This window comes from Citrobacter amalonaticus (assembly GCF_037053465.1).
GTDB classification, from domain to species: domain Bacteria; phylum Pseudomonadota; class Gammaproteobacteria; order Enterobacterales; family Enterobacteriaceae; genus Citrobacter_A; species Citrobacter_A amalonaticus_H.
Map to the genome: position 1 here is coordinate 1 of NZ_JBALIF010000016.1, position 57671 is coordinate 57671.

General features: G+C 53.5%; 50 protein-coding genes and 4 tRNA genes (1 of these 54 running past the window's edge). 41 read left to right on the forward strand and 13 right to left on the reverse strand.

All coding sequences use genetic code 11. The annotated features are described in order from the left end of the window. Positions 1–123: 123 nt before the first annotated feature. Entirely contained in the window at positions 124–1644 is a 1521-nt protein-coding gene (locus tag WB371_RS19875) for a YifB family Mg chelatase-like AAA ATPase (protein WP_336221772.1), read from the reverse strand. 351 nt (positions 1645–1995) lie between these two features. On the opposite strand from WB371_RS19875, the gene ilvL reads away from it, so the two are divergent. The 6 genes from ilvL (at position 1996) to ilvA (ending at position 8547) form a co-directional block, all read left to right on the forward strand. Then, entirely contained in the window at positions 1996–2094 is a 99-nt protein-coding gene (ilvL, locus tag WB371_RS19880) for an ilv operon leader peptide (RefSeq protein WP_001311244.1), read from the forward strand. A gap of 140 nt (positions 2095–2234) precedes the next feature. After that, the gene (ilvG, locus tag WB371_RS19885) at positions 2235–3881 is read left to right on the forward strand and encodes an acetolactate synthase 2 catalytic subunit (protein WP_336221774.1); all 1647 of its coding nucleotides are present in this window, start codon (positions 2235–2237) and stop codon (positions 3879–3881) included. Beyond that, complete coding sequence (ilvM, locus tag WB371_RS19890; protein WP_181509874.1) at positions 3878–4141, forward strand: acetolactate synthase 2 small subunit; 264 nt, start codon at positions 3878–3880, stop codon at positions 4139–4141. The genes ilvG and ilvM overlap by 4 nt, the downstream gene beginning before the upstream one ends. Positions 4142–4159: 18 nt before the next feature. Further along, a complete protein-coding gene (gene ilvE / locus WB371_RS19895) occupies positions 4160–5089 on the forward strand; it encodes a branched-chain-amino-acid transaminase (RefSeq protein WP_336221775.1) in 930 nt (309 codons plus the stop codon). A 60-nt stretch (positions 5090–5149) separates the two neighbouring features. Then, a complete protein-coding gene (gene ilvD / locus WB371_RS19900) occupies positions 5150–7000 on the forward strand; it encodes a dihydroxy-acid dehydratase (RefSeq protein ID WP_336221776.1) in 1851 nt (616 codons plus the stop codon). 2 nt (positions 7001–7002) lie between these two features. Beyond that, the gene (gene ilvA, locus WB371_RS19905) at positions 7003–8547 is read left to right on the forward strand and encodes a threonine ammonia-lyase, biosynthetic (protein ID WP_336221777.1); all 1545 of its coding nucleotides are present in this window, start codon (positions 7003–7005) and stop codon (positions 8545–8547) included. Positions 8548–8692: 145 nt separating this feature from the next. Here ilvA and ilvY read toward each other — a convergent pair whose 3' ends face one another. Beyond that, positions 8693–9583, reverse strand: a complete 891-nt coding sequence (ilvY, locus tag WB371_RS19910) for an HTH-type transcriptional activator IlvY (protein ID WP_336221779.1) — start codon at positions 9581–9583, stop codon at positions 8693–8695. Positions 9584–9738: 155 nt separating this feature from the next. Between ilvY and ilvC the strand changes: the two genes are divergently transcribed. Further along, positions 9739–11214 (forward strand): ketol-acid reductoisomerase, encoded by a 1476-nt coding sequence (gene ilvC / locus WB371_RS19915; RefSeq protein ID WP_336221780.1) that lies wholly within the window; start codon positions 9739–9741, stop codon positions 11212–11214. 304 nt (positions 11215–11518) lie between these two features. Further along, complete coding sequence (locus tag WB371_RS19920) at positions 11519–14029, forward strand: autotransporter outer membrane beta-barrel domain-containing protein (protein WP_336221781.1); 2511 nt, start codon at positions 11519–11521, stop codon at positions 14027–14029. Between the two features lie 54 nt (positions 14030–14083). Here the strand turns inward: WB371_RS19920 and ppiC are convergent, their stop codons facing one another. Then, complete coding sequence (ppiC, locus tag WB371_RS19925; RefSeq protein ID WP_336221782.1) at positions 14084–14365, reverse strand: peptidylprolyl isomerase PpiC; 282 nt, start codon at positions 14363–14365, stop codon at positions 14084–14086. A gap of 84 nt (positions 14366–14449) precedes the next feature. Between ppiC and rep the strand changes: the two genes are divergently transcribed. Continuing rightward, positions 14450–16474, forward strand: a complete 2025-nt coding sequence (gene rep, locus WB371_RS19930) for a DNA helicase Rep (protein WP_336221783.1) — start codon at positions 14450–14452, stop codon at positions 16472–16474. A 47-nt stretch (positions 16475–16521) separates the two neighbouring features. On the opposite strand, the gene gppA is transcribed toward rep, so the two are convergent. Both gppA and rhlB read right to left on the reverse strand, forming a co-directional pair. After that, positions 16522–18009 (reverse strand): guanosine-5'-triphosphate,3'-diphosphate diphosphatase, encoded by a 1488-nt coding sequence (gene gppA, locus WB371_RS19935; RefSeq protein ID WP_336221784.1) that lies wholly within the window; start codon positions 18007–18009, stop codon positions 16522–16524. 6 nt (positions 18010–18015) lie between these two features. Then, on the reverse strand, positions 18016–19284 hold the full coding sequence (rhlB, locus tag WB371_RS19940) for an ATP-dependent RNA helicase RhlB (RefSeq protein ID WP_336221785.1): 1269 nt from the start codon (positions 19282–19284) through the stop codon (positions 18016–18018). A gap of 131 nt (positions 19285–19415) precedes the next feature. Between rhlB and trxA the strand changes: the two genes are divergently transcribed. The 19 genes from trxA to WB371_RS20035 all read left to right on the forward strand — a co-directional run bounded on the left by trxA (position 19416) and on the right by WB371_RS20035 (position 35625). After that, entirely contained in the window at positions 19416–19745 is a 330-nt protein-coding gene (gene trxA, locus WB371_RS19945) for a thioredoxin TrxA (RefSeq protein ID WP_336221786.1), read from the forward strand. A gap of 160 nt (positions 19746–19905) precedes the next feature. Further along, complete coding sequence (locus WB371_RS19950) at positions 19906–19998, forward strand: rho operon leader peptide (protein ID WP_336221787.1); 93 nt, start codon at positions 19906–19908, stop codon at positions 19996–19998. Positions 19999–20085: 87 nt separating this feature from the next. Further along, positions 20086–21345 (forward strand): transcription termination factor Rho, encoded by a 1260-nt coding sequence (rho, locus tag WB371_RS19955; RefSeq protein ID WP_002437993.1) that lies wholly within the window; start codon positions 20086–20088, stop codon positions 21343–21345. A 239-nt stretch (positions 21346–21584) separates the two neighbouring features. Then, positions 21585–22688 carry a UDP-N-acetylglucosamine--undecaprenyl-phosphate N-acetylglucosaminephosphotransferase gene (wecA, locus tag WB371_RS19960; protein ID WP_336221788.1) on the forward strand — a complete coding sequence of 368 codons (1104 nt, stop codon included), beginning with the start codon at positions 21585–21587 and terminating at the stop codon, positions 22686–22688. A 12-nt stretch (positions 22689–22700) separates the two neighbouring features. After that, positions 22701–23747 carry an ECA polysaccharide chain length modulation protein gene (gene wzzE, locus WB371_RS19965; protein ID WP_336221789.1) on the forward strand — a complete coding sequence of 349 codons (1047 nt, stop codon included), beginning with the start codon at positions 22701–22703 and terminating at the stop codon, positions 23745–23747. Between the two features lie 55 nt (positions 23748–23802). Beyond that, positions 23803–24933 carry a non-hydrolyzing UDP-N-acetylglucosamine 2-epimerase gene (gene wecB, locus WB371_RS19970; protein ID WP_336221790.1) on the forward strand — a complete coding sequence of 377 codons (1131 nt, stop codon included), beginning with the start codon at positions 23803–23805 and terminating at the stop codon, positions 24931–24933. Then, a complete protein-coding gene (gene wecC / locus WB371_RS19975; protein WP_336221791.1) occupies positions 24930–26192 on the forward strand; it encodes a UDP-N-acetyl-D-mannosamine dehydrogenase in 1263 nt (420 codons plus the stop codon). The genes wecB and wecC overlap by 4 nt, the downstream gene beginning before the upstream one ends. Further along, a complete protein-coding gene (gene rffG, locus WB371_RS19980) occupies positions 26192–27259 on the forward strand; it encodes a dTDP-glucose 4,6-dehydratase (RefSeq protein ID WP_336221792.1) in 1068 nt (355 codons plus the stop codon). Before wecC ends, rffG begins: the two co-directional genes overlap by 1 nt. Positions 27260–27263: 4 nt before the next feature. Continuing rightward, positions 27264–27941 carry a dTDP-4-amino-4,6-dideoxy-D-galactose acyltransferase gene (gene rffC / locus WB371_RS19985; RefSeq protein WP_336221793.1) on the forward strand — a complete coding sequence of 226 codons (678 nt, stop codon included), beginning with the start codon at positions 27264–27266 and terminating at the stop codon, positions 27939–27941. Between the two features lie 4 nt (positions 27942–27945). Then, positions 27946–29076, forward strand: a complete 1131-nt coding sequence (gene rffA / locus WB371_RS19990) for a dTDP-4-amino-4,6-dideoxygalactose transaminase (protein ID WP_336221794.1) — start codon at positions 27946–27948, stop codon at positions 29074–29076. Between the two features lies 1 nt (position 29077). Then, positions 29078–30328, forward strand: a complete 1251-nt coding sequence (gene wzxE, locus WB371_RS19995; protein WP_336221795.1) for a lipid III flippase WzxE — start codon at positions 29078–29080, stop codon at positions 30326–30328. Next, a complete protein-coding gene (locus tag WB371_RS20000) occupies positions 30325–31404 on the forward strand; it encodes a TDP-N-acetylfucosamine:lipid II N-acetylfucosaminyltransferase (RefSeq protein WP_336221796.1) in 1080 nt (359 codons plus the stop codon). Before wzxE ends, WB371_RS20000 begins: the two co-directional genes overlap by 4 nt. Next, positions 31401–32753 carry an ECA oligosaccharide polymerase gene (gene wzyE, locus WB371_RS20005; RefSeq protein ID WP_336221797.1) on the forward strand — a complete coding sequence of 451 codons (1353 nt, stop codon included), beginning with the start codon at positions 31401–31403 and terminating at the stop codon, positions 32751–32753. Before WB371_RS20000 ends, wzyE begins: the two co-directional genes overlap by 4 nt. Before the next feature lie 2 nt (positions 32754–32755). Beyond that, the gene (gene wecG / locus WB371_RS20010) at positions 32756–33496 is read left to right on the forward strand and encodes a lipopolysaccharide N-acetylmannosaminouronosyltransferase (protein ID WP_336221798.1); all 741 of its coding nucleotides are present in this window, start codon (positions 32756–32758) and stop codon (positions 33494–33496) included. A gap of 203 nt (positions 33497–33699) precedes the next feature. Further along, on the forward strand, positions 33700–35085 hold the full coding sequence (gene thrP / locus WB371_RS20015) for a bifunctional threonine/serine APC transporter ThrP (protein ID WP_336221799.1): 1386 nt from the start codon (positions 33700–33702) through the stop codon (positions 35083–35085). A gap of 102 nt (positions 35086–35187) precedes the next feature. Further along, positions 35188–35264 (forward strand) — tRNA-Arg (locus WB371_RS20020). Positions 35265–35323: 59 nt separating this feature from the next. Then, positions 35324–35399: transfer RNA gene (locus tag WB371_RS20025), tRNA-His, on the forward strand. Positions 35400–35419: 20 nt separating this feature from the next. Beyond that, positions 35420–35506: transfer RNA gene (locus WB371_RS20030), tRNA-Leu, on the forward strand. A gap of 42 nt (positions 35507–35548) precedes the next feature. After that, a tRNA-Pro gene (locus WB371_RS20035) sits at positions 35549–35625 on the forward strand. A gap of 573 nt (positions 35626–36198) precedes the next feature. On the opposite strand, the gene hemY is transcribed toward WB371_RS20035, so the two are convergent. From hemY to hemC, 4 genes are read right to left on the reverse strand one after another with little or no spacing between them, the layout of a single operon-like run. Then, the gene (hemY, locus tag WB371_RS20040) at positions 36199–37395 is read right to left on the reverse strand and encodes a protoheme IX biogenesis protein HemY (protein ID WP_336221847.1); all 1197 of its coding nucleotides are present in this window, start codon (positions 37393–37395) and stop codon (positions 36199–36201) included. Between the two features lie 2 nt (positions 37396–37397). Next, positions 37398–38582, reverse strand: coding sequence for a uroporphyrinogen-III C-methyltransferase (gene hemX, locus WB371_RS20045; protein ID WP_336221800.1), 1185 nt, complete (start codon positions 38580–38582; stop codon positions 37398–37400). A 21-nt stretch (positions 38583–38603) separates the two neighbouring features. Then, entirely contained in the window at positions 38604–39344 is a 741-nt protein-coding gene (gene hemD, locus WB371_RS20050) for a uroporphyrinogen-III synthase (RefSeq protein WP_336221801.1), read from the reverse strand. Then, entirely contained in the window at positions 39341–40282 is a 942-nt protein-coding gene (gene hemC / locus WB371_RS20055) for a hydroxymethylbilane synthase (RefSeq protein ID WP_336221802.1), read from the reverse strand. Before hemC ends, hemD begins: the two co-directional genes overlap by 4 nt. A gap of 389 nt (positions 40283–40671) precedes the next feature. On the opposite strand from hemC, the gene cyaA reads away from it, so the two are divergent. Continuing rightward, positions 40672–43218 carry a class I adenylate cyclase gene (gene cyaA, locus WB371_RS20060; RefSeq protein WP_336221803.1) on the forward strand — a complete coding sequence of 849 codons (2547 nt, stop codon included), beginning with the start codon at positions 40672–40674 and terminating at the stop codon, positions 43216–43218. 42 nt (positions 43219–43260) lie between these two features. On the opposite strand, the gene cyaY is transcribed toward cyaA, so the two are convergent. Next, positions 43261–43581, reverse strand: coding sequence for an iron donor protein CyaY (cyaY, locus tag WB371_RS20065; protein WP_336221804.1), 321 nt, complete (start codon positions 43579–43581; stop codon positions 43261–43263). A 138-nt stretch (positions 43582–43719) separates the two neighbouring features. On the opposite strand from cyaY, the gene lptM reads away from it, so the two are divergent. From lptM to corA, 8 genes are all read left to right on the forward strand, one after another. Then, positions 43720–43923, forward strand: a complete 204-nt coding sequence (lptM, locus tag WB371_RS20070) for an LPS translocon maturation chaperone LptM (protein ID WP_336221805.1) — start codon at positions 43720–43722, stop codon at positions 43921–43923. 36 nt (positions 43924–43959) lie between these two features. Beyond that, positions 43960–44784: a diaminopimelate epimerase gene (gene dapF, locus WB371_RS20075; protein WP_336221806.1), complete on the forward strand. Its 825-nt coding sequence runs from the start codon at positions 43960–43962 to the stop codon at positions 44782–44784. Then, positions 44781–45488, forward strand: coding sequence for a DUF484 domain-containing protein (locus tag WB371_RS20080; protein WP_336221807.1), 708 nt, complete (start codon positions 44781–44783; stop codon positions 45486–45488). Before dapF ends, WB371_RS20080 begins: the two co-directional genes overlap by 4 nt. Further along, positions 45485–46381, forward strand: coding sequence for a tyrosine recombinase XerC (gene xerC / locus WB371_RS20085; protein ID WP_336221808.1), 897 nt, complete (start codon positions 45485–45487; stop codon positions 46379–46381). The genes WB371_RS20080 and xerC overlap by 4 nt, the downstream gene beginning before the upstream one ends. Continuing rightward, positions 46381–47097, forward strand: coding sequence for a 5-amino-6-(5-phospho-D-ribitylamino)uracil phosphatase YigB (gene yigB, locus WB371_RS20090; RefSeq protein ID WP_336221809.1), 717 nt, complete (start codon positions 46381–46383; stop codon positions 47095–47097). Before xerC ends, yigB begins: the two co-directional genes overlap by 1 nt. Before the next feature lie 146 nt (positions 47098–47243). Further along, a complete protein-coding gene (gene uvrD / locus WB371_RS20095) occupies positions 47244–49406 on the forward strand; it encodes a DNA helicase II (RefSeq protein ID WP_336221810.1) in 2163 nt (720 codons plus the stop codon). A 268-nt stretch (positions 49407–49674) separates the two neighbouring features. Continuing rightward, on the forward strand, positions 49675–49731 hold the full coding sequence (ysgD, locus tag WB371_RS20100; RefSeq protein ID WP_212723238.1) for a YsgD/CorL family protein: 57 nt from the start codon (positions 49675–49677) through the stop codon (positions 49729–49731). 154 nt (positions 49732–49885) lie between these two features. Beyond that, the gene (gene corA, locus WB371_RS20105; protein WP_042326126.1) at positions 49886–50836 is read left to right on the forward strand and encodes a magnesium/cobalt transporter CorA; all 951 of its coding nucleotides are present in this window, start codon (positions 49886–49888) and stop codon (positions 50834–50836) included. Between the two features lie 42 nt (positions 50837–50878). On the opposite strand, the gene rarD is transcribed toward corA, so the two are convergent. After that, positions 50879–51775 carry an EamA family transporter RarD gene (rarD, locus tag WB371_RS20110; protein ID WP_336221811.1) on the reverse strand — a complete coding sequence of 299 codons (897 nt, stop codon included), beginning with the start codon at positions 51773–51775 and terminating at the stop codon, positions 50879–50881. Positions 51776–51818: 43 nt separating this feature from the next. Further along, positions 51819–52286: an acyl-CoA thioesterase YigI gene (gene yigI / locus WB371_RS20115; protein WP_336221812.1), complete on the reverse strand. Its 468-nt coding sequence runs from the start codon at positions 52284–52286 to the stop codon at positions 51819–51821. 164 nt (positions 52287–52450) lie between these two features. On the opposite strand from yigI, the gene pldA reads away from it, so the two are divergent. From pldA to rhtC, 3 genes are all read left to right on the forward strand, one after another. Further along, positions 52451–53320: a phospholipase A gene (gene pldA, locus WB371_RS20120; protein ID WP_336221813.1), complete on the forward strand. Its 870-nt coding sequence runs from the start codon at positions 52451–52453 to the stop codon at positions 53318–53320. An 84-nt stretch (positions 53321–53404) separates the two neighbouring features. Beyond that, positions 53405–55234: an ATP-dependent DNA helicase RecQ gene (gene recQ, locus WB371_RS20125; protein ID WP_336221814.1), complete on the forward strand. Its 1830-nt coding sequence runs from the start codon at positions 53405–53407 to the stop codon at positions 55232–55234. A 65-nt stretch (positions 55235–55299) separates the two neighbouring features. Beyond that, entirely contained in the window at positions 55300–55920 is a 621-nt protein-coding gene (rhtC, locus tag WB371_RS20130; RefSeq protein WP_336221815.1) for a threonine export protein RhtC, read from the forward strand. Between the two features lie 42 nt (positions 55921–55962). On the opposite strand, the gene rhtB is transcribed toward rhtC, so the two are convergent. Then, complete coding sequence (gene rhtB / locus WB371_RS20135) at positions 55963–56583, reverse strand: homoserine/homoserine lactone efflux protein (RefSeq protein ID WP_336221816.1); 621 nt, start codon at positions 56581–56583, stop codon at positions 55963–55965. A 111-nt stretch (positions 56584–56694) separates the two neighbouring features. Between rhtB and pldB the strand changes: the two genes are divergently transcribed. Then, positions 56695–57671, forward strand: partial view of a lysophospholipase L2 gene (gene pldB / locus WB371_RS20140; protein WP_336221817.1) — the 5' portion only. 46 nt of this gene lie beyond the right edge of the window; only the first 977 of its 1023 coding nucleotides appear in the window; its start codon is at positions 56695–56697; its stop codon lies beyond the right edge, outside the window.

Sequence of the window (57671 nt, forward strand, 5' to 3'; positions counted from 1 at the left end):
CGGTACCAGGACAAGGTAGCCAAAGAGGAAGAAGAAAGACAAATACAGCTGGGACTGGAAGGGTAGTGTTTAAGCCCCCTTTTAGGGGGCTGTGTCAAAGCCACCTGCTATGCAGGTGGTTTTTTACGTCAGTTGTTTCTGCAGGTGTGCGAGCAGACGGTCGATAGCCCGGTAACAGACCGCTTCCTGTAAATGTCGTCGTGTTATGTGTTCAGCTTGCTCCAGATCGGCAATTGTCCTTGATACTTTCACTAATCGTTGCCATGCCCGAATAGACAAACCCAGGTGGATGAGCGTCTCCTCAAGCCACTGAGAATCCTCATGTGCCAACGGGCAATATTCACGGATTTCCTTGTTCTGCAAAAGCGCGTTTAGCTTGCCTTGCCGCTGATACTGCCGTGTTTGTGCGGCAATCACTCGCTGTTTAACCGTACTACTGCTTTCGCCTTTTATCGCTGTTTGACTGAGCATCCCTTTTGGCGGAAGAGGTATCTCAAGTGAAAGATCAAAACGGTCCAAAAAAGGTCCGGAAAGTTTGCTGAGATACCGTAATGTCTGCTCAGGCGTACATCGATTATGGCTGCCCTGATAGTGCCCGGTTGGACTGGGGTTCATCGCCGCAACTAACTGAAAGCGCGCGGGGTAGGTAATTTTCGCTCGCGTACGTGAAAGATGAATCTGGCCAGATTCGATGGGTTCGCGTAAAGCATCCAGGGTACGCCGCTCAAACTCAGGCAGTTCATCAAGAAATAAGATGCCATTGTGGGCTAATGAAATTTCCCCAGGTGCAGGGATCGAACCGCCTCCAACCATCGCTGTCAGAGAGGCACTATGATGCGGCGAACGAAAAGGCCGTTGTTTCCACTGTTTTTGCACGTTGGTTGAGTTGACCAGACTGAGAATTGCCGCACTCTCCAGGGCTTCTTCATTACTCAGCGGCGGTAACAGCCCATTAAGACGACTGGCGAGCATCGTTTTTCCCGTACCAGGAGGGCCAATCAACAGTAGGTTATGCCCGCCTGCTGCGGTAATTTCAACGCCGCGTTTCCCTTGTTCCTGGCCAATGATATCGCTGAGATCGTCAGAGGGGGTATGGGGTAAAACATTACGGGTTGTCGGACGGTTAAGGTTTTGCTTTCCTTCCAGAAATGCACAGACGGCCTGCAGATGGTCTGCAATCAGGCAATCTTCGCTATCAATCAGTCCAACCTCGTCCTCATTCTCATATGAAACAATAATGCCTCTTCCTGCTCCGATTGCTTCCGTTGCGCTGGATATCGCGCCAGGGACGCCACGTAACGCACCTGTAAGCGCTAATTCACCTACCAACTCATATTGCTCGAGCTTATGGGTTGTAAGCTGTTCAGAGGCCACCAGAAGCGCGACAGCAATAGGTAGATCATACCTTCCCCCTTCTTTGGGAAGATCGGCAGGTGCCAGATTGATAGTGATTTTCTTCGCGGGGAATTCATATCCGCTATTAATGATTGCGCTACGTACCCGGTCGCGCGCCTCTTTGACAGTGGTTTCCGGTAATCCCACCAGCGTTAAACCAGGCAGACCGTTGCTGATATGGACTTCGATGGTAATTGCCGGCGCGTTAACACCCAGCGCCGCTCGCGTATGGACAATAGACAGTGACATAACTCCTCCAGATGTCACCATTATGTCGAAGTTGAGTATTTCAGGATTCAGTCAATTGGTTCTTATTCGATGCGCATTCGGCATTTTTTAATGCAATTTCATTGATTTTTCAGTTTCACTGAAGGCGACTCGCATTCGTTTTTTTAACCTGTCACTTTGACTAAAAAGGCAATTATTGCGACCCCGAAAGTGAAATTTTCTCAATATTTTTTTTCCCTATAAAAAACAACCATTTTTCGTTAAACCGTAAACTGAATCAGAAAAATGAGAATAAAAAAATCTTGTGCTATTGGAGAAATTTATGATAACTCTTTAAGCATTCCTTCGAACAAGATGCAAGAACAGACAAAAATGACAGCCCTTCTACGAGTGATTAGCCTGGTCGTGATTAGCGTGGTGGTGATTATTATCCCACCGTGCGGGGCTGCACTTGGACGAGGAAAGGCTTAAAAATAAAGCCTTAACGAACTAAGACCCCCGCACCGAAAGGTCCGGGGGTTTTTTTTGACCTTAAAAAACACAACAGAGGAGTGGAATATGAATAACAGCATAAAATACTGCTTCTCCAGATTGACGGCGGGGAAGTCACTATGAATGGAGCACAGTGGGTGGTACATGCGTTGCGTGCGCAGGGTGTCGAGACGGTTTTCGGCTATCCCGGCGGCGCAATTATGCCGGTATACGATGCGTTGTACGACGGTGGTGTGGAACACCTTCTGTGCCGGCATGAACAGGGCGCGGCAATGGCGGCCATCGGTTATGCGCGCGCTACCGGCAAAACCGGTGTCTGTATCGCCACGTCAGGTCCGGGAGCAACCAACCTGATCACCGGACTTGCCGATGCACTGTTAGATTCTGTTCCTGTTGTGGCGATCACCGGTCAGGTTGCTGCACCTTTCATCGGCACCGACGCGTTTCAGGAAGTGGATGTATTAGGATTGTCGCTGGCCTGTACCAAGCACAGTTTCCTGGTGCAGTCTCTGGAAGAACTGCCACGCATCATGGCTGAGGCGTTCGAGGTAGCAAACTCCGGTCGACCAGGACCTGTTCTGGTTGATATCCCGAAAGATATTCAGTTAGCCAGTGGAACACTGGAACCGTATTTCACTACTGTCGAAAATACTCCCGCCTTCCCCCATGCTGACGTTGAGCTGGCGCGAAAAATGCTGTCCCAGGCGCACAAGCCAATGCTGTACGTTGGCGGAGGCGTCGGTATGGCGCAGGCAGTTCCGACGCTGCGTGAGTTTATCGCAGTAACGCAAATGCCGGTGACCTGCACACTGAAAGGTCTGGGCGCGGTCGAAGCCGATTATCCGTATTATCTGGGAATGCTGGGTATGCATGGCACCAAAGCGGCGAACTTCGCGGTACAGGAGTGCGATTTACTGATTGCGGTAGGCGCACGTTTTGATGACCGGGTGACGGGCAAACTGAACACGTTTGCGCCGCATGCCAGCGTAATCCACATGGATATCGATCCGGCCGAGCTGAACAAGCTGCGTCAGGCGCATGTGGCGTTGCAGGGCGATCTGAACGCATTGTTGCCAGCGTTGCAGCAAGCGATCGAGATCGATGAATGGCGACAGCGTAATGCTGAACTGCGTGCTGAACATACCTGGCGCTACGATCATCCTGGCGAGTCCATCTATGCGCCGCTGCTGCTGAAACAATTGTCAGAATGTAAACCAGTCGACTGTGTCGTTACGACGGATGTGGGCCAGCACCAGATGTGGTCTGCACAGCATATGACCTATAGCCGTCCGGAGAATTTCATCACATCCAGCGGGTTAGGCACGATGGGTTTTGGTTTACCGGCTGCCGTTGGCGCGCAGGTTGCGCGACCGAATGATACGGTTATCTGTATCTCCGGTGACGGCTCCTTCATGATGAATGTTCAAGAGCTGGGCACCGTGAAACGCAAAAAGTTACCGCTGAAGATCGTTTTACTGGATAACCAACGCTTAGGAATGGTTCGGCAATGGCAGCAACTGTTTTTTCAGGAACGATATAGCGAAACCACTCTTACCGATAATCCCGATTTCCTCATGTTAGCCAGCGCCTTCGGCATTCCTGGCCAACACATCACCCGTAAAGACCAGGTTGAAGCAGCACTCGACACCATGCTGAACAGTGATGGGCCATACCTGCTTCATGTCTCAATCGATGAACTTGAGAATGTCTGGCCTCTGGTGCCGCCTGGCGCCAGCAACTCTGAAATGCTGGAGAAATTATCATGATGCAACATCAGGTCGCCGTAGAAGCTCGTTTTAACCCGGAAACACTGGAGCGTGTTTTACGCGTGGTCCGCCATCGCGGTTTTCAGGTGTGCGCCATGAACATGGAAGCCGCCAGCGATGCACAGAATATAAATATCGAATTGACCGTTGCCAGTCCGCGGTCGGTCGACTTACTGTTTAGTCAGTTAAGTAAACTGGTCGATGTGGCACATGTCGCCATCTGCCAGAGCACAACCACATCACAACAAATCCGCGCTTAAGCGCGACAGGAATAAAAAATGACGACAAAAAAAGCTGATTACATTTGGTTCAATGGCGAGATGGTTCGTTGGGAAGACGCAAAAGTCCACGTGATGTCCCACGCGCTGCATTACGGTACGTCTGTCTTTGAAGGCATCCGTTGCTATGATTCGCACAAAGGGCCGGTGGTGTTCCGTCATCGTGAACATATGCAGCGCCTGCATGACTCAGCCAAAATTTATCGTTTCCCGGTCTCCCAGAGCGTGGATGAACTGATGGAAGCCTGCCGTGAAGTGATCCGTAAAAATAATCTGACCAGCGCCTACATTCGTCCGCTGGTGTTTGTTGGCGATGTCGGTATGGGGGTCAACCCGCCTCCGGGATACACCACCGATGTCATCATTGCCGCATTCCCATGGGGGGCATATCTGGGTGCGGAAGCGCTGGAGCAGGGGATTGATGCAATGGTCTCTTCCTGGAATCGCGCCGCGCCTAATACCATCCCGACAGCCGCCAAAGCGGGCGGTAACTACCTTTCCTCACTGTTGGTTGGCAGTGAAGCACGTCGTCATGGCTATCAGGAAGGGATTGCGCTTGATGTGAATGGTTATATCTCCGAAGGCGCGGGTGAGAACCTGTTCGAAGTGAAGGATGGCGTGCTGTTTACTCCGCCCTTTACCTCTTCCGCCCTGCCGGGGATCACCCGTGATGCGATCATTAAACTGGCGAAAGATCTGGGTATTGAAGTGCGTGAACAGGTGCTGTCCCGCGAATCTCTGTATCTGGCGGACGAAGTGTTTATGTCCGGTACAGCGGCGGAAATCACTCCGGTACGTAGCGTTGACGGCATCCAGGTCGGCGAAGGCCGCTGTGGTCCGCTCACCAAACGCATCCAGAAAGCCTTCTTCGGTCTGTTCACGGGAGAGACTGAAGATAAATGGGGCTGGTTGGATCAGGTTAATCACTAAGCATAAATTTGGGACGGCACGCACCGTCCCGCTAAATAGTCAGACGGGAGTAAATAACGCATGCCTAAGTACCGTTCCGCCACCACCACTCATGGCCGTAATATGGCAGGAGCCCGCGCGCTGTGGCGCGCAACCGGAATGACCGATGCTGATTTTGGCAAACCGATCATTGCCGTTGTTAACTCGTTCACCCAGTTTGTGCCGGGGCACGTCCACCTGCGCGATCTCGGTAAGCTGGTTGCTGAGCAGATCGAAGCCTCCGGCGGCGTGGCTAAAGAGTTCAACACCATTGCGGTGGATGATGGTATCGCTATGGGGCACGGGGGCATGCTCTATTCACTGCCATCGCGCGAGCTGATCGCTGACTCCGTTGAGTACATGGTTAATGCCCATTGCGCCGACGCGATGGTCTGTATCTCCAACTGCGACAAAATCACCCCAGGGATGCTGATGGCTTCCCTGCGCCTGAATATTCCGGTCATTTTCGTTTCTGGCGGACCAATGGAAGCCGGGAAAACCAAGCTTTCTGACAAAATCATCAAGCTGGATCTGGTTGATGCAATGATTCAGGGCGCGGACCCGAAAGTCTCTGACGAGCAGAGCAGTCAGGTTGAACGTTCCGCCTGCCCAACCTGTGGGTCATGTTCCGGGATGTTTACCGCGAACTCAATGAACTGTCTGACCGAAGCGCTGGGGTTGTCGCAACCGGGTAATGGTTCTCTGCTGGCGACCCACGCCGATCGTAAACAGTTGTTCCTCAATGCCGGGAAGCGCATTGTCGAACTGACTAAGCGTTACTACGAACAGAATGACGCCTCCGCGCTGCCGCGCAGCATCGCCAGTAAAGCCGCATTTGAAAACGCCATGACCCTGGATATCGCCATGGGCGGGTCCACCAACACCGTACTGCATCTGCTGGCGGCGGCGCAGGAAGCGGAAATCGACTTCACCATGAGCGATATCGACAAGCTGTCCCGCAAAGTGCCGCAACTGTGCAAAGTAGCGCCAAGTACGCAGAAGTACCACATGGAAGACGTACACCGGGCGGGCGGCGTACTGGGAATTCTGGGCGAACTGGATCGCGCGGGACTGTTAAACCGGGACGTGAAAAACGTGCTGGGGCTGACGCTGCCGCAAACGCTTGAGCAGTACGACATCACCGTTACCCAGGATGATGCTGTAAAACAGATGTTCCGCGCAGGGCCAGCTGGTATCCGTACGACCGAGGCGTTCTCGCAGGATTGTCGCTGGGATTCACTGGATGACGATCGCGCTGAAGGCTGCATCCGTTCACTGGAACATGCTTACAGTAAAGACGGTGGCCTGGCGGTGCTTTACGGTAACTTCGCGGAAAACGGTTGTATTGTAAAAACAGCCGGTGTGGATGACAGCATCCTTAAATTCACCGGCCCGGCCAAAGTGTATGAAAGCCAGGATGAGGCCGTTGACGCCATTCTCGGCGGTAAAGTGGTGGCAGGCGATGTGGTGGTGATTCGCTACGAAGGGCCAAAAGGTGGGCCGGGGATGCAGGAAATGCTCTATCCGACCACTTTCCTGAAATCCATGGGACTTGGCAAAGCCTGCGCGTTGATCACGGATGGACGTTTCTCTGGCGGTACTTCAGGTCTTTCCATTGGACATGTATCACCGGAAGCGGCCAGCGGCGGCAATATCGCGATCATTGAAGATGGTGACATGATAGCTATTGATATTCCGAATCGTGGCATTCAGTTGCAACTGAGCGATGCGGAAATTGCCGCGCGTCGTGAAGCACAGGAAGCGCGCGGCGATAAAGCCTGGACGCCAAAAGATCGTCAACGTCAGGTTTCGTTTGCCCTGCGCGCCTATGCGAGCCTGGCGACCAGCGCAGATAAAGGCGCGGTACGCGATAAATCGAAGCTGGGAGGTTGATAATGGCCGAATCGCAACCTCTTTCTGCCGCCCCGGAAGGGGCGGAGTATCTGCGTGCGGTACTCCGTGCGCCGGTGTATGAAGCAGCGCAGGTGACACCGCTGCAAGTAATGGAAAAGCTCTCGTCGCGCCTTGATAACGTTATTCTCGTGAAGCGCGAAGACCGACAGCCGGTTCACAGTTTCAAGCTTCGCGGTGCTTACGCGATGATGGCAGGGCTGACCGAGGAGCAAAAAGCCCACGGGGTGATCACCGCGTCTGCGGGCAACCACGCTCAGGGCGTGGCGTTTTCCTCCGCTCGTCTGGGTGTAAAGGCGCTGATCGTGATGCCTGTTGCGACGGCAGATATCAAAGTCGATGCCGTTCGCGGCTTCGGCGGGGAAGTTCTGTTGCACGGTGCAAACTTTGATGAAGCGAAAGCCAAAGCCATTGAGCTTTCGCAGCAGCAAGGGTTTACCTGGGTTCCGCCGTTTGATCATCCGATGGTGATTGCGGGTCAGGGGACGCTGGCGCTGGAGTTACTCCAGCAGGACGCACACCTTGATCGCGTATTTGTACCGGTTGGCGGCGGCGGTCTGGCGGCGGGTGTCGCGGTACTGATCAAACAACTGATGCCGCAAATCAAGGTGATCGCCGTAGAAGCGGAAGATTCCGCCTGCCTGAAGGCGGCACTGGAAGCGGGCCATCCGGTCGATCTTCCGCGCGTCGGTTTGTTTGCGGAAGGTGTGGCGGTGAAGCGCATTGGCGATGAAACCTTCCGGCTGTGCCAGGAATATCTCGACGACATCATCACCGTGGATAGCGATGCGATATGCGCGGCGATGAAAGATTTGTTCGAAGATGTGCGCGCAGTGGCGGAGCCTTCCGGCGCGCTGGCGTTGGCGGGAATGAAAAAATATGTCGCCCAGCACAACATCCGCGGTGAACGTCTGGCGCATATTCTTTCCGGCGCGAACGTCAATTTCCATGGCCTGCGCTACGTTTCCGAGCGGTGTGAGCTGGGCGAACAGCGTGAAGCGCTGCTGGCGGTGATCATTCCGGAAGAAAAGGGGAGCTTCCTGAAGTTTTGCCAGTTGCTGGGCGGTCGCTCGGTCACTGAGTTTAATTACCGCTTTGCCGACGATAAAGACGCCTGCATTTTTGTCGGCGTCCGGCTGAGTCGCGGTATGGAAGAACGTATCGAAATCCTGAATCTGCTTCGCGACGGTGGCTATAGCGTGGTCGATCTCTCTGACGATGAAATGGCGAAGCTGCATGTGCGCTATATGGTTGGTGGGCGTCCGTCGAAACCGCTACAGGAGCGGCTGTTTAGCTTCGAGTTCCCGGAATCACCGGGCGCGCTGCTCAAGTTTTTGCACACCCTGGGAACCCACTGGAATATCTCTCTGTTCCATTACCGCAGCCACGGCACCGACTATGGCCGCGTGCTGGCGGCGTTCGAACTGGGCGATCACGAGCCGGATTTCGAATCGAGACTGCAGGAGCTGGGCTATGAATGTCACGATGAGACCAACAACCCGGCGTTCAGGTTTTTTCTTGCGGGATAATGCGGGGTAATGCCTGATGGCGCTACGCTTATCAGGCCTACGATATTACATGTAGGCCGGATAAGGCGTTTACGCCGCCATCCGGCAATGGATTAACGTGTCGTGTAGGCCGGATAAGGCGTTTACGCCGCCATCCGGCAATGGATTAATGGTTGGGCAAAATCTTCCAGAATGCATCAATAAGCGGCTCGTGTAGCCGCTTTTTTTGTGCGCAAACGCCAAGTTCAAACGGGGTTTTCTCATCGCTGCGATCCAGAATCATTACGCGGTTGCGTACCGGTTCAGGGCTGTTTTCCAGCACCACTTCAGGCAGTAATGCGACACCACAACCGAGCGCCACCATGGATACCATCGCTTCATGACCGCCGACGGTGGCGTAAATCTGCGGATTACTGATTTTGTGGCGACGAAACCACAGTTCAATGCGCCGACGCACCGGCCCCTGATCGGCCATGATAAAGGGCACCGTTGACCAGTCGGGTTTATCGACAGAAACCTGATTTCGTACCGGGCAGGGAAGCGCCGGGGCGATTAATACCACAGCCAGATTTTCCAGCATCGAAAACGCGACTGCGGCTGGCAACGTTTCTGGCTTTCCGGCAATTGCCAGATCGGCTTCGCCAGTGACGACTTTTTCCATGGCATCGGCAGCATCACCGGTGGTGAGTTTGATTTCTACCGAAGGGTGTCCGGCACGAAATCTGTCGAGGATGGGCGGCAGATGGCTGTAAGCCGCTGTGACGGAGCAGAAGATATGCAGTTCTCCGGAGAGTGACGGACCTTGCTGATCGAGAGTGTGGCGCAGTTGCTGGTACTGCAACAGCGTTTGCTGGGCAAATGTCCGCAACTCTTCTCCCGCTTCGGTGAGTGTGACCGTACGATTATCACGTACAAACAACGCCTGCCCGAGATCCTCTTCGAGGCGCTGGATTTGCCGTGAAAGCGTAGAGGGACTGACGTGCATGGCTCGCGCACTGCGGCCAAAATGACGGCTTTCCGCCAGATGCAGGAATAATTTCAAATCACGTAAATCCACGGTTTCCGCACCCCTCTTTTTACATTGCAGATATTGCAACATGACGTTGTGAATATATCAATTTCCGCAATAAATTTCCTGTCATATAGTGGGTTCATTCTCGCATACGCGAACCGAATAATAAGCACGACAACATAACATCACGAGGAATCACCATGGCTAACTACTTCAACACACTGAATCTGCGCCAGCAGTTGGCTCAGCTGGGTAAATGTCGCTTTATGGGCCGCGACGAATTCGCCGACGGCGCGAGCTACCTTCAGGGTAAAAAAGTGGTCATCGTCGGCTGTGGCGCGCAGGGTCTGAACCAGGGCCTGAACATGCGTGATTCCGGTTTGGATATTTCTTATGCGCTGCGTAAAGAAGCGATTGCCGAGAAGCGCGCGTCCTGGCGTAAAGCGACCGAAAACGGCTTCAAAGTCGGAACTTACGAAGAGCTGATCCCGCAGGCGGATCTGGTGGTTAACCTGACGCCGGACAAACAGCACTCCGATGTAGTGCGTTCCGTGCAGCCGCTGATGAAAGACGGTGCGGCGCTGGGCTACTCCCACGGCTTCAACATCGTTGAAGTGGGCGAGCAGATCCGTAAAGACATTACCGTGGTGATGGTAGCGCCGAAGTGCCCGGGTACAGAAGTTCGTGAAGAATACAAGCGTGGTTTTGGTGTTCCGACGCTGATTGCCGTTCACCCGGAAAACGATCCGAAAGGTGAAGGTATGGCGATTGCGAAGGCCTGGGCCGCGGCGACCGGTGGTCACCGTGCGGGGGTACTGGAGTCTTCATTCGTTGCGGAAGTGAAATCAGATCTGATGGGTGAACAGACCATTCTGTGCGGCATGTTGCAGGCCGGTTCTCTGCTGTGCTTCGACAAGCTGGTGGAAGAAGGGACCGACCCGGCATACGCGGAAAAACTGATTCAGTTCGGCTGGGAAACCATCACCGAAGCCCTGAAACAGGGCGGTATTACGCTGATGATGGATCGTTTGTCCAACCCGGCGAAACTGCGTGCGTATGCACTGTCCGAACAACTGAAAGAGATTATGGCGCCGCTGTTCCAGAAACACATGGACGACATCATCTCCGGGGAATTCTCTTCCGGAATGATGGCGGACTGGGCTAACGACGATAAAAAACTGCTGACCTGGCGTGAAGAGACCGGTAAAACCGCGTTCGAAACCGCCCCGCAGTTTGACGGCAAAATCGGTGAGCAAGAGTACTTCGATAAGGGCGTACTGATGATCGCAATGGTGAAAGCCGGTGTTGAGCTGGCGTTCGAAACCATGGTGGATTCCGGCATCATCGAAGAATCTGCTTACTATGAATCGCTGCATGAGCTGCCGCTGATTGCCAACACCATCGCCCGTAAGCGTCTGTATGAAATGAACGTAGTGATTTCAGATACCGCCGAATACGGTAACTATCTGTTCTCTTACGCTTGTGTACCGCTGCTGAAAGAGTTCATGACGACCCTGCAGACCGGCGATCTCGGTCAGGCGATTGCGGAAGGTGCCGTCGACAATGCTCAGTTGCGTGATGTGAACGAAGCCATTCGCAGCCATGCGATTGAGCAAGTGGGTAAAAAACTGCGTGGTTATATGACGGATATGAAGCGTATCGCAGTTGCGGGTTAATTTCCTCAGATAAGATACAGGCGTCGGTGCCTGTACCCTTTATCTCATCTCCTAACCGCGCATGCTCAGCCTGCGCGGTTTTTTTACGGATTTGCCTGTATTTCTCTGTATATATCACTGTATGTTAGCACCTCCTTCTTATGACATTGGGAAGCGAAACGCAGGCTATACTTCGATTCATCGTTTTAGTCGGATAGAAACCATGAACGCTTGCAGAATAGCTGTAGTCCTTCACTTTTCATGTTGGTCATGGATTGTTCCGCATTCACTGGCTTCTACCTTCGTGGTTAAACCTGGTCAAACTGTGAATAATGAAGTAGTTGGTGACCCGGTTTATTCACGCACACAAAAGGTTTATGGGACGGCGAATAATACCCGTATTATTGAAAATGGTTGGCAGGCTGTGAGTGATGGTGGCGTAACGAATCATTCCACAGTCATCAATGGCGGCCTGCAGAATATTTACGCGGGTGGCACAGCTAATAATACCATGGTGCTTGATAATGGTATTGTTGAAGTCACCCAGAGTGGCGTAGCAAACAGTACAGTTATTCATGGGAAAAATAGTATCGTATTTAGTGCTACATATGGTGTAGTGAATAACACGCAGGTGCTAGCCGATTCCCCGACCACCAAAGAAAACTATTACTCTCAGCCCATGCTGTTGGTAACGTTAGCTGGCGTAGCAAATAATTCCGTTGTTTATGGCGTCATGCAGAATAAACACTCTTTGGATGAAAGGACGATAATAAAGTCAGGTGGCGTTTATGTTAACCTTCAATACTATCCGGCTCCGGGTCTGAGTGGGAATCTTCAGCTCGCCAATACGGAGCTCGAAAGGGGGTTCTCAAATAATGCCCTCGTTGAGCAAGGCGGTCTTGCATTTCTGGGCAGAGACGCGGACGCGAACAACTGGAAGATAAAAGGGACCGTCTCTGTTATACATACCAGTTATGGAAATTTTCCAGCTAACATTAACAATGCCGTCATTTCCGGCGGAAATTTATTTTTAGCGACAGGAATTGCAAAAAATACTATTGTTGACAGTGGTCATCTTTATAACATTGGCGGTATTGATACGGGAACGGTTATAAACGACGGCGCATTCTATTTTGCTGGTTATCCTGACGGATATGATCATGATATCGCCTATTCAAAAGGTCTGGTCGTAAATTCGGGCGGTTCGGCAAGCCTGGAGGGGGGCGTTGTCGAAGATACCAGCGTGAGTGGTAATATGTTTGTAGGGCAATATGCCACAAAGTATTCCTCAACGATACAATCCCCCCTTATCTTGAAAGGAACGCTTAGTATTAATAACAGTGGTGCGGTAGTCGTGAGTAGCGATGCCAATACTAAAAATGCCAATGTACAAACATCAGGCATGCTATTCTTAAAAAGAATACCCTCCGCTATCAATAATTATCAATTTACTGCCATGAATATGAATGGCGGAGCAATTATTTATACGCCTTCTTCTGCTCAATCGTTTTCGAGATTGACACTGACTTCGCTTAGTGGCTCCGGATTGTTTTACATGAATACCAATCTGGCGGGCGGCCAGTCCGATTTCCTGAGCGTGACGGGAGAGGCAAACGGTAATTTTAATGTCTATGTTTCCGATAGTGGCGCAAATCCAGGCTCAATGTCTGATTTGCAGATAATCCAAACCGGCGGGGGTAATGCAAATTTCAGTTTGGCAAACAAAGGCGGTGTTGTGGATGTGGGGACATACGAGTATCAGCTTGTCGCAAATGGTTCTGGTGGATGGTTATTAACGCCGGAAATCAATCCAACGCCCCCAGATCCGACGCCGCCAACGCCGCCAACGCCGCCGGAACCCACTCCACCAAACCCGACGCCGCCTATACCGCCGATGCCGCCGGACCCCTCACCGACGCCAAAACCGGTGATAACACCGAGCACGGCGGCAGTACTCTCAATGGGCACGGTTGACCCGCTTATTTTTCAAACGGAGTTGGCCGCCGTGCGTGAGCATCTGGCGCAGACGCAAGATGTTTCGCTGGATCATCAGATATGGGGTTATTACTCCTCCTCCGATAGTCGCGTTGGCAATTCTGCGGGGGCGGGTTATGAAATGTCTCTGAATGGCGTCACGATCGGCGTTGATAACAGTGTTGATACTGGTAATGGTAAAGCGATACAGGGCGGTTTTTTCTCTTACAGCCACTCAAAAGTGGATTTTGACCGTCAGGGTGAAGGTGGTGTTGATTCGTACTCACTCGGCGTCTATGCCCGTTATTTGCATCATTCGGGGGAGTATCTGGAGGGGGTGCTGAAGGCCAATCGCTTCAGTAATGATGTGGATGCGCGGATGACAAGCGGCATGGCAGCCAATGGCCATTATTCAACTTCCGGAATTGGCGCGAATATTGAAGGCGGGAAATATTTCTATTTTGCTGATACTTATCTGGCTCCCTACCTTGCTGTAACGGGATTTACCACCAATGCGAATAACTACCGATTATCCAATGAGATGGATGCGCGTCTCGGGTCGCAACGTTCTGTCGTGGGTGAAGCGGGTGTCAGGGTTGGGCATTCGTTCGCATTAAGCGCGGTGGATATTGAGCCTTTTGCCAGGGCTGCGATCGCTCAAGAGTTTATTGATGATAATGAGGTCAATGTAAATGATGATCCTTTTACCAATGACATGAGTGGAGCGCGAGGTATCTACATGTTTGGTGTCAATGCATTACTGAAAACAAATACCAAAATATATGCTGATGCAAGTTATTCAGAAGGTCAGCACCTTGAATCTCCCTGGACGGTGAACTTTGGGGTTTCAATGCGTTTCTGATGATTTTTTAATATCAATTCGCCCGGCAGGGTTTAACACTGCCGGGCTTTTTAATTAGTTGCGGTACAACACCTTGATGATGTGGTAGCCGAACTGGGTGTGCAGCGGGCCGGTAGGTTCCAGGACCGGACAGGAAAAGACCACTTTATCGAACGCCGGAACCATCTGACCCTGACGGAATTCCCCCAGGTCGCCGCCTCTTTTACCTGACGGGCAGATAGAGTGTTTCTTTGCCAGCTTGCCAAAATCGGCGCCGTTTTTAATCTGTTCCAGGAGTTCCAGTGCCAGTTTCTCTTCTTTAACAAGGATATGCACTGCTGCTGCGGTTTTTGCCATGATCGTGCCTTGAGTGGTGTGGTTGAGGCTGGCTATACTAGCATGCTCTAAATTTCCCCTCCCGACTTTCATTGAGTGATCTTTATGCGTTTAAACCCCGGACAACAACAAGCTGTCGAATTCGTCACCGGACCTTGCCTGGTGCTGGCAGGCGCGGGTTCCGGTAAGACACGCGTTATCACCAATAAAATCGCGCACTTGATTCGTGGCTGTGGTTATCAGGCGCGGCATATTGCGGCGGTCACCTTTACCAACAAAGCAGCGCGTGAAATGAAAGAGCGTGTCGGGCAGACGCTGGGGCGTAAAGAAGCGCGCGGGTTAATGATCTCCACTTTCCACACGCTGGGGCTGGAGGTGATTAAGCGTGAATATGCCGCATTAGGAATGAAGTCGAATTTCTCGCTGTTTGACGATACCGATCAGGTGGCATTGTTAAAAGAGCTAACGGAAGGGCTGATTGAAGACGATAAAGTCCTGTTGCAACAGCTGATCTCAACGATCTCGAACTGGAAAAACGATCTGAAAACGCCTGCACAGGCTGCGGTTGAAGCGAAAGGCGAACGTGATCGCATCTTTGCGCACTGCTACGGGCTGTACGACGCACATATGAAAGCGTGTAACGTCCTTGATTTCGACGATCTGATCCTGCTGCCGACGTTGCTGTTGCAACGCAATGAAGAGGTACGCGAGCGTTGGCAGAATAAAATCCGCTATCTGCTGGTGGACGAATACCAGGATACCAACACCAGTCAGTATGAACTGGTGAAACTGCTGGTGGGAAGCCGGGCGCGATTCACTGTCGTGGGTGATGATGATCAGTCGATCTACTCGTGGCGTGGCGCGAGACCGCAAAACCTGGTGTTGTTAAGCCAGGATTTCCCGGCGTTGCAGGTGATCAAACTGGAGCAAAACTACCGCTCCTCCGGACGCATCCTCAAAGCCGCGAACATCCTTATCGCCAACAACCCGCACGTTTTTGAAAAGCGGCTCTTTTCCGAACTGGGTTATGGCGCAGAACTCAAAGTTCTCAGTGCGAACAATGAAGAACATGAAGCCGAGCGTGTAACCGGTGAGCTGATCGCTCATCACTTCGTGAATAAAACGGAATATAAGGATTACGCCATTCTGTATCGCGGCAATCATCAGTCGCGGGTGTTCGAAAAATTCCTGATGCAGAACCGTATTCCTTACAAAATCTCTGGCGGCACGTCGTTTTTTTCCCGCCCGGAAATTAAGGATTTACTGGCCTATTTACGGGTATTAACCAATCCGGACGATGACAGCGCTTTCCTGCGCATTGTGAATACGCCAAAACGAGAAATCGGCCCCGCGACGCTGCAAAAGCTCGGTGAATGGGCGATGACGCGCAACAAAAGCCTGTTCACCGCCAGTTTTGACATGGGACTGAGTCAGACGCTCACCGGGCGAGGTTATGATTCACTAACGCGTTTTACTCACTGGCTGGGCGAAATTCAGCGGCTGGCTGAACGTGAACCGATCGCTGCCGTACGCGATCTCATCCACGGGATTGATTACGAGTCATGGCTTTATGAAACATCGCCAAGCCCAAAAGCGGCTGAGATGCGCATGAAAAACGTCAACCAGTTATTTAGCTGGATGACTGAAATGCTGGAAGGGAGCGAGCTGGACGAGCCAATGACGCTCACACAGGTTGTCACCCGTTTTACGCTGCGCGATATGATGGAGCGCGGCGAGAGCGAGGAAGAGCTGGATCAGGTTCAACTGATGACGCTGCACGCGTCAAAAGGGCTGGAATTCCCGTATGTGTTTATGGTCGGGATGGAGGAAGGGTTTCTGCCGCACCAGAGCAGCATTGATGAAGACAATATTGATGAAGAGCGTCGACTGGCCTACGTTGGGATCACCCGGGCGCAAAAAGAGCTAATTTTTACGCTGTGTAAAGAGCGCCGTCAGTACGGTGAGCTGGTGCGCCCGGAACCGAGTCGCTTCCTGCTGGAGTTACCGCAGGACGATCTCATCTGGGAGCAGGAACGCAAAGTGGTAAGTGCCGAAGAGCGAATGCAGAAGGGACAAAGCCATCTGGCTAATCTGAAAGCGATGATGGCGGCGAAAAGAGAAAAATCGTAAGTTTCAGGCCAGATAAGGCGTTTACACCGCCATCCGGCTGTGAATGATTAACGCACTTCTAAAGGCCAGTGGACATAGCTTTGCCACTGGCTTTCTTGATCAATCAACTCTTTCCCCAGCGGATGCTGTTCCAGCCAGTCTGGCGGCAGCGTTAATGTCAGAATTTCATGTGTTGCCTGCAGTGTAATCGCAGGCAACAGATCGTCACGACGACGACCGGCAAAAATAATCGCCAGTCTGAGAAGACGACAGAGGTGCTCCGCCACACGCGGCGGAACGGCGTTTTGCTGATGTAATGAAGAGAGATCGACCGGGTTGGTCTGATTTAATAACAGTGTGGCGAGCAGTTTTTTCTGTGCCGGCGTGAAGCCTGGCAAATCCAGATTGCGAACCAGATAAGCGGCATGTTGGGGAGCCTGTTTGAAATCAACGTTCAGGCCAATTTCATGGAGCAGACACGCGCTGGTCAGCAGTTCACGGCTGAGCGGTTCAAGATGCCACTCATTCTTGACCTGATCGAGGAAAGATGCCGCAAGATTCGCGACCCGGTTTGCCTGTTCGGTATCCACCATAAACCGACGCTGGATGTTGCGTAGCGTTCGGCTGCGAATATCCTGCTCAACCGAAAGGTGGAGCATTCCATAGACCAGGCCTTCGCGTAGAGCGCCACCGGCCAGGGTCATGCACTGAATATTCAGTTCAGTAAAAATGGCGATCAGAATGGCCAGACCGCTTGGGAATACCAGCGCGCGTTCGAGAGTCAGCCCTTCTATTTCCAGCTCTTCGAGACGACCACAGTGAATTGCCCGCTGTTTTAGCTGCTGAAGTTTCGCCAGGGTGATGCGCTCATCCATCCCTTGCGCCATCATGATTTCCTGCAATGCCTGAACCGTGCCGGAAGCGCCGACGCAGACTTTCCAGCCATGATAGCGAAGCTCATCAGCAACCGGGCGCAGCACGTCGCGAGCGGCTTTTTCCGCGTCGTCGAAATTTTCTTGCGCCAGGTTCCGATCGGTAAAGTAGCGTTCAAGCCAGGTGACACAGCCCATCGACAAGCTAAATAACGACGTGGTTTGTGCGCCAGTGCCGGTCACCAGTTCGGTACTGGCACCACCAATGTCGACCACCAGACGCTGATCCGCCCCCCCGGTGGTGTGCGCCACGCCCTGATAAATCAGGCGCGCTTCTTCTTCACCACTGATGACCTGAACCGGGCAACCGAGAATTTCTTGCGCTTTGGCAATAAACTCGCCCGCATTGACGGCAATTCGTAATGTTGCCGTTGCAACTACGCGGATTTGCGCCTGGGGAATATCCTGCAAACGTTCAGCAAACAAGCGCAGGCACTGCCAGCCGCGCTCCATTGCCTCTGCTGAAAGAGCGTTATCACTGTTCAGCCCGGCAGCCAGACGCACCTTGCGTTTGATGCGGGTAAGCGTCTGGATGCTTCCTGCCACCTCGCGTACAACCAGCATATGAAAACTATTGGAACCGAGATCGATAGCTGCATAAAGCGACGAGGTGGAGCTGAGCATATTCTTTTAACCTGAACGACGACGATTACGCGGTGCGCCACCAGCGCGGCGCGGACCATTGCCGGGGCGCGAGCGCGTCAGGCGCAACGGCTTAGGCAGATTGGTCATCAGGGCTTCCGGGTTATATTTACTCACCGGAATAGAGTGACCAATATAGGTTTCAATTGCAGGTAAATTCAGCGCGTACTCTTCGCAGGCCAGGCTGATGGAGTGACCGCTCGCGCCAGCACGCCCGGTACGACCAATACGGTGTACGTAGTCTTCGCAATCATCAGGCAGATCGTAGTTAAAAACGTGCGTCACGGCGGGAATGTGTAAACCGCGGGCGGCAACGTCGGTGGCGACCAGGATATCCAGATCGCCCCGGGTAAATTCGTCGAGAATACGCAGACGTTTTTTCTGTGCCACATCGCCTGTCAGCAGACCTACACGATGACCATCGGCTGCCAGGTGACCCCAGATATCTTCGCAACGGTGTTTGGTGTTAGCGAAAATAATGGCGCGATCCGGCCACTCTTCTTCAATCAGCGTTTGCAGTAAACGCATTTTTTCTTCATTGGAAGGATAGAAGAGCTCTTCTTTAATCCGGTGACCTGTTTTCTGTTCCGGTTCGACTTCAACGTACTCGGCATTGTTCATTTGTTCGAACGCCAGTTCACGTACGCGGTAAGAAAGGGTGGCAGAGAACAGCATGTTCAGACGCTGAGTGGCCGGCGGCATGCGGCGGAACAACCAGCGGATATCTTTAATAAAGCCCAGATCGTACATGCGATCGGCTTCATCGAGGACGACAACCTGAATCGCGCCCAGATTGATGTGATTTTGTTTTGCGTAGTCGATCAGACGGCCCGTGGTGCCGATCAGAATATCGACGCCGCTTTCCAGCACTTTAAGCTGTTTGTCATAACCGTCACCGCCGTAAGCGAGGCCCAGTTTGAGACCTGTCGCCTGCGCCAGCGGCTCGGCATCGGCGTGGATCTGCACGGCTAACTCACGCGTCGGCGCCATAATTAACGCGCGCGGTTGGTTCACCTTGCGATCATCAATCGCGGGATGAGAGAGAAGGTAATGAAACGTTGACGTCAGAAACGCCATCGTTTTTCCGGTACCGGTTTGCGCCTGCCCTGCAACATCGCGACCAGCCAGCGTAAGCGGCAGCGCGAGGGCCTGAATGGGCGTGCAGTTATGAAAGCCTTTTGTTTCAAGGGCTTCTATAACCTTTGGGTGCAGGGCGAAGTCGGAAAACTTCTGTTCTGTTAAATGTGTTTTGCTCATAGTGTGGTAGAATATCAGCTTACTATTGCTTTACGAAAGCGTATCCGGTGAAATAAAGTCAACCTTTAGTTGGAATTGAAGGTTGTGTTCTTCCATTCCAACACGCCAGGCTTATTCCTGTGGAGTTATATATGAGCGATAAAATTATTCACCTGACTGACGACAGTTTTGACACGGATGTACTCAAAGCGGACGGGGCGATCCTCGTTGATTTCTGGGCAGAGTGGTGCGGACCGTGCAAAATGATCGCCCCGATTCTGGATGAAATCGCTGACGAATATCAGGGCAAATTGATGGTTGCTAAACTGAACATTGACCAAAACCCAGGCACTGCGCCGAAGTATGGTATCCGTGGCATCCCGACCCTGCTGCTGTTCAAGAACGGTGAGGTTGCAGCGACCAAAGTGGGCGCACTGTCCAAAGGTCAGCTGAAAGAATTCCTCGACGCCAACCTGGCGTAAGCAGAAAGTCTCATGTTCGGGCGGTCAGTTCCTAATTGTTTCGGATGACTGGACGCCCGACTTGAGTCGTGCTAAGTTAGTGTTGACTTCGTATTAAACATACCTTATTAAGTTTGAATCTTGATATTTTCATTACTTCCCGTTTTTTCTCGCGCGAGAAGTGGACAGATTCAGGGCCTTATCATTCAATCCGTCTTGTCGTTTCAGTTCTGCGTACTCTCCTGTGACCAGACAGCGAACAGACATGAATTGATGGCCGTAAACAGGCATGGATGACCCTGCCATACCATTCACAACATTAAGTTCGAGATTTACCCCAAGTTTAAGAACTCACACCACTATGAATCTTACCGAATTAAAGAATACGCCGGTTTCTGAGCTGATCACTCTCGGCGAAAATATGGGGCTGGAAAACCTGGCTCGTATGCGCAAGCAGGACATTATTTTTGCCATCCTGAAGCAGCACGCAAAGAGTGGCGAAGATATCTTTGGTGACGGTGTGCTGGAGATATTGCAGGATGGATTTGGTTTCCTCCGCTCTGCAGACAGCTCCTACCTCGCCGGTCCTGATGACATCTACGTTTCCCCCAGCCAAATCCGCCGTTTCAACCTCCGCACTGGTGATACCATTTCTGGTAAGATTCGCCCGCCAAAAGAAGGCGAACGCTACTTTGCGCTGCTGAAAGTTAACGAAGTTAACTACGACAAACCGGAAAACGCCCGTAACAAAATCCTCTTCGAGAACTTAACCCCGCTGCACGCAAACTCTCGTCTGCGTATGGAACGTGGTAACGGTTCTACTGAAGACTTAACGGCGCGTGTGCTGGATCTGGCGTCACCCATCGGCCGTGGTCAGCGTGGTTTGATTGTTGCACCGCCGAAAGCGGGTAAAACCATGCTGCTGCAGAACATCGCGCAGAGCATCGCCTATAACCATCCAGACTGCGTGCTGATGGTGCTGCTGATTGACGAACGTCCGGAAGAAGTGACCGAGATGCAGCGTCTGGTGAAAGGGGAAGTTGTGGCTTCTACCTTTGACGAACCAGCATCTCGCCACGTTCAGGTTGCGGAAATGGTGATCGAGAAGGCGAAACGCCTGGTTGAGCATAAGAAAGACGTTATCATCCTGCTCGACTCCATCACTCGTCTGGCGCGTGCGTACAACACCGTGGTTCCGGCATCCGGTAAAGTACTGACCGGTGGTGTGGACGCTAACGCCCTGCATCGTCCGAAGCGTTTCTTCGGTGCGGCGCGTAATGTGGAAGAGGGCGGAAGCCTGACCATTATTGCGACGGCGTTGATCGATACCGGTTCCAAAATGGATGAAGTTATCTACGAAGAGTTTAAAGGCACCGGTAACATGGAGCTGCACCTCTCCCGTAAGATTGCCGAAAAACGCGTGTTCCCGGCCATCGACTACAACCGTTCCGGTACTCGTAAAGAAGAGCTGCTTACCACTCAGGAAGAGCTGCAGAAAATGTGGATCCTGCGTAAGATCATTCACCCAATGGGCGAAATCGACGCAATGGAATTCCTCATTAATAAGCTGGCAATGACCAAAACTAACGACGACTTCTTCGACATGATGAAGCGCTCGTAAAATCGCTCTTAGCCGAAAACGCCACGTTTTTACGTGGCGTTTTGCTTTTAAGTCTGTAATCTTAACGACAAGTTAACAAATTATGTGTTATCACACCCATTTGCGTTACGTGTGATTCGTTAAAAGTGAGTTGTGGTTAATAATTATACAAAACAGATGCTTCGGGATGGAGTTTCCCTTCTGAATAAAAGCCTTCGTGGTTATACTTCTGCTAATAATTTTCTCTGAGAGCACGCATTGTGAATTTACTGACCGTCAGTACTGATCTCATCAGTATTTTTTTATTCACGACACTGTTTCTGTTTTTTGCACGGAAGGTCGCAAAAAAGGTCGGTTTAGTGGATAAACCCAACTACCGTAAACGCCACCAGGGATTGATACCGTTAGTTGGGGGCATCTCAGTTTATGCGGGAATCTGCTTCACATTTGGCATAGCTAATTACTACATTCCCCATGCTGCTCTCTATCTGGCTTGTGCTGGTGTGCTGGTCTTTATCGGCGCGCTGGATGATCGTTTTGATATCAGTGTAAAAATTCGTGCGACTGTTCAGGCGATCATTGGCGTAGTCATGATGGTGGTGGGGAAACTCTATCTCAGCAGTCTGGGTTATATATTTGGACCGTGGGAGATGGTGCTTGGACCGTTTGGTTATTTTCTCACGCTCTTTGCCGTTTGGGCTGCAATCAACGCATTCAACATGGTCGATGGTATTGATGGATTGCTGGGCGGGCTCTCAAGCGTATCATTTGCCGCGATGGGACTTATTCTGTGGTTCGATGGCCAGACAAGTCTGGCGATCTGGTGCTTTGCCATGATAGCCGCCATCCTGCCGTATATTTTGTTGAACCTCGGCGCACTTGGGCGTCGCTATAAAGTCTTTATGGGTGATGCCGGCAGTACGCTGATTGGCTTCACCATTATCTGGATCCTCCTCGAAACAACTCAGGGGCAAACCCACCCGATAAGCCCGGTGACAGCCCTGTGGATCATCGCGATTCCGTTGATGGACATGGTGGCTATTATGTACCGTCGCCTGCGTAAAGGGATGAGTCCATTTTCCCCTGACCGCCAGCATATTCATCATTTGATCATGCGCGCAGGGTTTACTTCGCGTCAGGCGTTTGTCCTGATCACGCTTGCTGCGGCGATCCTGGCCTCGATCGGCGTGCTTGCAGAATACTCTCATTTTGTTCCTGAATGGGTGATGTTGGTGCTCTTTTTGCTAGCATTCTTCCTCTACGGGTACTGTATCAAACGTGCCTGGAAGGTGGCGAGATTCATCAAGCGCATGAAGCGTAGATTACGAAGAAACCGTGATAACAATCCAAAATTAACCAAGTAAATCGAGGATGCGATGACTCAACCATTACCGGGGGCACACGCCGTGAGCGCTGAAAATGAACTGGATATTCGTGGATTGTTTCGTACCTTGTGGGCCGGGAAAGTATGGATTGTAGGGATCGCGCTGTTATTTGCACTGATTGCGCTGGCGTATACTTTTTTTGCCCGACAGGAGTGGAGTGCGACTGCCATCTCGGATCGTCCTACGGTGAACATGCTGGGCGGCTATTATTCCCAGCAGCAGTTTTTGCGTAATCTGGATGAGAAAACCAGCAAGGGCCTAACCGATCAGCCATCAGTGATGGATGAAGCCTACAAAGAATTTGTGATGCAACTGGCCTCCTGGGATACGCGTCGCGATTTCTGGCTGCAAACGGATTATTACAAGCAGCGAATGGTCGGTAACAGTAAAGTCGATGCCGCGATGCTCGATGAACTGATCAATAACATCCAGTTTACTCCCGGCGATTTTGCCCGTGCGATTAATGACAGCGTTAAACTGGTGGCGGAAACCGCGCCGGATGCGAACAATTTACTGCGCCAGTATGTGGCGTTTTCCAGCCAGCGTGCGGCAAGTCATCTCAACGAAGAGTTGAAAGGGGCGTGGGCTGCGCGAACTGTTCAGATGAAAGCGCAGGTCAAACGTCAGGAAGAGGTGGCAAAAGCCATTTTCTCCCGTCGCGTTAGCAGCATTGAACAGGCGCTGAAAATCGCTGAGCAGCACAATATTTCCCGTACCGCGACAGATGTTCCGCCGGATGAATTGCCGGATTCGGAGCTGTTTCTGCTGGGTCGTCCTATGCTCCAGGCTCGCCTTGAAAATTTACAGGCGGTCGGCCCCTCCTTCGATCTGGACTACTTCCAAAACCGAGCCATGCTAAATACATTGAACGTGGGACCAATCCTGGATCCACGTTTTCAGACCTATCGCTATTTGCGCACGCCGGAAGAACCGGTAAAACGCGATAGCCCGCGCCGTGCCTTCCTGATGGTAATGTGGGGCATCGTCGGGGGGCTTATCGGCGCAGGGGTTGCGTTAACCCGCCGCCGCGCGATGTAGCATGACTGTCGCAGTGAGGGGCTGGGCCCTCACTGACTATTCGAAGAGAATCGATGTGAAAGTACTGACTGTATTTGGCACGCGACCGGAAGCCATTAAAATGGCACCTCTGGTACATGCGCTGGCAAAGGATCCTGATTTCGACGCCAAAGTTTGCGTCACCGCGCAGCATCGGGAGATGCTCGATCAGGTGTTAAACCTCTTTTCCATTGTACCTGACTACGATCTTAACATTATGCAGCCTGGTCAGGGGCTGACAGAAATTACGTGTCGGATACTGGAAGGGCTGAAGCCTATTCTTGCGGACTTTAAGCCCGATGTGGTGCTGGTTCATGGTGACACGACAACCACCATTGCGACCAGTCTGGCTGCTTTTTATCAACGTATACCGGTAGGGCACGTGGAGGCCGGACTTCGCACAGGCGATCTCTACTCCCCCTGGCCGGAAGAGGCAAACCGTACGCTGACCGGGCATCTGGCGATGTACCACTTTGCGCCGACAGAAAACTCACGGCAGAACCTGTTGCGCGAGAATATTGCCGACAACCGCATTTTTGTGACGGGCAATACGGTGATCGATGCGCTGATCTGGGTACGTGATCGTGTTCTGGCAAGCGATACGCTGCGCAAAGAACTGGCCGAACAATATCCTTTCCTTAGCTCAGATAAAAAGTTGATTCTGGTGACCGGACATCGACGCGAGAGCTTTGGTCGCGGATTTGAGCAGATTTGCCATGCCCTGGCGGAGATTGCCGCCGCGAATCAGGACGTCCAGATTGTCTATCCGGTACATCTGAACCCTAACGTCAGTGAGCCGGTCAACCGTATTCTCGGCCACGTTAAAAACGTAACGCTGATTGAACCGCAAGACTATTTACCCTTTGTCTGGCTGATGAATCACGCCTGGCTGATTCTGACCGATTCAGGAGGGATTCAGGAAGAGGCGCCGTCGCTGGGCAAGCCGGTACTGGTGATGCGTGAAACGACCGAACGGCCAGAGGCTATTACTGCAGGCACCGTGCGTCTGGTGGGGACAAACTCACAGCGCATTGTCGAAGAGGTCACACGTTTGCTGCATGATGAAAACGAATATCAGCTCATGAGCCGCGCTCATAATCCTTACGGAGATGGGCAGGCTTGTGGCCGCATTTTACACGCGTTAAAAAACAATCGGGTATCGCTATGAGTTTTTCTACCATTTCCGTTATTGGGCTGGGTTATATCGGGTTGCCGACGGCGGCAGCCTTTGCTTCGCGCCAAAAACAGGTGATAGGGGTGGATGTAAACCCGAATGCGGTGGAGACGATTAATCGCGGTGAGATCCATATTGTTGAACCGGATCTGGATAAGGTGGTGAAAACGGCGGTAGAGGGTGGATTTCTGCGTGCGACCACCACGCCAGTTGTAGCGGATGCGTACCTGATTGCGGTTCCAACGCCGTTTAAAGGCGAGCATGAACCTGACATGGCCTTTGTTGAAGCAGCGGCGAAATCCGTGGCCCCGGTACTGAAAAAGGGCGCACTGGTGATACTTGAATCCACCTCTCCGGTCGGTGCGACTGAGCAGATGGCGGCATGGCTGGCAGAAATGCGTCCGGATCTGACCTTTCCGCAGAATGCGGGTGAACAGGCTGATATCAATATCGCTTATTGCCCGGAACGCGTGCTTCCAGGTCAGGTGATGGTTGAACTGATTAAGAATGACCGCGTTATTGGCGGTATGACGCCAGTGTGCTCGGCACGCGCCAGCGAGCTGTATAAGATCTTCCTTGAAGGCGAGTGTGTGATCACCAACTCCCGAACCGCCGAAATGTGCAAACTGACGGAAAACAGCTTCCGCGACGTGAATATCGCTTTCGCCAACGAACTGTCGCTGATTTGCGCGGAGCAGGGGATTAACGTCTGGGAACTGATTCGCCTTGCGAATCGCCATCCTCGCGTCAATATTCTTCAGCCAGGACCTGGCGTCGGCGGACACTGTATTGCGGTCGATCCGTGGTTTATCGTGGCGCAGAACCCGCTGCAGTCGCGCCTGATTCGCACCGCGCGTGAAGTTAACGACGGCAAACCGCACTGGGTTGTCGAGCAGGTGAAAGCCGCTGTGGCGGATTGCCTGGCGGCGACCAATAAACGTGCCAGCGAAGTGAAAATCGCCTGCTTTGGTCTCGCCTTTAAACCTAACATTGACGATCTGCGCGAAAGCCCGGCGATGGGAATTGCAAAAAGTATCGCCCAATGGCACAGCGGTGAAACGCTGGTGGTGGAGCCGAACATTCACCAATTGCCGAAAAAGCTGGAAGGCCTTTGTACTCTGGTGGAACTGAACGATGCGCTGGCCACCGCCGATGTGCTGGTGATGCTCGTCGATCACAATCAATTTAAAGCGATTCATGGTGATGCTGTCCGCCAGCAATATGTTGTTGATACCAAGGGAGTGTGGCGTTAATGAAACGAATTCTGGTGACGGGTGGCGCGGGTTTTATCGGCTCAGCGGTGGTACGCCATATCATTAATGAGACGGCGGATGCGGTTGTGGTGGTGGATAAACTCACCTATGCCGGAAACCTGATGTCACTCACACCCGTTGCGCAAAGCGATCGCTTTGCCTTTGAGAAAGTCGATATCTGCGATCGCGCGGCGCTGGATCGCGTCCTTCATCAGTACCAGCCGGATTGCGTGATGCATCTGGCCGCGGAAAGCCATGTCGATCGTTCCATTGATGGTCCAGCGGCATTTATTGAGACCAACATTGTTGGTACATACACGTTGCTGGAAGCTGCCCGGGCATACTGGAATGCGCAGACTGACGAGAAAAAGTCGGCGTTTCGCTTCCACCATATCTCGACGGATGAGGTGTATGGCGATCTACACTCCACCGATGATTTCTTTACCGAAACGACGCCATATGCACCCAGCAGCCCCTATTCCGCGTCAAAAGCCAGCAGCGATCACCTGGTGCGCGCCTGGTTACGTACCTATGGCTTCCCGACGCTCATTACCAACTGTTCCAACAACTATGGCCCGTATCACTTCCCGGAAAAGCTTATCCCGCTGATGATTCTCAACGCGCTGGCGGGTAAACCGCTTCCCGTTTATGGCAACGGACAACAGATTCGCGACTGGTTGTATGTGGAAGATCACGCCCGGGCGCTGTACTGCGTAGCGACTACCGGCGCGGTGGGGGAAACGTACAATATTGGCGGTCACAACGAACGTAAAAATCTGGATGTGGTTGAGACGATTTGCGACCTGCTGGAAGCGCTGGCGCCAAATAAGCCGCAGGGTATTGTGCAGTACCGCGATCTGATTACCTTTGTGGATGACCGTCCGGGACACGACTTACGTTACGCTATTGATGCGTCGAAAATTGCGCGTGAACTGGGCTGGACACCACAGGAAACTTTTGAAACGGGCATGCGTAAAACCGTGCAGTGGTATCTGGCAAACGAAGTCTGGTGGAAACCCGTGCAGGACGGAACCTATCAGGGCGAGCGTTTGGGTCTGAAGGGGTAATGCCGTGCGCGTCCACGCCAGTATTGAACCGCTGAGCTGGGAAAACCGCTTTTTTGGCGTGAACAGCGCCATTGTCCGGATTGACTCGGCCGCGCCAGTATTAACCGCAGACGCGTTACAGTCCTGGGCGCGGGTTCAGGCCAAAGTCCCGGCAGATAACTCTGCTGAGCTGGATGCGTTGCAACAGTTGGGATTTGCGCTGGTGGAAGGGGAAGTTGACCTTGCGCTGGCTGTCGGTAAAAACAACGGTCAAACTGGCGCGGAAATTGCAGAATTAACGGATATCCCGGTTTTACGTCAGCTTGCCGCGACGGCGTTTGCGCAAAGTCGTTTTCGTGCGCCGTGGTACGCCCCTGATGCCAGTGCGCGGTTTTATGCGCAGTGGATTGAAAATGCGGTGCGCGGCACGTTTGATCATCAGTGTCTGGTGCTTCGCGCATCGGGGGGGGATATTCGCGGCTATGTCTCGCTACGTGAGCTTAATGACAGCGATGCGCGTATCGGCTTACTCGCCGGGCGCGGGGCCGGAGCGGAACTGATGCAGGCCGCGCTGGATTGGGCGCAGGCGCGCGGCAAAACAACATTGCGGGTGGCAACCCAAATGGGCAACACCGCCGCGCTTAAACGTTATATACAAAGCGGAGCGAATGTGGAAAGCGCCGCATACTGGTTATACAGGTGACAACATGATTCCGTTTAACGCACCGCCGGTGGTGGGAAGCGAACTCGATTATATGCAGTCTGCAATGGGCAGCGGCAAACTGTGCGGCGATGGCGGCTTTACCCGCCGTTGCCAGCAGTGGCTGGAGCAGCGTTTTGGCAGTGCGAAAGTGCTTCTGACCCCTTCCTGTACCGCCTCACTGGAGATGGCGGCGCTACTGCTGGATATTCAGCCGGGCGATGAAGTGATTATGCCGAGTTACACCTTTGTCTCGACGGCGAATGCGTTTGTCCTGCGCGGCGCAAAAATAATCTTTGTCGATATCCGCCCGGATACCATGAACATTGATGAAACGCGTATTGAAGCGGCGATTACTGAAAAAACGCGGGCCATTGTGCCGGTGCATTACGCAGGCGTAGCCTGTGAAATGGATACCATCATGGCGCTGGCGGAGAAGTACAATCTGTTTGTGGTGGAAGATGCCGCGCAAGGGGTGATGTCGACCTATAAAGGCCGTGCGCTGGGGACGATTGGTCATATTGGATGCTTTAGTTTTCACGAAACCAAAAACTACACCGCAGGCGGCGAAGGCGGCGCAACGCTGATTAACGATCGTAGCCTGATTGAACGCGCCGAAATCATCCGCGAAAAAGGGACCAATCGCAGCCAGTTCTTCCGGGGACAGGTCGATAAATACACCTGGCGCGATATTGGCTCCAGCTATTTGATGTCCGATCTGCAAGCGGCTTATCTGTGGGCGCAACTGGAAGCGGCTGACCGCATTAATCAGCAGCGTCTGGCGCTGTGGCAAACCTACTACGATGCGCTGGAACCGCTGGCGCGTGCTGGCAGAATTGTGTTGCCGACAATTCCTGATGACTGCAAACAGAACGCGCATATGTTCTACATCAAGCTGCGTGATATTGACGATCGTAGCGCCCTGATTAATTTCCTCAAAGAAGCCGAAATTATGGCGGTGTTCCACTACATCCCGCTGCACGGTTGTCCGGCTGGCGACAAGTTCGGTGAGTTTTCAGGTGAAGATCGCTACACCACGAAAGAGAGTGAGCGTTTGCTGCGCCTGCCGCTGTTTTACAACCTGTCGGCAGTGAACCAGCGCACGGTGATTACGACCTTGCTGAACTATTTCGCCTGATATGTCGCTCGCGAAAGCGTCCCTGTGGACGGCGGCCAGTACGCTGGTCAAAATCGGCGCGGGGTTATTGGTCGTTAAACTGCTGGCGGTGTCATTTGGACCGGCGGGTGTTGGCCTGGCGGGAAACTTCCGTCAGATGGTCACAGTGCTCGGAGTTCTGGCGGGGGCTGGTATTTTTAACGGGGTCACCAAATACGTTGCGCAGTCTCATGATAATCCTGAAGAACTGCGCAAGGTCGTGGGCACCTCCTCAGCCATGGTGCTGGGTTTTTCTACGCTACTGGCACTGGTGTTTCTGGTTGCTGCGGCACCGATTAGCCAGGGGTTGTTTGGTCACACTCAGTATCAGGGGCTGGTCCGGTTAGTGGCGCTGGTGCAGATGGGTATTGCCTGGGCCAACCTGCTGCTGGCATTGATGAAAGGTTTTCGTGATGCCGCCGGGAATGCGCTGTCATTGATCGTTGGCAGTCTGGTGGGTGTCGTCGCTTACTACGGCTGTTACCGGGTGGGAGGCTATGAAGGCGCGCTCCTGGGGCTGGCGCTGGTTCCCGCGCTGGTGGTTATCCCGGCCGCCGCCATGCTGATGAAACGCGGCATGATACCGCTGCGCTACCTGAAACCCTCCTGGGATAACGGGCTTGCCGGTCAGCTCAGCAAATTCACGTTGATGGCGCTGATCACATCAGTCACGCTACCTGTCGCGTATGTGATGATGCGAAACCTGCTGGCGGCGCACTACAGTTGGGATGATGTGGGGATCTGGCAGGGGGTGAGCAGTATTTCGGATGCTTACCTGCAATTTATTACCGCCTCGTTCAGCGTTTACCTGTTGCCAACGCTGTCGCGTCTCACGGATAAGCGGGATATCACGCGAGAAGTCTTAAAATCGTTGAAGTTCGTGCTTCCAGCGGTGGCTGCCGCGAGTTTCACCGTCTGGCTGCTGCGTGATTTTGCTATCTGGCTGCTGTTCTCTGAGAAATTCACCGCCATGCGTGACCTGTTTGCCTGGCAGTTGGTCGGTGATGTACTGAAAGTCGGCGCCTACGTGTTCGGTTATCTGGTGATCGCGAAGGCGTCGCTGCGATTTTATATTCTGGCTGAGATCAGCCAGTTCATTTTACTGACAGCATTTGCGCACTGGCTGATTCCGGTGCATGGCGCACTGGGCGCCGCGCAGGCCTATATGGCTACGTATATTGTCTATTTCTCTTTGTGTTGTGGCGTATTTTTACTCTGGCGTAGGCGGGCATGACTGTACTGATTCACGTACTGGGATCAGATATCCCTCACCATAATCAAACCGTGCTGCGGTTTTTCAACGATACGCTGGCGTCGACCAGCGAGCACGCCCGCGTCTTTATGGTTGCCGGACAGGATACCGGACTGACGGAAAATTGCCCCGCGCTCTCTATCCGTTTCTTCAGTGGTAAGAAAACGCTGGCGGAAGCGGTTATTGCACAAGCTAAAGCAGACAGAAAACAGCGCTTCTTCTTCCACGGTCAGTTTAATACCTCGCTATGGCTGGCGTTACTGAGCGGCGGCATCAAACCCAGCCAGTTTTACTGGCATGTCTGGGGCGCCGATCTGTATGAAGTTTCCAGCGGGCTAAAATTTAAACTGTTTTATCCAATTCGCCGTCTGGCGCAAGGCCGTGTCGGAGGGGTATTTGCCACCCGTGGTGACCTGAGCTATTTCGCCCAACGGCACCCGCGCGTGCCGGGCGAACTGTTGTACTTCCCGACGCGAATGGATCCGGCGCTGAATAATATGGTGAACGATCGCCTGCGCAGTGGGAAAATGACGATTCTGGTCGGGAACTCTGGCGATCGCAGCAATGAGCATATTGCTGCGCTGCAGGCCGTACATCAGCAGTTTGGCGATACGGTGAACGTGATTGTCCCGATGGGCTATCCGGCGAATAATGAGGCGTATATTGCGCACGTTCGGCAAGTGGGGTTAAGCCTGTTCAGCCCGGAAAACCTGCAAATCCTCAGCGATAAACTCGAATTCGACGCTTATCTGAGCCTGCTTCGCCAGTGCGATCTCGGTTACTTTATTTTTGCCCGTCAGCAAGGTATTGGTACATTGTGTCTGTTGATTCAGGCGGGTGTCCCGTGCGTGCTCAACCGTGAGAATCCGTTCTGGCAGGATATGGTGGAGCAGCATCTTCCGGTGCTCTTTACTACCGATGAACTGAACGAACAGGTGGTACGTGAGGCGCAGCGCCAACTGGCGTCGGTGGATAAAAATAATATCACTTTCTTCAGCCCCAATTATTTGCAGCCCTGGCATAACGCATTACAGATAGCGTCAGGGGAGGTGCTATGAGCCTGATGCAGTTCAGCGGACTGTTTGTGGTCTGGCTCCTCTCGACGCTGTTCATTGCCACGCTGACATGGTTTGAATTCCGCCGTGTGCGCTTTAACTTCAACGTGTTTTTCTCGCTGTTGTTCTTGCTGACGTTCTTTTTTGGTTTTCCCCTGACCAGCGTACTGGTGTTCCGTTTTGATGTCGCCGTCGCGCCACCGGAAATCCTGTTGCAGGCGTTGCTGTCTGCCGCCTGTTTCTACGCGGTCTATTATGTGACCTACAAAACCCGTTTACGCAAGCGGGGGGCTGATGCGCCGTGCAAGCCGCTGTTTACCATGAACCGGGTTGAAACCCATCTGACATGGGTGATTCTGATGGGGATTGCGCTCATTAGCGTGGGCATCTTTTTTATGCATAACGGTTTTTTACTGTTCCGTTTGCATTCGTACAGCCAGATTTTCTCCAGTGAGGTCTCCGGTGTGGCGCTGAAGCGCTTCTTTTACTTTTTCATTCCGGCGATGCTGGTAGTCTACTTCCTGCGTCAGGACAGCAAAGCGTGGCTATTCTTCCTGGTGAGCACTGTCGCGTTTGGCCTGCTGACCTATATGATTGTCGGCGGCACCCGCGCCAATATCATTATCGCGTTCGCGATCTTCCTGTTTATCGGCATTATTCGCGGCTGGATCTCATTGTGGATGCTGGCGGCTGCGGGCGTGCTGGGTATTGTCGGGATGTTCTGGCTGGCGCTGAAGCGCTACGGATTGAACGTTAGCGGCGACGAGGCGTTTTATACGTTCCTGTATCTCACGCGCGACACCTTTTCCCCGTGGGAAAACCTGGCGTTGCTACTGCAAAACTACGACAAGATCGACTTCCAGGGACTGGCGCCGATTGTCCGCGATTTCTACGTCTTTATTCCTTCCTGGCTATGGCCGGGACGGCCGAGCGTGGTGCTGAACGCCGCAAACTATTTTACCTGGGAAGTGCTGAACAACCATTCCGGCCTGGCGATCTCGCCGACGCTGATTGGTTCTCTGGTGGTGATGGGCGGTGTGCTGTTTATTCCGTTGGGCGCGATAGTGGTCGGGTTGATCATTAAATGGTTCGACTGGCTGTATGAGCTGGGTAATCGAGAGACAAATCGCTATAAGGCCGCGATTTTGCATAGTTTCTGTTTTGGCGCGATTTTTAACATGATCGTGCTGGCGCGAGAGGGGCTGGACTCATTTGTCTCGCGAGTGGTTTTTTTCCTCGTGGTTTTTGGTGTGTGTTTGCTGGTGGCGAAACTTCTGTTCTGGCTGTTTGACAGCGCAGGACTGATTCATAAACGTTCGCGAGCCCTGCCGGTTAAACAGGTTGAAGGATAGTAATGACTGATAAGACAACTGCACCGGTTTACGCGCTGCGTGGACTTCAGCTTATTGGCTGGCGTGATATGCAACACGCACTGGATTATCTCTATGCCGCAGGCCAGCTTAAGCAAGGCACGCTGGTGGCGATTAATGCGGAAAAGGTGCTGACGGCGGAAGATAACCCGGAAGTGCGTGTGCTGATTGAGGCGGCAGAATTTAAGTATGCCGATGGGATCAGCGTCGTGCGTTCGGTGCGTAAGAAATTCCCGCACGCGCAGGTGTCCCGCGTGGCGGGGGCCGATCTCTGGGAAGCCTTGATGGCTCGCGCGGGCAGTGAAGGAACGCCGGTTTTCCTGGTAGGCGGGAAGCCCGACGTTCTGGCACAAACGGAAGCGAAACTGCACGACCGGTGGAACGTAAATATTGTCGGTAGCCAGGATGGCTATTTTACACCGGAACAGCGCCAGGCACTGTTTGAGCGTATTCATGCCAGCGGAGCGCAAATCGTTACCGTGGCGATGGGATCGCCAAAACAGGAAATTTTTATGCGTGACTGTCGCCTGGTGCATCCGCATGCGCTGTATATGGGCGTCGGTGGCACCTATGACGTTTTCACGGGGCATGTAAAACGTGCGCCGAAGGTATGGCAAAACCTGGGGCTGGAATGGCTGTATCGCCTGCTCTCTCAGCCAGGCCGCATCACGCGCCAGCTTCGTTTACTGCGTTACCTGCGCTGGCACTACAGCGGCGACCTCTAAAACCCCTTTCTGATACGGGTAGCGCATTCAGCCTGAAGCGCTACCCGACTGCCGAATTTTTGCCCTGTCATTACATAAAACATGCATTTTTTTAATGCTTCGTTTGCCATTTTGCCAAATTTGCGAAACCATGCGCCCCCATCGATGTACCCATAACAATAACCGGTCGTACCGGAAAGCATGCAAACACGACAAGAGGATTTATGGCAGAGAAAAAACCTGAGCTACAGCGTGGGCTGGAGGCTCGTCATATCGAATTAATTGCCCTTGGGGGTACCATTGGCGTTGGGCTGTTCATGGGGGCAGCCAGTACACTGAAATGGGCGGGACCTTCCGTCCTGCTGGCGTATATCGTCGCAGGTCTGTTCGTCTTTTTCATTATGCGCTCAATGGGTGAGATGCTCTTTCTGGAGCCGGTCGCTGGCTCTTTCGCTGTCTACGCGCATCGTTACATGAGCCCGTTTTTCGGTTATCTCACCGCCTGGTCGTACTGGTTTATGTGGATGGCGGTTGGGATCTCGGAAATCACAGCGATTGGCGTCTATGTCCAGTTCTGGTTTCCGGAGATGGCGCAGTGGATACCGGCGTTGATCGCCGTCGGGCTGGTGGCGCTGGCAAACCTGGCGGCCGTTCGCTTGTATGGCGAAATCGAATTCTGGTTTGCGATGATCAAAGTCACCACCATCATTGTGATGATCGTTATTGGTCTGGGAATTATTTTCTTCGGTATTGGCAACGGCGGTCAGGCAATCGGCTTTGGTAACCTGACTGAGCACGGCGGCTTCTTTGCCGGTGGCTGGAAAGGCTTTCTCACCGCTTTATGTATCGTGGTCGCGTCTTATCAGGGTGTGGAGCTGATCGGGATCACCGCCGGTGAAGCGAAGAATCCGCAGGTTACGCTGCGTAGCGCGGTTGGGAAAGTGCTGTGGCGTATTCTGATCTTCTACGTGGGCGCGATTTTTGTCATCGTCACAATCTTTCCGTGGAACGAAATTGGCAGCAATGGCAGTCCGTTTGTCCTGACCTTCGCCAAAATTGGTATCACCGCAGCGGCGGGGATTATCAACTTTGTGGTGTTGACCGCGGCGCTGTCTGGCTGTAACAGCGGAATGTACAGCTGCGGGCGCATGCTTTACGCGCTGGCGAAAAATCGTCAGTTGCCCGCGGCGATGGCGAAAGTCTCCCGTCATGGCGTTCCGGTAGCGGGTGTAGCATTGTCGATTCTGATCCTGCTGATAGGTTCGTGCCTGAACTACATCATCCCTGAGCCGCAGCGCGTATTTGTCTACGTCTACAGTGCGAGTGTACTGCCGGGCATGGTGCCGTGGTTTGTGATCCTGATTAGCCAGTTACGTTTTCGTCGGGCACATAAAGAAGCCATTGCCAGCCATCCGTTTCGTTCAATTCTGTTTCCGTGGGCCAACTGGTTGACGATGGCTTTCCTGATTTGCGTGCTGATCGGCATGTATTTTAATGAAGATACGCGTATGTCGCTGTTTGTCGGGATCCTCTTCCTGCTTGCCGTGACGGTGGTTTATAAGGTGTTTGGCCTTAATCGTCGCGGTGTCGCCCAGAAAATGGGGGATTAAGCAACAAAACGCGCAAAGCGTAACCAAACGCGCATTTTATTTAAAAAGGCACTAGACAGCGGGGTGTGAAGTCCGTATTATCCACCCCCGCAACGGCGCTAAGCGCCCGTAGCTCAGCTGGATAGAGCGCTGCCCTCCGGAGGCAGAGGTCTCAGGTTCGAATCCTGTCGGGCGCACCATTAATCCCGGTGCTGGAGCTGCGGTGGTTTCGATACCGCGTAAAAAAAGATTTGTAGTGGTGGCTATAGCTCAGTTGGTAGAGCCCTGGATTGTGATTCCAGTTGTCGTGGGTTCGAATCCCATTAGCCACCCCATTATTAAGAAGTTGTGAAATGCGAAGGTGGCGGAATTGGTAGACGCGCTAGCTTCAGGTGTTAGTGTCCTTACGGACGTGGGGGTTCAAGTCCCCCCCCTCGCACCACGACTTAATGAATTGAACTAAAAATTCAAAAAAGCAGTACATCGGCGAGTAGCGCAGCTTGGTAGCGCAACTGGTTTGGGACCAGTGGGTCGGAGGTTCGAATCCTCTCTCGCCGACCAATTTTGAACCCCGCTTCGGCGGGGTTTTTTGTTTTCTGCGACCCATGTTTTCTTCTTCTTTTCTGTTGTTGCATCCCGGAGACAGTATAATTGCCAGTTGTCGCCATCCGGTGACGTTTAACTGTCTGATACGTAAATGTTTTGCCTTATTAACTGATATCTGTCTCTGGCAGACGACAAGCACACTTCTGTCTGCTGAATAAGAATGAGGAAAAGTGCCAACACACCGCGCCAGCACAGGTATAGCTAAAAGTCTCAATCCTTATTTTTGGCGGTGCAATCCTGGCATGTAATGTGCAATAATATGCGTGTAGATGCTCATTCCATCTCTTATGCTCGCCACAGTGCCTCATAAACTCAGGAATGATGCAGAGCCGTTTACGGTGCTTATCGTCCACTGACAGATGTCGCTTCGGCCTCATCAAACACCATGGACATAACGTTGAGTGAAGCACCCATTATGTTGTCATACAGACCTGTTTAACGCCTGCTTTTCACGAAGCAGGCGTTTTTTTATTTCTGGAGTGGGAAATCTGCAGGCCCGGTAAGCAAAGCGTCACCGGGCGTTGAGAGTTACTGTGGGGGAGTGTTCTGTAGCGTCAACATCAGTCCGTCACGGCGCATGGTGGCCGCTTCTTCGGGCTGATGCAGGCGATCCAGCGCGTCGGCAAGCCAGGCGTAATCATAGGCATCAGGACGCTGTTTCAGCGCCGCGCGGAAGGCAACGGTCGCTTCCTGCCATTCTCCGTGCTTCATCAGCGACTGACCCAGCGTGCTCCACAACAGCGGGCGATCGCCAACCGTTTTAATCTGCTGACGCAGCACTTTTTCCAGTTGTTCCGGATTATTGGTTTTCAGGCGTGGGATCGGCAGCACCAGGCGATCGTCATACTGACGCTTCAGGCCATCGATAATAATTTGCTGCGCCATGTCATGATCGTCGCATTCAATCAGATGCTCTGCCATTGCCACTTGCAAAGCAACCTGATGACGGGTTTTACGGCTCTGGTTTTTCCACCACTCGCGCAAACCTTCGCTGCCCTGATCGGCTCGCGCCTGATCCATCAAACCAATCCAGGCCTGCTGTTCCAGCATTGCGCGATGCTCTTCATCACCGACGTTGGCTTTCGCCATTGACGGGATGATATCCAGCAGTGAGCTCCAGGCACCGGTGCGGATGTAGGCCTGTTCCGCCAGGCGCAGTACTTCCGGATGGCGCGGGGTGACTTCCAGCAGTTTATCGACGCCATGACGCGCGGCGTGGTTCTCATTGCGCGCCAGTTGCAGACGAACGCGGGCGATTTCGACCGGGATCGTATCATTTCCCGCGAGTTCTGCCGCACGCTCCAGATGCTGATTTGCACGCGCCTCATCACCGCGCTGCTGCGCGGCTTCGGCTGCCAGAAGATAGTTCACCACCGGCTGTTCTGCATGATCGGCATTTTTCGCCATCAGCTTTTCAACCTGCTGGTAGTCACCTTCTGCCAGCTTCAGCAATGCCTGTTCGGTTTGCTTACGGGCGCGACGACGTTTTCGTCCGGCAAACCAGCCGCGCGTGTGCGCGCCGGTGCGGAAAATTCGACGTAACAGCCACTCAATGGCAAAGAGCACCAGCAGGGTGACGATCAGAATGATAACGAGCCCGGTCACGCTGGTTTCGATGTTGTAGGTATCGGTCTGAATCAGGACGTAGCCCTGATGACCGGCAATCATAGGGCCAACCACAATACCCGCAATCAGCAGCACAAAGAGCAATAATACTTTTAGCATCATTATTCTCCTTGTGGCGCGGCTGCCGGGGCTTCTGTTTGCGGTGCAGCAGGAGCAGGGGGCGCTTCAGTCGGGACGGCGGCCGGTTGCGCCAGCAGGTTACGCACGCGGGTCTGCATGAGTTTTTCCAGGATCGCCTGGCTTTGCAGCGTTTCCGGTACGTCCATGGTGATGCTCTGCTGGCTCAACTTATCCACTTCTTCAAGGAAGGCTTTTGTGGTGGCGTCGTCGGTATCGTAGTAAGCACGTACCCAGGTGGAGACGTTATCCAGCGCCTGGCGATAAGTTTCTTCCTGATGACGCGGCACGGCCTGGGCGGCAACGAGCAGGCGAGAACGGATATTTTCCCGCAGATAGACGTCCTGGTTCGGTGCTAATAGCGGCACGGCGGTGTCATCGCGGCGGCGGATGGTGATAAAGCTGTCCATAAAATTCTGCCAGCTTTTTTGCAAATTGACGCGCCATTCACTGATGGAACTGGACAGCTCCGGGCTATCGGAATCCATTGGCGAACCGTCGCTGTCGTTATCCGCCAGTCGCAGATTGTCGATCTGGTTAGAAAGCTGGTTAATTTTCAGGATGATGCCGTCGTAATCTACCTGCGCGACAGAGGACAGTTTGCTGATGTCATCGGTAATCGCCCGACGCGCTGTAATCAGGCTGGGATCGTTCATGTCCGCGAGGCTGGCATCTGCGCTCTTTAGCAGCGCTGCCGCTGTCGTTACATCCTGATCGCTCCACAGCTTACGTCCGGCCAGTTTGACCAGGAAATCGGATTGGGCGAGCAGCCAGGTTTTCGCATCGCTGCCAGAGATAGTGGCAACTTTCTGCTGTACTTCATCCAGTTGTTTCGCCAACTCTGCTCGCTGGCGGTTAGCCTGTTCCAGCTGTGCGGTCTGCTGTTTAATCACCCCTTCCAGCTCGGTTTTCTGGCTTTCCTGCGCTTTTTGCAGTGCGGTCAGTTGATTTGCCAGCGCATCGCTGGTTGCGGTCTGCGTGGTCGCCTGCTGTTTTCCCCAGCCATAAAGCCCAACGCCTGCAGCCAGTGCAATGGCAATTGCCACCGCGCTCAGTACCAGCGCTGTGCCGTTTTTACTCTTTTTTTCAGCAATCACTGGCTGTGGTTGAGTTTCCACGGCCTCCCTGGTCTCTTCAACCACGGCGGAGGATTTTTCTTGTTCCGTCATTATGGCTTCCCATTATGAGAGTTATTGTAATGCGCGCAGTAGCGCATCGTTGTCGGCGTTATCAGCGACCTTAATATCTTGCCAGCCCAGTTCCCGGGCGAGGTGCGCCAGACGCTCACTGACGACAATAAGCCGACAGCGTAGTAACCAGTTTTCACGATACCACTGCGGGATCAGCAAGTTGAGCTGTTGCAGCATCTCACCGCTGGTGACCACAATTGTTGTCACACCGCGGGACTGCCAGCGCATCGCTTCTTGTGCGCCATCGTAATATTTTGCATTGCGTTGATAACATTCATAAAACGTGACATCAGCCCCGCGCTCCGCCAGCGTTTCGCCTAACAGCTCACGTCCGCCGTTGCCGCGTAAAATCAGCGCACGTTTACCCGCAATATTTTGTAATTCAGGTAATTGTAGCAAGACTTCGCTAATTTCCCGATCTCGTGGATAGTGAATATCGCGTCCACTGACGGTATGAAGCGCCAGCGCGGTTGTGCGACCGATGGCAAAATAGTGCGGGGCGGCGGGCCATTTCAGTTCCTGCCTTTCCAGTTGCGCGTGGGCGAAAGAGACCGCGTGTTGTGACAGTACAAAAAGCAGGTCGTTATCGGTGAGGGCTGAAAAGGCCTCAGCCAGTTTTGGGAGATCCCGACCAGGGGTAAATTCGATGAGTGGAAAACTCCAGGCCTCCTGCCCCAGTATGCGCAGACGGCTCACTAATGCTTCCCCTGCGGGTAACGGGCGGGTGACCAGGATACTCATGCGGGGGATTCTCCGTTATAAACCGCTGTCAGGATGGCGCGCGCGCCGTTATCCAGCAATTCTTCGGCAAGCGAAATACCCATCTGCTCGGCCTGCTGTGGCGAACCACGGCGTTCTCCGCGTACCATTTGCGACCCGTCTGGCGCGCCGACCAGCGCGCGTAGCCAAAGCTCACCGTTAATGATTTCAGCATAGCTGCCAATCGGCACCTGGCAGCCCCCTTCCAGGCGGGTATTCATGGCGCGTTCCGCTTTCACGCGTACGGTGGTGATTTCATCATTCAGCGGTGCCAGCAGCGCCTGCGTCCGGCTGTCATCGAGACGGCATTCAATGCCGACAGCGCCTTGTCCGACGGCAGGCAGAGACACTTCCGGCGGTAGCGCGGTACGAATGCGGGATTCCAGCCCCAGTCGTTTCAGTCCGGCGACGGCCAGAATAATCGCGTCATAGTCGCCGTTATCGAGTTTGCTCAGGCGCGTGCCCACGTTGCCACGCAGCGAACGGATGACCAGATCCGGACGGCGTTCTGCCAGTTGGCACTGGCGGCGCAAACTGGATGTACCCACGATACTGCCGGCGGGCAACTCATCAAGGGTATTGTAGTGATTTGAGACAAAGGCATCGCGCGGATCTTCGCGTTTGCAGATTGTGACCAGCCCCAGGCCTTCCGGGAATTCGACCGGAACATCTTTCATGGAGTGGACTGCGATATCGGCGCGTTTTTCAAGCAGCGCGACTTCCAGTTCTTTTACGAACAAGCCTTTGCCGCCCACTTTCGCCAGGGGGGTATCAAGAATCACGTCGCCACGCGTCACCATCGGCACCAGCTCCACGACCAGGCCGGGATGGTTTGCCATTAACGCGTCTTTGACATAATGTGCCTGCCAGAGCGCAAGAGGGCTTTGGCGTGTGGCAATTCTTACAACATTGTCTAACATGCTTGTTACCGTCATTATCGTCCGTGGTTCATCCTAACATCCTTACAAGTGGGATGGCAGTGTTACGGTCAAAGGTAAGTAAAGGATAAAGCGCTGCGTCGTGACTGGCAGCATTCGATGACGAGGAACCGTCCGATCGTATCTCAGAATTTACGCGCAGCGATTGGTGCTACACTTGTATGTAGTGCATCTTTCTTTACGGTCAATGAGCAAGGTGTTAAATTGATCACGTTTTAGACCATTTTTTCGTCGGTCAGCACAAAAATACAGGCGAAAAGGGTAACGGTTATTTTTGACATACGGTTTATCCCGAATGGTGAAGGTTGTTGGTCGCGCATCGCGCTTCGGCAATCAACAGCATGACGGGTAGCAACATCAGGCGATACGTCTTGTACCTCTATATTGAGACTCTGAAACAGAGACTGGATGCCATAAATCAATTGCGTGTGGATCGCGCGCTTGCTGCCATGGGACCTGCTTTTCAGCAGGTGTACAGTCTTCTGCCGACATTATTGCATTATCACCATCCGCTGATGCCGGGATTCCTCGATGGTAACGTTCCCAGAGGCATTTGCTTCTACACGCCTGATGAAACCCAACGCCACTACCTGAACGAACTGGAACTGTACCGCGGTCTTGCGCCGCAGGACCCGCCGAAAGGTGAACTGCCGATCACCGGCGTTTACTCGATGGGGAGCACCTCTTCTGTCGGACAAAGTTGTTCCTCTGATCTGGATATCTGGGTCTGTCACCAGTCCTGGCTCGACAGCGAAGAGCGCCAGTTGTTACAGCGTAAATGCAGCCTGCTGGAAAGCTGGGCCGCCTCGCTGGGGGTGGAGGTGAGCTTCTTCCTGATCGATGAAAACCGTTTCCGCCATAATGAAAGCGGCAGTCTGGGTGGTGAAGACTGTGGCTCTACGCAGCATATCCTGTTGCTTGATGAATTCTATCGCACTGCGGTGCGTCTCGCCGGTAAACGCATTCTGTGGAATATGGTGCCGGGCGATGAAGAAGAGCATTACGACGACTACGTCATGACGCTTTACGCTCAGGGTGTGCTTACGCCGAACGAATGGCTGGATCTGGGCGGCTTAAGTTCCCTTTCCGCTGAAGAGTACTTTGGCGCCAGCCTCTGGCAACTGTATAAAAGTATCGATTCACCGTACAAAGCGGTGTTGAAAACCTTGCTGCTGGAAGCCTACTCCTGGGAATACCCCAATCCGCGCCTGCTGGCGAAAGACATTAAACAGCGTTTGCATGACGGCGAAATCGTTTCGTTTGGCCTTGACCCATACTGCATGATGCTGGAACGCGTGACCGAATACCTCACAGCGATTGAAGATCCGACGCGTCTGGATTTAGTCCGTCGATGTTTCTACTTAAAAGTGTGCGAAAAACTGAGCCGCGAACGGGCATGCGTGGGCTGGCGTCGTGAAGTGCTCAGTCAGTTAGTCAGTGAATGGGGATGGGATGAAGCCCGTCTGGCGATGCTCGACAACCGGGCGAACTGGAAGATCGATCAGGTGCGGGAAGCGCACAACGAACTGCTCGATGCCATGATGCAAAGCTACCGTAATCTGATCCGCTTTGCGCGCCGTAATAACCTCAGCGTCAGCGCCAGTCCGCAGGATATCGGCGTTCTGACGCGTAAGCTTTATGCCGCATTTGAAGCGTTACCCGGTAAGGTCACGCTGGTGAACCCGCAGATTTCGCCGGATCTCTCCGAACCGAATTTAACCTTTATCCACGTTCCGCCGGGCCGTGCCAACCGTTCAGGCTGGTATCTTTACAACCGTGCGCCAAACATGGATTCCATCATCAGCCATCAGCCGCTGGAATATAACCGGTACCTGAACAAGCTGGTGGCCTGGGCGTGGTTTAACGGTCTGCTAACGTCACGCACCCATCTGTTTATTAAAGGCAACGGCATTGTCGATTTGCCGAAGTTGCAGGAGATGGTAGCCGATGTGTCGCACCATTTTCCGCTGCGTTTGCCGGCACCGACGCCAAAAGCGCTCTACAGCCCGTGTGAAATTCGCCATCTGGCGATCATCGTTAACCTCGAATACGACCCCACGGCGGCATTTCGTAATCAGGTGGTCCATTTTGATTTCCGCAAGCTGGATGTCTTCAGTTTTGGGGAAGAACAAAATTGTCTGGTGGGCAGTGTGGATCTGCTTTACCGCAACTCGTGGAACGAAGTGCGTACCCTGCACTTCAACGGCGAGCAGGCGATGATTGAAGCGCTGAAAACGATTCTCGGCAAAATGCACCAGGATGCCGCGCCGCCGGACAGCGTCGAAGTGTTCTGCTACAGCCAGCATCTGCGCGGATTAATTCGGACTCGTGTTCAGCAACTGGTTTCAGAGTGCATCGAGCTGCGTCTTTCCAGTACCCGTCAGGAAACGGGCCGATTTAAGGCGCTGCGCGTATCCGGTCAGACCTGGGGGCTGTTCTTTGAACGCCTGAACGTGTCGGTGCAGAAGCTGGAAAACGCGATCGAGTTTTATGGCGCGATATCCCATAACAAATTGCACGGCTTGTCTGTTCAGGTGGAAACCAATCAGGTGAAACTGCCGTCGGTCGTGGATGGCTTCGCCAGCGAAGGCATTATTCAGTTCTTCTTTGAAGAGACGGGTGATGAGAAGGGCTTTAATATCTATATTCTGGACGAAAGTAATCGGGCGGAAGTGTATCACCACTGCGAAGGCAGCAAAGAAGAGCTGGTGCGGGATGTCAGCCGTTTCTACTCCTCGTCGCATGACCGCTTTACCTACGGTTCCAGCTTTATCAACTTTAACCTGCCACAGTTCTATCAGATTGTGAAAACCGAGGGGCGCGAACAGGTGATCCCATTCCGCGCACAGTCTATTAGCAACATTCCGCCTGCTAACCAGGACAACGACACCCCGCTGTTACAGCAGTATTTTTCGTAATGATTTGCCGGATACGGCGAAGCCGTCATCCGGCATAATATCTCAACGAAAGCTTACCGTTTCACCCGCCTGCTGCGTGGCGGCTTGTTCCAGAAGATCCCAGAAGGTTTCTCCGCTGCGGTCACACACCCATTCATTGCCTTTCAGGTCAAAATGGTAACCGCCCTGTTTGGTCGCCAGCCACACCTGGTGCAGCGGTTCCTGACGGTTGATGATGATTTTACTGCCGTTTTCGAAACTTATCGTCAGCACGCCGCCGTTAATTTCGCAGTCGATATCGCTGTCGCCGTCCCAGTCGTCCAGACGCTCTTCAATGGTCATCCACAGGGTATCGGCCAGGCGATGAAATTCACTGTCGTTCATTGTCGTTTCCCGTTTTTTCGTGATGGCGGCAGTATAACCTGAAACAAAACGCGTTGCAGATTACAGGCAAACTCTTGCTTTTACGCCTTCTCCTGCGATGATAGAACACAGAAAGTATGAACTTACAGGCAATCGACAATGAAAAACGTGTTTCAGGCTCTCGCTGTACTTCTCACTCTGTTCAGCCTGACGGGCTGTGGCCTTAAGGGGCCGCTCTATTTCCCTCCGGCTGATAAAACCGCACCGCCGCCGACCAAACCGGTGGATACGCAAACGCAGTCCACCATACCCAATCAAAACGATCGCGCCACGGGAGATGGGCCTTCGCAGGTGAACTACTGACGGTGTGTTTCTGTACCCGCGTGAACGGAGTGAATAATGCAATTCTCTAAAATGCATGGCCTTGGCAACGATTTTATGGTCGTCGACGCGGTAACGCAGAATGTCTTTTTTTCACCAGAGTTGATCCGTCGTTTGTCTGACAGACATCTGGGGGTAGGGTTTGATCAACTGTTGGTGGTTGAGCCCCCATACGATCCTGAGCTGGATTTTCATTACCGCATTTTTAATGCCGATGGCAGCGAGGTGTCGCAATGCGGTAACGGCGCGCGCTGTTTTGCCCGTTTCGTTCGCCTGAAAGGGTTAACCAATAAACGTGATATTCGCGTCAGCACAGCCAATGGACGAATGGTGCTAAGCGTCACGGATGATGAGCTGGTACGCGTTAACATGGGCGAACCCAACTTTGAGCCATCACAGGTGCCTTTTCGCGCGAACAAAGCGGAAAAGACCTATATTATGCGAGCGGCAGAACAGACAATCTTGTGCGGTGTGGTTTCAATGGGAAACCCACACTGCGTGATTCAGGTCGACGATGTGGAAACGGCGACGGTGGAAACGCTGGGACCGGTTCTGGAAAGTCACGAACGTTTTCCTGAACGGGCAAATATCGGTTTTATGCAGGTTGTAAAACGCGAGCATATTCGTTTACGCGTGTATGAGCGCGGCGCGGGAGAAACGCAAGCCTGCGGGAGCGGCGCGTGCGCGGCTGTTGCTGTCGGCATTCAGCAAGGTTTGCTGGCTGAAGAAGTACGCGTGGAATTACCGGGCGGTCGCCTTGATATCGCCTGGAAAGGTCCGGGTCATCCGTTATACATGACTGGCCCGGCGGCACATGTCTACGACGGGTTTATCCATCTATGAAGCAACCAGGGGAAGAACTACAGGAAACGCTGACCGAACTCGATGACCGGGCGGTCATCGACTATCTGCAGAAAAACCCTGAGTTTTTTATCCGCAATGCGCATGCCGTGGAAGCGATGCGGGTTCCGCACCCGGTTCGGGGCTCGGTTTCGCTGGTGGAGTGGCATATGGCCCGCGCGCGTAACCACATCAACGTCCTTGAAGAAAACATGTCGTTATTGATGGCGCAGGCGAATGCGAATGAAAGCCTGTTTTATCGCTTGCTGCATCTGCAAGGACGTCTGGTCGCGGCGACCAGCCTGGACGATATGTTGATGCGCTTCCATCGCTGGGCGCGCGAACTGGGGCTTGCGGGGGCAACGGTGCGTCTGTTTCCCGATCGCTGGCGTCTCGGGGCGCCGTCGAGCTATACCCATCTGGCGTTAAGCCGTCAGGCATTCGAACCGCTGCGTATTCAGCGACTGGGACAGGAACAGCACTATCTGGGCACCTTAAACGGTCCGGAATTACTGGTGGTACTGCCAGAGGCGAAGGCGATTGGTTCGGTGGCGATGTCGATGCTGGGACGTGACGGCGATCTGGGCGTCATTCTGTTCAGCAGCCGCGATGTGCATCACTATCAGCAGGGGCAAGGAACGCAACTCCTGCAGGAGATTGCCTTGATGATGCCCGATCTGCTGGAGCGCTGGATTGAACGCGTATGACCGATTTCACCGCCGATGTGACCCGCTTTCTGCGCTATCTGGGCGTAGAGCGGCAGCTTAGCCCCATCACGCTGAAGAATTATCAGCGCCAGCTTGATGCCATCATTGCGTTAGCCGCTGAAGCCGGGCTGAAAAACTGGCAGCAGTGCGACGCTGCAATGGTGCGCAGTTTTGCGGTGCGCAGTCGCCGTAAGGGGCTTGGCCCGGCAAGTCTTGCCCTGCGTCTCTCTGCCTTGCGCAGTTTCTTCGACTGGATGATCAGCGACGGCAAACTGAGCGCTAACCCGGCGAAGGGAATACAGGCGCCTAAAACGCCACGCCATCTGCCAAAAAATATCGACGTTGATGACGTTAATCGTCTGCTGGATATCGATCTGAACGACCCGCTGGCGGTACGCGATCGCGCGATGCTGGAGGTGATGTACGGCGCTGGTCTGCGTTTATCCGAACTGGTGGGACTGGATATCAAACATCTGGATCTCGATACCGGCGAAGTCTGGGTGATGGGGAAAGGCAGCAAAGAACGCCGCCTGCCCATCGGTCGCAACGCGGTGGCGTGGATTGAACACTGGCTGGATCTGCGCGGGCTGTTTGGCAGTGACGAGGACGCGCTGTTTTTGTCAAAGCTGGGTAACCGTATCTCCGCGCGTAACGTCCAGAAGCGTTTTGCCGAATGGGGCATTAAGCAGGGGTTAAACAGCCATGTTCATCCGCATAAGTTGCGCCACTCCTTTGCCACGCACATGCTGGAATCGAGCGGTGACCTGCGAGGCGTACAGGAACTGCTAGGACACGCTAACCTTTCGACCACGCAAATCTATACTCATCTTGATTTTCAACACCTGGCCTCGGTGTACGATGCGGCGCATCCACGCGCCAAACGGGGGAAATAATGCGCTTTTACCGGACTTTAGGGCAGATCTCTGCGATCACCTTCGACCTTGATGACACCCTTTACGATAACCGTCCGGTTATCCTGCGTACCGAGCAGGAAGCGCTCGCTTTTGTGCAGAACTATCATCCGGCGCTACGCACGCTTGAGAATGCCGATTTGCACCGGCTGCGTCAGGCGGTGCGGGAAGCGGAGCCGGAAATCTATCATGATGTGACCCGCTGGCGTCACCGCGCCGTTGAACGTGCCATGCTGAACGCCGGACTCTCAGCAGAAGAGGCCGTGGCGGGCGCGAATGCCGCTATGATGAACTTTGCGAAATGGCGTAGCCGAATCGAAGTCCCACAAGAAACCCACGACACGCTGAAAGCCTTAAGCAAAAAATGGCCGCTGGTGGCGATTACTAACGGTAACGCGCAGCCGGAGTTGTTTGGTCTCGGCGACTATTTTGAGTTTGTTCTGCGTGCTGGCCCGGACGGGCGCTCAAAGCCGTTCAGCGATATGTACTTCCTTGCGGCGGAAAAGCTGAATGTACCGACAGGCGAGATCCTGCACGTGGGTGACGATCTCACAACCGACGTTGCCGGGGCGATCCGCAGCGGGTTACAGGCCTGCTGGATCAAGCCGGAAAATGCCGACTTGATGCACACCTTTGACAGCCGTTTACTGCCGCATATCGAAATTTCACAGTTGGCATCTCTGACCTCGCTGATATAATCACCAGCAGTTCTGTATAAAATTCCAGGGTTTTGGCGGATGGCGCTACGCTTATCCGCCCTACGCTGACTGCGATCACGTAGACCCGATAAGCGAAGCGCCATCGGGCATTTCGCAGTTTATCTATTCCTAACGCGGCGGTGCCAATGGACGTTTCTTACCTGCTCGACAGCCTCAATGATAAACAGCGCGAAGCGGTGGCCGCGCCACGTAGCAACATGCTGGTTCTCGCGGGGGCGGGAAGCGGTAAAACGCGCGTACTGGTACACCGTATCGCCTGGTTGCTGACGGTAGAGAATAATTCGCCGTATTCCATTATGGCGGTAACCTTTACCAACAAAGCGGCGGCGGAGATGCGCCACCGTATTGGTCAGATTATGGGTACCAGCCAGGGCGGCATGTGGGTCGGCACTTTCCACGGTCTGGCACACCGGTTACTGCGTGCGCATCACATGGACGCTAACCTGCCGCAGGACTTCCAGATCCTCGACAGTGAAGATCAGTTGCGTCTGCTTAAGCGTTTGATCAAGGCGATGAACCTTGACGAGAAGCAGTGGCCGCCGCGTCAGGCGATGTGGTACATCAACGGTCAGAAAGACGAAGGTCTGCGCCCGCATCATCTTCAGAGCTTCGGTAATCCGATTGAACAGACCTGGCAGAAAGTTTATCAGGCTTATCAGGAAGCGTGCGATCGCGCGGGGCTGGTGGATTTTGCCGAACTGCTGCTGCGCGCGCATGAGCTGTGGCTTAACAAGCCGCATATCCTTCAGCACTACCGCGAACGTTTCACCAATATCCTGGTGGACGAATTCCAGGATACCAACAACATCCAGTATGCCTGGGTCCGCCTGCTGGCGGGCGATACCGGCAAAGTGATGATCGTGGGTGATGATGACCAGTCTATCTACGGCTGGCGTGGCGCACAGGTTGAGAACATCCAGCGCTTCCTCAACGACTTCCCCGGCGCACAGACGATCCGTCTGGAGCAGAACTATCGTTCAACCAGTAATATCCTCAGTGCGGCAAACGCCCTGATCGAAAACAACAACGGTCGTCTGGGCAAAAAGCTGTGGACCGATGGCGTGGAAGGCGAGCCCATTTCACTCTACTGCGCGTTTAACGAACTGGATGAAGCGCGCTTTGTCGTCAACCGGATCAAAACCTGGCAGGACAACGGCGGCGCGCTGGAACAGTGCGCCATTCTCTACCGCAGCAACGCCCAGTCGCGTGTGCTGGAAGAGGCGCTGCTCCAGGCCAGTATGCCGTACCGTATTTATGGCGGGATGCGCTTCTTCGAACGCCAGGAAATCAAAGACGCGCTCTCTTATCTGCGTTTAATTGCGAACCGCAATGACGACGCAGCGTTTGAACGCGTGGTGAATACGCCGACGCGCGGGATTGGCGATCGCACGCTGGACGTGGTGCGCCAGACCTCGCGCGACCGTCAGCTCACGCTGTGGCAGGCATGCCGTGAGCTGTTACAGGAGAAAGCGCTGGCCGGTCGTGCCGCCAGTGCGCTGCAACGCTTTATGGAACTCATTGACGCACTGGCGCAGGAAACCGTCGACATGCCGTTGCATGTGCAGACTGACCGGGTGATTAAAGATTCCGGTCTGCGCATGATGTACGAACAGGAAAAAGGCGAGAAAGGTCAGACGCGTATCGAGAACTTAGAGGAACTGGTGACGGCAACGCGCCAGTTCAGCTACAACGAAGAAGACGAAGATTTGATGCCACTACAGGCATTCCTTTCCCATGCGGCGTTAGAAGCGGGAGAAGGGCAGGCGGATACCTGGCAGGATGCGGTGCAGCTCATGACGCTGCACTCGGCGAAAGGGCTGGAATTCCCGCAGGTATTTATCGTCGGAATGGAAGAGGGGATGTTCCCCAGCCAGATGTCGCTGGATGAGGGCGGACGTCTGGAAGAGGAGCGTCGACTGGCCTATGTCGGCGTCACCCGTGCGATGCAAAAACTGACGTTAACCTACGCCGAAACGCGTCGTCTGTACGGTAAAGAGGTGTATCACCGCCCGTCGCGCTTCATTGGCGAATTACCCGAAGAGTGTGTTGAAGAGGTGCGTCTGCGTGCGACGATCAGCCGCCCGGTCAGCCATCAGCGGATGGGAACGCCGGTAGCGGAAAACGACACCGGCTATAAGCTGGGCCAGCGTGTGCGCCACACGAAGTTCGGAGAAGGCACCATTGTGAATCTGGAAGGCAGCGGCGAACACAGCCGCTTGCAGGTGGCTTTTCAGGGACAGGGGATCAAATGGCTCGTGGCCGCCTATGCGAAGCTGGAAACAGTCTGATTGTGCTAACCGCTTGAATTGTAGGCCGGATAAGGCGAAGCCGTCATCCGGCATGGTGTTATCGCCTGATGATGCTGCGCTGATCAGGTCTGTGATTTTGCATCATCACATTTCCGCTTAATATTCTGAAATCATAGATAAATCAGTCCGCTCTGCTAACCTTTCTGCATAAGGGGAAATTATTACTTTTTCGCGTTTCGTTGCGTGTTGACGGCAAATTTTTGCTGGCGTAACATGCGCGCACGATTACGCTAAGAGGACATTCGCCTTGGACACACCCAGTAGATACTGGCTCATTATCCTGTCATCCAGGATCAACTCCTAAGGCTATCCCTTTTTGCTGATAGCCTTAGCGGTTGTCAGCGACCTTCTCTATTTTCCCGTCGCGCTGAGTCAGGCTGTTTAATGGTCTGAAACCCAATTTGTTTCTGTGTGCCCACCGAACTGTCCGATATTTTTAAGCATTGGGAGTCCCGGTCATGCTGAGCGCATTTCAACTGGAAAATAACCGACTCACCCGGCTGGAAGTCGAAGAGTCACAAACCCTGATTGATGCCGTATGGGTCGACCTGGTCGAGCCCGACGACGACGAGCGACTGCGCGTACAATCTGAACTGGGGCAAAGCCTGGCGACCCGTCCTGAACTGGAAGACATCGAAGCCTCCGCGCGTTTCTTCGAAGACGAAGACGGTCTGCATATCCACTCCTTTTTCTTCTTTGAAGATGCGGAAGACCACGCGGGTAACTCCACGGTGGCATTCACCATTCGTGATGGTCGCCTGTTTACCCTGCGTGAACGCGAGCTGCCCGCGTTTCGTCTGTATCGTATGCGTGCCCGTAGCCAGGCGATGGTTGATGGCAACGCTTATGAACTGCTGCTGGATTTGTTCGAAACCAAAATTGAACAACTGGCGGATGAAATTGAAAATATCTACAGTGATCTGGAAGAACTGAGCCGGGTGATTATGGAAGGGCACCAGGGCGATGAGTATGACGAAGCGCTCTCCACCCTGGCGGAACTGGAAGATATCGGTTGGAAGGTTCGCTTGTGTCTGATGGATACCCAGCGTGCGCTGAACTTCCTGGTTCGCAAAGCGCGTTTACCGGGCGGGCAACTGGAACAGGCCCGCGAAATCCTGCGCGATATCGAATCCCTGTTGCCGCACAACGAATCTTTATTCCAGAAGGTGAACTTCCTGATGCAGGCGGCGATGGGCTTTATCAACATTGAACAGAACCGCATCATCAAGATCTTCTCGGTGGTCTCCGTGGTCTTCCTGCCGCCGACGCTTGTCGCGTCCAGCTACGGGATGAACTTTGAGTTTATGCCGGAACTGAAGTGGAGCTTTGGCTACCCGGGCGCGATTATTTTTATGCTGCTCGCCGGTCTGGCACCGTATCTGTACTTTAAGCGTAAAAACTGGCTGTAATTGTTATGCCGGATGGCGCTACGCTTATCCGGCACATCATGACTACATGCCCTTGCGCGTCCTGCGCTGAGTATAAATTGCATCCGTCACGAAAATCGCCAGCGCGACCCAGATAAAGGCGAATGTCACCATTTTATCTGCCCCAGGAACCTCTCCATAGAACGTCACTGCCAGCACAAACATCAGCGTTGGACCGATATACTGGAAGAACCCCAGCGTGGAAAGACGCAGACGGGTTGCTGCACCGGTAAAGCACAGTAGTGGAACAGTGGTCACTACCCCGGCGGCAATCAGCAGCAGGTTAAGCGACATCGGGTTTTGTCCCATATGGCTGGTGGCGCTGTCGGCAATACCAAACAGGTAAATGGCGGCAACCGGCAACAGCCAGAGGGTTTCAAACAGCATACCGGTTTGCGCTTCAACGGCGATTTTCTTACGCACCAGCCCGTAAAAGGCGAAGCTAAATGCCAGTCCCAGTGCGATTATCGGCAGCGAACCGAAGGTCCAGAGTTGCACGAGAACGCCACATACCGCCAGAATCACCGCCAGCCACTGCATACGGCGAAAACGTTCGCCGAGAAAAATCATCCCCAGCAAAATGTTCACCAGCGGATTGATAAAGTATCCCAGGCTGGCTTCCAGCATATGGTGGTTGTTTACCGCCCAGATAAACAGCAGCCAGTTTCCGCCAACCAACACCGCAGACACCGCCAGCATGAAAATTTTCCTGGGCGTTTGCAGCAGCGTTTTGACGCCGGACCACTGACGGCTAATGCTGATTAACGCCACCATAAAGAAAAAAGACCAGATAACACGGTGCGTCAGGATTTCGTCAGCGGGGACGTAATGAATCAGCTTGAAGTACGCGGGAGCGATGCCCCAAATAAAATAAGCGGCAAGAGCGAGTAAGACGCCCTGCCGCGTTTGCTTTGCATCCATCGGGAAAACTCATGTCTGAAATGTAACAACAGTTTATCGTGTTTTACCCTACCATATAAGTGGCGGTGGCGCTGGCAATATAAAGCTGATCTTCGTTGTGTAACTCGACGCGCGCCACGGCGACTTTGTTTCCGGCGCGCAGAAGGCTGCTGGTGGCGGTAAAACGGTTACCACGGCCCGGACGCAGGTAGTCCACGCGCAAATCGATAGTCCCCATGCGGGACATCCGCTGACGCAGTTCGTCTTCACTGATGGTCTCATGGCGCGTCAGTGTGCTCCCTACGCACACCAGTCCGGCGGCAACGTCCAGCGCTGAGGCGATCACTCCGCCATGCAGAATACTTTGCGCCCAGTTTCCCACCATCATCGGCTGGTTAGTAAAAGCCAGTTGGGCAAACTCCTTCTCATAACGTTCCAGCTCCAGTCCCAGCGCCCGGTTAAACGGCATGTGATACACAAACATCTCGCCCACCAGTTTCAGGGCTTGTTCAGCAGTCAGTATAGCAGACATACAATTCAGACACTCCATTAGTTAATGAAATGTTGATATTATGCTTCTTGAATGTTGATTTCCACTTTGAGGCAGGATAATTAACGAGGTTCTGTATAAGTATGTAGAATGGCTGGCAGAATAATAGGCACATCATAAATCTTTCGTTCAGGAGAACAACACGAATGCGGGCGATTCTGGGTTGGTTGCTACCAGTAGCAATGCTGCCGTTGGCGGCGTATGCGCAAGAGGCGACAGTGAAAGAGGTTCATGATGCACCTGCGGTGCGGGGCAGTATTATCGCCAATATGCTGCAGGAGCATGATAATCCTTTTACGCTTTACCCCTACGACACGAACTACCTGATCTACACCAATACCAGCGACATGAACAAAGAGGCGATCAGTACTTACAACTGGTCTGAAAACGCCCGCAAAGACGAAGTGAAGTTCCAGTTAAGCCTGGCGTTTCCGCTCTGGCGCGGAATTGTGGGACCCAATTCGGTATTGGGTGCCTCGTATACGCAAAAGTCCTGGTGGCAGCTTTCCAACAGTGAAGAGTCGTCGCCGTTTCGCGAAACCAACTACGAACCGCAACTGTTTCTCGGTTTTGCGACTGATTACAGTCTGGGCGGGTGGACACTGCGTGACGTTGAGATGGGCTATAACCATGATTCGAACGGGCGTTCTGATCCGACTTCCCGGAGCTGGAACCGCCTCTATACACGTCTGATGGCAGAAAACGGTAACTGGCTGGTTGAAGTGAAACCGTGGTACGTCATTGGCAGTACCGACGACAACCCGGATATCACCAAATACATGGGTTATTACCAGTTGAAAGTCGGCTACCACCTGGGTGAGGCGGTACTGAGCGCGAAGGGCCAGTACAACTGGAACACCGGCTACGGCGGCGCAGAACTGGGGCTGAGCTATCCCATCACGAAACATGTGCGTCTTTACACGCAGGTGTACAGCGGTTACGGCGAATCATTGATCGACTATAACTTTAATCAGACGCGCGTTGGCGTGGGCGTCATGCTCAACGATATCTTCTGATCGATGATTGTGTTTTAAACATTGCAGTTTCTTCCTCAGGCGCTGAAAATAGCGCCTGTTTTGATTTAAGCGAACGGGGTTAATGTGGCGCAGGCGGAAGTGTTGAATCTGGAATCAGGGGCTAAGCAGGTTTTGCAGGAAACCTTCGGCTACCAACAGTTTCGCCCGGGTCAGGAAGAGATTATCGACACCGTCGTTTCGGGGCGCGACTGCCTGGTCGTGATGCCGACCGGGGGCGGAAAATCCCTCTGCTATCAAATCCCTGCCTTATTGCTCAATGGACTGACGGTGGTTGTGTCACCGCTGATCTCCCTGATGAAAGATCAGGTCGACCAGTTGCTGGCGAACGGCGTGGCGGCGGCCTGTCTGAACTCGACGCAAACCCGCGAGCAGCAGCTTGAGGTGATGGCAGGCTGTCGCACCGGGCAAATTCGCCTGCTGTATATCGCCCCTGAGCGCCTGATGCTGGACAACTTCCTCGAACATCTGGCGCACTGGAATCCGGTGCTACTGGCCGTGGATGAAGCCCACTGCATCTCGCAATGGGGACACGATTTCCGCCCGGAATATGCTGCGCTGGGCCAGCTCAGACAGCGTTTTCCTTCCCTGCCGTTTGTGGCGCTCACCGCGACCGCCGATGAAACCACGCGTCTGGATATCGTTCGTCTGCTGGGGCTGAACGATCCCTTAATCCAGATCAGCAGCTTTGACCGCCCGAACATCCGCTACATGTTGATGGAGAAGTTTAAACCGCTCGATCAGCTCATGCGCTATGTCCAGGAACAACGCGGTAAGTCCGGCATTATTTACTGCAACAGCCGTGCGAAGGTGGAAGACACCGCCGCGCGTCTGCAAAGCCGTGGCATAAGCGCTGCGGCGTACCATGCCGGACTGGAAAATGACATTCGCGCCGATGTGCAGGAAAAATTCCAGCGCGACGATCTGCAAATTGTTGTCGCGACCGTCGCTTTTGGCATGGGGATCAACAAACCCAACGTGCGCTTCGTGGTGCATTTCGATATTCCACGCAACATTGAATCCTACTATCAGGAAACCGGTCGCGCCGGGCGTGACGGCCTGCCAGCGGAGGCAATGCTGTTTTATGATCCGGCCGATATGGCGTGGCTGCGCCGCTGTCTGGAAGAAAAACCGCAGGGGCAGTTACAGGATATTGAGCGGCATAAGCTGAATGCGATGGGCGCGTTTGCCGAGGCGCAAACCTGCCGTCGTCTGGTGCTGCTGAACTACTTTGGCGAGGGGCGCCAGGAGCCGTGCTGCAACTGCGATATCTGCCTCGATCCGCCGAAACAGTACGACGGTTTAAACGATGCGCAAATTGCGCTTTCCACCATCGGAAGGGTTAGCCAGCGTTTTGGGATGGGGTATGTGGTTGAGGTTATCCGCGGCGCGAACAACCAGCGGATCCGCGAGTTGGGTCACGACAAACTCAAAGTCTATGGCATGGGGCGGGATAAGAGCCATGAACATTGGGTCAGCGTCATTCGCCAACTGATTCATTTGGGGCTTGTCACACAGAACATTGCCCAGCACTCCGCATTACAGATGACTGACGCCGCGCGTCCGGTACTGCGTGGCGACGTCCCTCTGCAACTCGCCGTGCCGCGTCTTGTCGCCCTGAAACCACGGGTGATGCAGAAATCGTTCGGGGGTAACTACGATCGCAAACTGTTCGCCAAACTGCGTAAATTACGTAAAGCCATTGCCGATGAAGAGAACATTCCGCCGTACGTTGTCTTTAACGATGCCACGTTAATTGAGATGGCGGAACAGATGCCGGTTTCTGCCAGTGAAATGCTCAGCGTTAACGGCGTGGGCATGCGTAAACTGGAGCGCTTCGGCAAAGAATTTATGGCGCTGATCCGCGCCCATGTCGATGGTGACGACGAAGAGTAGTCAGCCAGGCAAAAAAGTGTCAGGATGGTGACTCACTGAACTGTTTCCCCCGCGAGTATTTCATCATGTTAATGCTATTTCTCACCGTGGCGATGGTGCACATTGTGGCACTGATGAGCCCGGGGCCGGATTTCTTTTTTGTCTCACAGACGGCGGTCAGCCGTTCGCGCAAAGAGGCGATGATGGGTGTGCTCGGCATCACCTGTGGCGTGATGGTCTGGGCTGGCATCGCGCTGCTCGGCCTGCATCTGATCATCGAAAAAATGGCCTGGTTACATACCATCATCATGGTGGGCGGCGGCCTGTATCTGTGCTGGATGGGTTACCAGATGCTGCGCGGCGCGTTTAAAAAGCAGGATGTTGCGGCACCCACGCCGCAGATTGAACTGGCGCAAAGCGGTCGCAGTTTCCTGAAAGGGCTGCTGACTAACCTGGCTAACCCGAAAGCGATTATCTACTTCGGTTCCGTCTTTTCTCTGTTTGTCGGGGATAATGTCGGAACGGGCGCGCGCTGGGGCATTTTCGTGCTGATCATCATTGAGACCTTCGCGTGGTTTACCGTGGTGGCGAGTCTGTTTGCGCTGCCGAAAATGCGTCGCGGGTATCAGCGGCTGGCAAAATGGATCGACGGTTTTGCCGGGGCGTTGTTTGCCGGTTTCGGCATTCATCTGATTATTTCACGTTAAGGCATGGTGCCGGATACGCGCCAGACGTTATCCGGCAACCTGTCAGGCATGTCGTGCCGACGCCAGCAGCGCGCCCACCAGCATAAACAGCGAACCGAAGATTTTATTTAACGCCTTCATCTGCTTCGGCCCTTTAATCCACATGGCGATACGCTGCGCCAGCGTGGCATAACCGATCATCACCACAACATCGACTACAATCGTGGTGACGCCGAGTACGATGTACTGCATCAGTTGCGGCTCTTTGGGCATAACGAACTGCGGGAAAAGGGCGGCCAGAAAGACAATGCTTTTAGGGTTTGTCAGGTTGACGAAGACCGCGCGTTTGAACAGGCGACCGCGCGACTGCGTTTGCGCCATGGTATTGAGATCAATAGCACCGGCGGCCCGCCATTGCTGGATGCCTAACCAAATCAGGTAGGCGGCACCCGCCCATTTCAGCACGTCAAAGGCGATGACGGAACGAGAAAACAGGGTGCCCAGACCAATGCCGACCAGGACGATATGAATGCCCAGTCCGGCCTGTAACCCCGCAATGGATGCGACTGCGCCGCGGTAGCCGTGATTGATGGAGGTCGTCATGGTGTTGATGGCGCCAGAGCCGGGGGAGAGGCTCAAAATTATGGATGTCAGCAGATAGGCGAACCACCATTCGAAGGTCATGAGAAACTCCCTGATTGTCTGTTTTTATGCCACAATACGCTACTGTTGCTGTGTTGTGTCAGACATAACGAAAAAAACGATTTTTACCTGGTAAACGAGGCTGGATACCCGATGTTTCAGCAGCAAAAAGACTGGGAAACAAGAGAAAACGCGTTCGCGGCTTTTTCCATGGGGCCACTGACCGATTTCTGGCGCCAGCGAGAGGAAGCGGAATTTACCGGCGTGGGCAATGTGCCGGTGCGCTTTGTTCGTTTTCGTGCTGCGCAAAACGATCGTGTGATTGTCGTCTGTCCGGGTCGGATTGAGAGCTATGTGAAGTACGCTGAACTGGCGTATGACCTCTTTCATCTGGGCTTTGATGTCCTCATTATTGACCATCGCGGCCAGGGGCGTTCAGGGCGCATGTTAGCCGATCCCCATCGCGGTCATGTCGAGAACTTCAACGACTATGTGGACGATCTTACGGCGTTTTGGGAACAGGAAGTCCAGCCGGGACCGTGGCGTAAACGCTATATTCTGGCGCACTCGATGGGCGGGGCGATTGCCACGCTGTTCCTCCAGCGCCATCCGCATCAGTGCGATGCCATTGCGCTTTGCGCGCCGATGTTTGGTATTGTGATGCGTCTGCCGGACTGGATGGTACGTCACATTCTCGACTGGGCCGAAGGTCATCAGCGTATTCGGGAAGGGTATGCGATCGGCACCGGGCGCTGGCGGGCGTTGCCGTTTGGTATGAATTCATTAACGCACAGTCGGCAGCGCTATCGGCGTAACTTACGTTTTTATGCCGATGAACCACAGTTGCGTGTAGGCGGTCCGACTTATCACTGGGTGCGCGAAGGCATCCTGGCGGCTGAACAGGTACTGGCAGGCGCTGGAGACGACGCCACGCCGACTTTGCTGATTCAGGCTGAAGAAGAGCGTGTGGTGGATAACCGCATGCATAACCGTTTTTGTGAACTCCGCGCCGCAGCGGGCCATCCTGTTGAAGGGGGGCAACCGCTTGTCATCAACGGCGCTTACCATGAGATCCTTTTTGAAAAGGACGCAATGCGCTCAGTCGCGCTCCAGGCTATTGTTGATTTTTT

Excerpts from the sequence above, each read along its gene's own strand:
- WB371_RS19875 (WP_336221772.1), bottom strand. The coding sequence starts at position 1,644 with ATGTCACTGTCTATTGTCCATACGCGAGCGGCGCTGGGTGTTAACGCG.
- ilvL (WP_001311244.1), top strand. The coding sequence starts at position 1,996 with ATGACAGCCCTTCTACGAGTGATTAGCCTGGTCGTGATTAGCGTGGTG.
- ilvG (WP_336221774.1), top strand. The coding sequence starts at position 2,235 with ATGAATGGAGCACAGTGGGTGGTACATGCGTTGCGTGCGCAGGGTGTC.
- ilvM (WP_181509874.1), top strand. The coding sequence starts at position 3,878 with ATGATGCAACATCAGGTCGCCGTAGAAGCTCGTTTTAACCCGGAAACA.
- ilvE (WP_336221775.1), top strand. The coding sequence starts at position 4,160 with ATGACGACAAAAAAAGCTGATTACATTTGGTTCAATGGCGAGATGGTT.
- ilvD (WP_336221776.1), top strand. The coding sequence starts at position 5,150 with ATGCCTAAGTACCGTTCCGCCACCACCACTCATGGCCGTAATATGGCA.
- ilvA (WP_336221777.1), top strand. The coding sequence starts at position 7,003 with ATGGCCGAATCGCAACCTCTTTCTGCCGCCCCGGAAGGGGCGGAGTAT.
- ilvC (WP_336221780.1), top strand. The coding sequence starts at position 9,739 with ATGGCTAACTACTTCAACACACTGAATCTGCGCCAGCAGTTGGCTCAG.
- ppiC (WP_336221782.1), bottom strand. The coding sequence starts at position 14,365 with ATGGCAAAAACCGCAGCAGCAGTGCATATCCTTGTTAAAGAAGAGAAA.
- rep (WP_336221783.1), top strand. The coding sequence starts at position 14,450 with ATGCGTTTAAACCCCGGACAACAACAAGCTGTCGAATTCGTCACCGGA.
- gppA (WP_336221784.1), bottom strand. The coding sequence starts at position 18,009 with ATGCTCAGCTCCACCTCGTCGCTTTATGCAGCTATCGATCTCGGTTCC.
- rhlB (WP_336221785.1), bottom strand. The coding sequence starts at position 19,284 with ATGAGCAAAACACATTTAACAGAACAGAAGTTTTCCGACTTCGCCCTG.
- trxA (WP_336221786.1), top strand. The coding sequence starts at position 19,416 with ATGAGCGATAAAATTATTCACCTGACTGACGACAGTTTTGACACGGAT.
- rho (WP_002437993.1), top strand. The coding sequence starts at position 20,086 with ATGAATCTTACCGAATTAAAGAATACGCCGGTTTCTGAGCTGATCACT.
- wzzE (WP_336221789.1), top strand. The coding sequence starts at position 22,701 with ATGACTCAACCATTACCGGGGGCACACGCCGTGAGCGCTGAAAATGAA.
- wecC (WP_336221791.1), top strand. The coding sequence starts at position 24,930 with ATGAGTTTTTCTACCATTTCCGTTATTGGGCTGGGTTATATCGGGTTG.
- rffG (WP_336221792.1), top strand. The coding sequence starts at position 26,192 with ATGAAACGAATTCTGGTGACGGGTGGCGCGGGTTTTATCGGCTCAGCG.
- rffA (WP_336221794.1), top strand. The coding sequence starts at position 27,946 with ATGATTCCGTTTAACGCACCGCCGGTGGTGGGAAGCGAACTCGATTAT.
- wzxE (WP_336221795.1), top strand. The coding sequence starts at position 29,078 with ATGTCGCTCGCGAAAGCGTCCCTGTGGACGGCGGCCAGTACGCTGGTC.
- WB371_RS20000 (WP_336221796.1), top strand. The coding sequence starts at position 30,325 with ATGACTGTACTGATTCACGTACTGGGATCAGATATCCCTCACCATAAT.
- wzyE (WP_336221797.1), top strand. The coding sequence starts at position 31,401 with ATGAGCCTGATGCAGTTCAGCGGACTGTTTGTGGTCTGGCTCCTCTCG.
- wecG (WP_336221798.1), top strand. The coding sequence starts at position 32,756 with ATGACTGATAAGACAACTGCACCGGTTTACGCGCTGCGTGGACTTCAG.
- thrP (WP_336221799.1), top strand. The coding sequence starts at position 33,700 with ATGGCAGAGAAAAAACCTGAGCTACAGCGTGGGCTGGAGGCTCGTCAT.
- hemY (WP_336221847.1), bottom strand. The coding sequence starts at position 37,395 with ATGCTAAAAGTATTATTGCTCTTTGTGCTGCTGATTGCGGGTATTGTG.
- hemX (WP_336221800.1), bottom strand. The coding sequence starts at position 38,582 with ATGACGGAACAAGAAAAATCCTCCGCCGTGGTTGAAGAGACCAGGGAG.
- hemD (WP_336221801.1), bottom strand. The coding sequence starts at position 39,344 with ATGAGTATCCTGGTCACCCGCCCGTTACCCGCAGGGGAAGCATTAGTG.
- hemC (WP_336221802.1), bottom strand. The coding sequence starts at position 40,282 with ATGTTAGACAATGTTGTAAGAATTGCCACACGCCAAAGCCCTCTTGCG.
- cyaY (WP_336221804.1), bottom strand. The coding sequence starts at position 43,581 with ATGAACGACAGTGAATTTCATCGCCTGGCCGATACCCTGTGGATGACC.
- lptM (WP_336221805.1), top strand. The coding sequence starts at position 43,720 with ATGAAAAACGTGTTTCAGGCTCTCGCTGTACTTCTCACTCTGTTCAGC.
- dapF (WP_336221806.1), top strand. The coding sequence starts at position 43,960 with ATGCAATTCTCTAAAATGCATGGCCTTGGCAACGATTTTATGGTCGTC.
- WB371_RS20080 (WP_336221807.1), top strand. The coding sequence starts at position 44,781 with ATGAAGCAACCAGGGGAAGAACTACAGGAAACGCTGACCGAACTCGAT.
- xerC (WP_336221808.1), top strand. The coding sequence starts at position 45,485 with ATGACCGATTTCACCGCCGATGTGACCCGCTTTCTGCGCTATCTGGGC.
- yigB (WP_336221809.1), top strand. The coding sequence starts at position 46,381 with ATGCGCTTTTACCGGACTTTAGGGCAGATCTCTGCGATCACCTTCGAC.
- uvrD (WP_336221810.1), top strand. The coding sequence starts at position 47,244 with ATGGACGTTTCTTACCTGCTCGACAGCCTCAATGATAAACAGCGCGAA.
- corA (WP_042326126.1), top strand. The coding sequence starts at position 49,886 with ATGCTGAGCGCATTTCAACTGGAAAATAACCGACTCACCCGGCTGGAA.
- rarD (WP_336221811.1), bottom strand. The coding sequence starts at position 51,775 with ATGGATGCAAAGCAAACGCGGCAGGGCGTCTTACTCGCTCTTGCCGCT.
- yigI (WP_336221812.1), bottom strand. The coding sequence starts at position 52,286 with ATGTCTGCTATACTGACTGCTGAACAAGCCCTGAAACTGGTGGGCGAG.
- pldA (WP_336221813.1), top strand. The coding sequence starts at position 52,451 with ATGCGGGCGATTCTGGGTTGGTTGCTACCAGTAGCAATGCTGCCGTTG.
- rhtC (WP_336221815.1), top strand. The coding sequence starts at position 55,300 with ATGTTAATGCTATTTCTCACCGTGGCGATGGTGCACATTGTGGCACTG.
- rhtB (WP_336221816.1), bottom strand. The coding sequence starts at position 56,583 with ATGACCTTCGAATGGTGGTTCGCCTATCTGCTGACATCCATAATTTTG.